This is a genomic window from Ruegeria sp. AI2, from assembly GCF_056541275.1.
This window is the reverse complement of record NZ_JBQFYB010000001.1, coordinates 1-57,671: the sequence shown is the minus strand read 5'-3', so window position 1 is coordinate 57,671 and position 57,671 is coordinate 1. Positions and strand designations below refer to the sequence as shown.

Below are 57,671 nucleotides of genomic sequence, written 5' to 3'. Positions count from 1 at the left end.
CTGTCCCCGGCTGAGGCTGAACTGGGCGTGCGGGATATTACATATCTGAAAAAGGCGCTGGGGATGGCGGCGTTTTTGGCTTTGGCCAATTGCGATGAAACACTGACATCCTCGATTGCGCCGCAAGCGCGCCCGGCGCCTGTTTCTGTTGCGGCGAATGCCTATGTACCGCCCTCTGCCGCAAGTCAGGATCTGGCGCGGTTTTACCAGCGTGTCGAACGCGACCTTCTGGTGCGGGGGTTATTGCGGACAGACGGGGGCGGGCCCGATACGCCTTATGACGCCCAGGATCTGGCGCGAAATTTCGAAGCGATTGCGTTCTACAGCGAATATCCGACCCAAAACGTTTCCATCGGTTCGCGCCAGACAGACGGGCAGCTCAGCCGTTGGTCGGGACCGGTGCGCATCCAGACTGAGTTTGGGCCTTCCGTGCTGCCTGCTGTACGGGAACAGGATGCGGAACGGGTTCAGTCCTTTGCCTCGCGCCTGGCGAGGCTGACGGATCATCCGATTTCCGTGGTCTCCCGAAACGCAAATTTCCACGTCTTCTTCGCGGGCAAGGACGACAGCACCTATGTGGTGTCACGACTGAAACAGCTGATCCCGAATATCAGTCAGGCTTCGCTTGATCTGGTCGCAAATCCGAGATCGAATTTCGATTGTTTTGTTTTTGCCTCGGCGACAACGGCGTCTCCGTATAAATATGTACGCGCCGTTGCGTTGATCCGGGCCGAATTGACTGATCTGGTCCGTCGCAGTTGTATCCACGAAGAAATCGCACAGGGGCTGGGATTGTCGAACGATAGCCCGGCAGCGCGCCCATCGATCTTCAATGATGATGACGAGTTTGCCCTGCTGACGAGCCATGATGAAAAACTGCTGACAATGCTTTATGACAAGCGGCTTGAGCCCGGCGTGACAGTCGATCAGGCCCGCCCCATCGTGCATGTCATTGCCCGGGAATTGATGGGGCAGCCGCTCTGACCCCAAGGACAGGAGAACCCAAATGGGAATATTCGATTTTCTGACCGGAGAATTCATTGACGTCATCCATTGGGTTGACGACACTCGCGACATCATGGTCTGGCGGTTCGAGCGTGAAGGCCATGAAATCAAATACGGTGCCAAGCTGACGGTGCGCGAAGGTCAGGCGGCTGTATTTGTGCACGAAGGGCAATTGGCAGATGTGTTCACGCCAGGTCTCTATATGCTTGAGACCAACAACATGCCGATCCTGACCACATTACAGCACTGGGATCATGGCTTTCAGTCGCCGTTCAAGTCCGAGATCTACTTCGTCAACACGACCCGGTTCAACGACCTGAAATGGGGGACCAAGAACCCGATCATGCTGCGCGACCCCGAGTTTGGTCCGACCCGCATTCGCGCCTATGGCACCTATACCGTTCGGGTCAAAGACCCGGCCAGATTCCTTGTTGAAATCGTCGGAACTGACGGCGAATTCACCATGAGCGAGATCAGCTTTCAGGTGCGCAACATCATCGTGCAGGAGTTCAGCCGCGTTATTTCGGGGTCTGGCATTCCTGTGTTGGACATGGCAGCGAACACGGCTGATCTGGGCAAATTGATCGCGGCCGAAGTTTCCCCAGTGCTGGAAGGCTATGGGCTGGAGATGCCGGAATTCTACATCGAGAACATCTCGCTTCCGCCTGCGGTCGAGGCCGCATTGGACAAGCGGACCTCGATGGGATTGGCCGGAGATCTGGGCAAATTCACACAGTATTCCGCAGCCGAGGCGATGACGGCTGCGGCCAGCAACCCCAGCCAGAGCGGTGGCATGGGCGCAGGTCTTGGCATGGGAATGGGCATGGCGATGGCACAGCAGATGTCGAACATGGCAGCGGGCCAGCCAAGCGGCCCGTGGGGATCGCCTGCCCCCGCTGCCCCACGACCGGCAGCCCATGTGGCCCCGCCGCCCCCGCCACCAGTTGAGCATGTTTGGCATATTGCCGTGGATGGGCAGACCAGCGGCCCGTTTTCCAAGGCCAGGATGGGCCGTATGGCCAGCGAAGGCGATCTGACGCGCGAGACCTATGTATGGACCGCAGGCCAGGACGGCTGGAAGAAAGCCGGAGACGTGCAGGAACTTGCACAACTGTTCACCATTCTGCCTCCGCCGCCGCCGGCCGCCTGACCAAAACGCGATACTCCTCCATCTGTCCTGACACTTCTGGGTAATGTATGACACACGCCCCTGACCTTGCAGAGCACCGCTTCCCCTGCCAGCAATGCGGCGCGGATTACCGGTTCAGTCCTAGCAATGGTACGCTAACATGTGATCATTGTGGTCATTCCGAACCTATCGGATCGGGTCCGTGGCAAGGTGCCAGCCTGCGCGAACTGGATTTTGACGCGGCCATTGCGGACCGTCTGCCTGACAGCGAGCTTGAACAGACCCGCGTTCTGTCCTGTCCGAACTGCGCAGCGCAGGTTGAATTCGACCCCAACACGCACGCTGCGGAATGCCCGTTCTGCGCCACGCCGGTGGTAACCGACACCGGCGTGAACCGGCATATCAAGCCGAAGGGCGTTCTGCCTTTTGCTTTCGACGAGCGCGAGGCGCATAAGGCGATGAGCGATTGGCTGGGGCGGTTATGGTTCGCGCCAAACGGGTTGAAGGACTATGCCCGCAAGGGCCGCAAGATGCAGGGCATTTATGTGCCGTACTGGACCTTTGATGCCGACACCAAATCCGCCTACCGTGGTGAGCGCGGCGTGATCTATTATGAAACCCACACTGTGATGCGGGATGGTAAACGGGTTCAGCAACAAGTACCAAAGGTGCGCTGGTCGCCCAAATCGGGTCGTGTTGCGCGGTTTTTTGACGATGTCCTGGTGCTGGCTTCGCAGTCGTTGCCCAAGGCTTACACTGACGCGTTGCAGCCTTGGGATCTGCCGGCACTTGAATCTTACCAGCCAGAATACCTCGCCGGATTTCGCGCCGAGGCATATACAGTTGAACTAAATGAGGGCTATACCGAGGCCCGCGCGCATATGGCGCGCGTGATCGAACGGGATGTTCGCTTCGATATTGGGGGCGACAAGCAACGTATCCACGCGGTGGACACTGAGGTGCGCGATGTCACCTTCAAACATATTCTGCTGCCAATCTGGATGGCGGCCTACAAATATCGCGGGCAGACCTATCGATTTGTGGTGAACGGCCGAACCGGACGGGTTCAGGGGGAACGCCCCTGGTCCGCCATCAAGATCACGATTGCCGTTGTTCTGGGCCTGCTGGTTGCCGGGGTTGTCGGATATCTGGTGGCTAACGGGCAGCAATAACAACCACTTGTACAAAACGCACGGCATGATCATCCTAAGGGTCGAGACGTAGAAACGAGGCGCCCGTGTCATTTGCAGAACTGAATAACCTTCTGGAGAAACGTCATTCCTGCCGGGCCTTCCTGCCCGATCCTGTGCCAAAAGAGCAGATCGAACAAATCGTGGGCAGCGCGGCCCGGGTCCCAAGTTGGTGTAACGCGCAGCCGTGGCAATTGGTAATCACAAGCGCCGCTGAGACCGACAGGTTCCGTGCTGCGATGCAAAACGAAGCTGAAACAGGCGCACCGGCCCCCGATCTTCCGTTTCCCGCGTCATACTCCGGCGTCTATCAAGACCGCCGCCGCGCGTGCGGTTGGGCGCTGTATGAAGCAGTCGGCGTGGAACGCGGGGACCGGGCAGGATCGGCCCAACAAATGATGCGCAACTTCGCTCTGTTCGACGCACCGCATTGCGCCATCGTCTCAAGCCCGGCGGAACTTGGACCATATGGCGCAATGGATTGCGGAGGGTTTGTTACGGCTTTCTCGTTGGCAGCACAGGCGTTGGGCGTGGCAACCATTCCTCAGGCCGCATTAGCTGCGTATGGCCCGTTCCTGCACAGATATTTTCAGATCCCGGAAGACCGTCTGATCCTGTGCGCAATCTCCTTTGGATATTCAGACAGAAAGCATCCCGCAAATAACTTTCGCACAGATCGTGCCGCGCTGGGTGACTTTGTCGACTGGCGCGGCTAAACCATCGCTCAGGCAAGATAATCGCCAAGGGGGGGAACCGCGTGCGCGCATTGCTGCAAAGAGTTTCGCAAGCCAAAGTATCGGTCGATGGCAATGTCATTGGCGCAACCGGTCCGGGGCTTTTGATTCTTGTCTGCGCCATGCAGGGTGACGATGAAGCCCAGGCTGAAAAACTGGCCCGGAAAACCGCCAGACTCAGGATTTTCAAGGACGATGCGGGCAAAATGAACCGCTCGCTTCTGGATGTAAAAGGGTCAGCCTTGGTGATCAGCCAGTTTACACTGGCGGCAGATACAACAAGCGGTAACAGGCCGGGGTTTTCAACTGCAGCACCGCCCGAACTGGGCGAGCATCTGTATAACACCTTCGCAAACTACCTTGCTGCGCAAGGTGTAGCGGTGGAAACTGGACAATTCGGGGCCGACATGGCCGTTGAACTTGTCAACGACGGACCGGTCACAATCTGGGTGGAGATTTGATGGATACTGAAAAGCAAGCCGTTCAACTTTGGCGCGCCGGGGTTGAGGCCGTTGATGGATACACCGCCACCGAGGCCGCCCTGCACGACATCCCGAAACCGGACCGTATTCTGGCCGTAGGCAAGCCCGCCGCCGCCATGGCACGGGCGGCCTTGGCGCGGTTCGGCACGGTTCCCACGCTTGTTGTGACCAAGGACGATCACGGCCGTGACTTGCCGGACACTGTCGAGGTGATCGAAGCCTCGCACCCGGTTCCGGACAACCGCAGCCTTGAAGGCGGGCGTGCTCTGCGTAAGGCGCTGGAACAGATGGACCCCGGATCACATGTGCTGCTTCTGGTGTCGGGTGGCGCATCTTCGCTGGCCGAAGACCTTTTGCCCGGAAAATCACTGAGCGATCTCGAAGCATTGAACCGCAAGTTGCTTTCAGAGGGGATGGATATCGGTGCGATGAACGCTGAGCGGCGCAAACTGTCCCGCATCAAAGGCGGGGGGTTACTGTCGCACTTTGCGGGCGCGCGCGCGACTGTTCTGGCCATCTCGGACGTACCGGGCGACGACCTCAATGTCATTGGATCGGGTATCGGCGCTTTGCCTTCCAGCCACACATTTGGGGCCACCACTCGGATCGTGGCCTCAAACGCCCATGCCCGCAATGCGGTTGTGCAAGCCGCCGAAGCAGCTGGGCTAAAGGTTTGGGCCAATGAAGAGGCGCTGCATGATGACTATCTGAAGGTCGCCGCACATCTTGGCCAACTGCTGCGCGGAATGGAAAAAGGCGTGATGGTCTTCGGTGGGGAACCGACTGTGGTCTTGCCGGATCACCCTGGGCGCGGTGGACGAAACCAAGCACTGGCACTTGCGCTGGCGCAGGAGATTGCCGGGCAGCCAAACCTGACAGTTGTTGTCGGCGGAACGGACGGCACAGACGGACCGACCAATGCGGCAGGGGGAATCATTACCGGTGCAACATGGAACGACAGCGGGATGACCGCGCTTATTAATGCTGACAGCGGGTCGTTTCTGGACAAAGCCCAAGCCTTGCTGACAACCGGGCCAACTGGCACCAATGTCATGGACTTGGTTGTCGCAATACGTGGATGAACTGACGCATATCACACCACCCCAGACCGTAAAGGCCCGGAAACTGGCCTGAAACAGAATTGTATCATAATATTCTTGTGGAAAGGGCATCGCGCCAAACAAAGTTACTTGCGCTTCGGCCTTCGGCATCAAGGAGAAATACCCTTGCCCGGTCCGCCGAAATAAGTCAACGTTGACTCATGCGTCAACAAAAACCCGAAAAGGGTTAAAACCACTCGATAGGGAGAATACTCGATGAACGAACAAATCACGCATATGGCCGGTCAGGTCACAGCCGGAAAAATGACCCGCCGCGAATTCATGGGGAAAGCCGCGGCGCTGGGTGTTTCGGCTGCGATGGCCAGCACAATGTTCGCAGACGCCGCTCGGGCTGCTGGCCCGAAAAAGGGCGGTGATTTGAAATTTGGTCTTCAGGGTGGTGAATCCACTAACTCTCTGGACCCGGCGACCTACGCAAGCTCTGTTCCCTTCCAGAACGGTAAACAGTTTGGTGACCAGCTTGTCGAAGTTGCACCGGACGGTTCGATCGAACCTCGTCTGGCGGAAAGTGTTGAAGGCAGCGCTGATGCCAAGGTTTGGACTTTCAAGCTGCGTCAGGGTGTCGAATTCCACAACGGCAAGACCATGACCAGCGAAGACGTGCTGAAAACCATGCAGCGCCACTCGAACGAAGACTCCAAGTCCGGTGCCCTGGGCATCATGAAGGGCATTGAGTCAATGAAAGCTGATGGCGACAACTTCCAGGTCACCCTGACCGAGCCAAACGCCGACCTGCCCTATCTAATGGCCGATTACCACCTAATCATTCAGCCTGATGGCGGTATGGATAATCCAGGGGCAGGTATCGGGACTGGACCGTACAAATTGGAAGTTGACGAACCCGGTGTGCGTCACTTGTTTACAAAGAACGAAAACCACTGGAACAGCGATTACGGCAATTTCGACAGTGTCGAAGTCATCGTCATCAACGACGCAACTGCGCGTACCGCTGCCCTGCAATCCGGACAGGTCCACGCGGTCAACCGCGTGGAACCCAAAGTTGCCGACCTGTTGGGCCGCGCACCCAACCTGACCGTACATTCAACCGCTGGTCGCGGTCACTATGTCTTCATCATGCATTGTGACACGGCACCGTTTGATAACAATGAACTGCGCACCGCGCTGAAGTACGCCATCAACCGGGCAGACCTGGTAGACAAGGTTCTGCGAGGCTACGGTTCGATTGGTAATGATATGCCAATCAACGCGGCCTACCCACTGTTTGACGAAACAATCGAGCAGCGCGAATTCAGTGTCGAAAAGGCGGCCGAGCACTACAAGAAGTCCGGCCACGATGGTTCGCCGATTATCCTGCGTGTTGCGGATGGTGCCTTCCCAGGTGCTGTCGACGCCGCTGCTCTGTTCCAGCAAACCGCTGCGCAAGCTGGTATTCCACTGGAAATCAAACGTGAGCCCAACGATGGCTACTGGTCCGAAGTCTGGAACGTCCAGCCCTTCTGTGCATCGTACTGGGGTGGTCGCCCTGTACAGGACCAGATGTATACTACCGCTTACCTGTCAACTGCGGATTGGAACGACACTCGTTTCAAAGTTCAGGCCTTTGACGATCTGTTGTTTGCGGCGCGTGCAGAGCTGGATGCAAAAAAGCGCAAAGGCATCTATAGCCAGATGGGCCGTATGGTCCGCGACGAAGGCGGCTTGATCTGCCCAATGTTCAACAACTTTGTTGAAGGCGTCAGTAATCAGCTGGATGGTTGGGAATCAGACCCGAACCAAGAGATGATGAACGGCAACATGTCCCGCAAAATGTGGTTCGTCTAAAACGGGCCACGGATCATGCATCCTATCATCAAACTGGTTTCCCAGCGCCTCGCGCTGGGACTCTTATTGCTGTTTGGCGCTTCGGCTCTGATTTTTGGCCTGACCGAAGCCCTTCCCGGAGACGCAGCGCAAGCCGTCCTGGGGCAGTCCGCAACCCCCGAGGCCCTTGCAAACCTGCGCGAAGAAATGGGCCTGAACCGGCCTGCCCTGACCCGCTATTTCGAATGGCTGGGCGGTATCGTTCAAGGTGATTTGGGTCAGTCCCTGACCAACAAGCTGGACATTGCGGAAAGCATTGGCAAACGGTTGGGCAACACGTTGTTTCTGGCATGCGCCGCAGCCGTGGTTTCGGTTCCGCTTGCCATCTTCCTGGGCTTGCTGGCAGTCCGCTACCGCAACCGCTGGCCGGACAAGCTAATCTCTGCCATCACGCTTACGACAGTGTCGATACCAGAGTTTCTGATCGGCTACGTGGTGATCTACTATGTCTCGGTAAAGCTGGGCTGGTTTTCCTCGCTTGCGATGATCAATGACTCGATGTCATTCGGGCAAAAACTCAATGCGATCGCGTTGCCCGCTTTCGTGCTGACGCTGGTGGTCTTGGCGCAGATGATGCGCATGACCCGCGCGGCGATCCTCAACCTGATGCAGTCGGCCTATATCGAAACGGCGGAACTGAAGGGGTTGTCAAACTTTCAGGTCATCGCGAGACACGCCTTTCCGAACGCGATCTCGCCCATTGTAAACGTGGTGATGCTGAACCTGGCCTATCTGGTCGTGGGTGTTGTCGTGGTCGAAGTGGTGTTCGTTTATCCCGGCATGGGGCAATACCTGGTGGACTCGGTAACCAAACGTGACGTGCCGGTCGTACTGGCGTGTGGTGTGGTCTTTGCCGCCGTCTATATCGGGCTGAACATGGTGGCCGATATCGTATCGATCCTGGCCAACCCAAGACTGAGGCATCCGAAATGATGAAAAATATTCCAATTTCGGCAATGATCGGTCTGTTGTTCACAGGTCTCTATTTCTTTGTCGCCTTGGCTGCACCGCTTATTGCGCCCTACGGTATGGCCGAAGTGGTTGGCGATGTGTGGGAGCCATCAAGCGCAGAACATCTGTTGGGCACAGACAATATTGGACGGGATCTGCTCACGCGCATGATCTACGGCGGGCGCACGACGATCTTCATTGCGGCTGCGGCTACGATCCTCAGCTTTGTAACCGGCACGTCGCTGGGTTTGCTGGCTGCGGTTCTGGGCGGTTGGGCTGATCAGGTTCTCAGCCGGGCGGTTGACCTGGTCATGTCGATCCCGACGCTGATCCTGGCACTTGTCATTCTTGCCATCGTCCCGGTGACGGTCCCGATCCTGATCCTGGTGATGGGCCTTCTGGACGCGACACGCCCGTATCGTCTGTCGCGATCGGTTGCTGTCGACATCAACGTGATGGATTATGTCGAGGCCGCCAAATTGCGCGGCGAAGGCCGTGCCTGGATCATCTTCCGTGAAATCCTGCCGAACGCCCTGTCACCGCTGGTGGCCGAGTTCGGGCTGCGGTTCATCTTTATGGTCCTCTTCATCTCGACCCTTTCGTTTCTGGGGCTGGGCGTCCAGCCCCCGCTGGCCGACTGGGGCGGCATCGTGAAAGAGAACAAGGATGGCATCGTGTATGGCATTGGCGCAGCTTTGTACCCGGCTGTTGCCATCGCGACGCTCGCGATCTCGGTCAACCTTGTGGCTGACTGGATCCTGAACCGAACCACATCGCTGAAAGGAGGTCGGGGATGAGTGATACCCTTCTCAAGGTCCGTGACCTCAAGATCGGTGCAACGGTCTATCCACCGGGTGAAAAACCCCATGACATCGAAATCGTGCACGGGGTCAGTTTTGACCTCGAACGCGGCAAGGTTCTGGGGCTGATCGGAGAATCCGGGGCCGGTAAGTCCACCATCGGCCTCGCTTCCATGGCCTATGGCCGGGGTGGTGTTGAAATCACTGGCGGCGAGGTTTGGGTAAATGGGCGCGATATCCTGAAATCGTCACATGGCGATATCCGCAATCTGCGCGGGGGTGAGGTTGCGTATGTGTCGCAATCCGCTGCCGCGTCGTTCAACCCGGCCAAGAAGATCATGGATCAGGTTGTCGAAGCTGCGGTCGAGCACAAGAAGTTTTCGCGAAAAGAGGCCGAAGGCCGCGCGCGGGAACTGTTCGCCAAACTAGGCCTACCCGACCCGGATAATATCGGTGACCGCTACCCGCACCAGGTTTCAGGCGGACAGTTGCAGCGATGCATGACTGCGCTGGCGCTGTGCCCCGAACCTGACCTGGTGGTGTTCGATGAACCTACCACGGCGCTGGATGTGACCACGCAGATCGACGTGCTGATGGCAATCAAAGAAGCCATTCGCGATACCGGTGTTGCTGCTCTTTACATCACGCACGACCTTGCGGTCGTGGCGCAGGTCAGCGACGAAATCATGGTTCTGCGGATGGGAAATACGATTGAATACGGGTCAACCGATCAGATCATCAACAACCCGCAGGAAGAGTACACGCAAGCTCTGGTCTCGGTCCGTTCGATCGAGCACGAGGAAAAACAGCCCACAGCGGAACCGCTGTTGAGCGTTGACGGTATCACCGCGCGCTACAAGGGATTGAATTTCGACGTGCTGCACAACGTCAATGTCGAGCTTCATCCGGGGCAGACGCTGGCAGTTGTGGGCGAATCCGGTTCTGGTAAGTCGACTCTCGCTCGGGTGATCACCGGCCTGTTGCCACCGCGCGATGGCGAGATTACGTTTGCTGGACGCAAGCTTTCGCCTGATCTTGCCGGACGATCCCGCGAGGACCTGCGCGAGTTGCAGATGATCTATCAGATGGCTGACGTGGCAATGAACCCGCGCCAGACCGTCGGCACGATCATCGGGCGCCCGCTGGAGTTCTACTTCAACATGCGTGGTGCCGAAAAACGCAAACGGGTCGTCGAGTTGCTGGACGAGATCGAGTTGGGCGAGAAGTTCATCGACCGTTACCCAGCCGAGTTGTCCGGTGGCCAGAAGCAACGCGTGTGTATCGCGCGGTCTTTGGCGGCCAAGCCCAAGATGATCATCTGCGACGAGGTGACATCGGCGCTCGACCCGCTTGTGGCGGACGGTATCCTCAAGCTGCTGCTGGATTTGCAGAAGATCGAGGATGTGGCCTACCTGTTTATCACCCACGATTTGGCGACGGTTCGGGCGATCAGCGACAGCATCGCGGTGATGTATCAGGGACGCGTGGCGCGCTATGGCCCAAAGAGCCAGGTGCTCAGCCCGCCATTCGACGACTATACAGACCTGCTGCTGAGCTCGGTGCCCGAGATGCATCTGGGCTGGCTGGAAGAGGTCGTTGCCCATCGCAAAATGGAAAGCGCGGGGAACTGATCTCTGCGCCTGTAACATCACTTTGAAGAAATGGATTCCCGGCGTTTTGCATCTTGGCTGACGTCGGGAATTTATTATTTGGGACGCGATTTGGCAGGCGCATGGTTTCAACTCGCGTATCGTCCGCATGAAATACTCAGATCAAAAGGCCGAACCATGGACCGTAAACTACTATTGATCATCCTAGACGGAGTACCATACCGGAACTTCCGCCGCCTGTTCGGCAACCTGGAAGGTTGGGTCGACAGCGGCGAAGCTCGGGTGTGGAAGCACCGCGCGGTGCTGCCTTCAACTTCGGCCAGTTGCTATGCATCGATCCATACGGGCGTAACCCCGCAAGAACACGGCTGCACCGGAAACGGCAACGTTTTTCGCCTGAGCCACAAGGATATCTTTAGCCAGGTACGTGAGGCCGGCGGCGTGACTGGGGCAGTAACGCACAGTTTTTGGTCGCAGTTCTTCAACCGCCACCCGTTCGACTATGTCCGCGACGTCGAATATGACGAGCCAGAGAGCCAGACCATCAATCACGGTCGCTTTCACAGCATGACCGGTTACGGCAAAGACAATCAGATGACCCCGTCCGACGTCGATCTGTTTGCGACCCTGACCAATCTGTGTCTGCGCTTTGGGTTGGACTATGGAATCCTGCACACCTGCACACTGGACAGCATGGGTCACCGTTTCTATCACGACTGCGAGGAAATGGATCATGCCTGTTTTGTTGCAGACGAGATGCTGGCCCCGTTCATCCCACGCTGGCGCCAACTAGGGTATGAGGTGATCGTCACCGCCGATCACGGTCAGGACGAGCGCGGACACCACGGTGGGCGCAGCCCACTGCAACAGGAAACCGCGCTTTATTACTTCGGCGATGCCGACGGGCCTGACACGGAAACCGTAATCGACCAGATCCAATTGGCCCCGACCATTCTGAACCGTTTGGGTGCGCCCCTCGCAGAGACGATGAAGGCTAAGCCTTTCCTGAAGTAACTGGCTGGCGTCAGTCGTAGGGCCAGATTTCTTGCCCAAGTGCTTCGATTGCGATCGAGATCCGTTCGAAACTGTCTGCTGCGCGCTTTACCGAGGTTCGCGCGCGCAGGTACCCATGGACAAGGCCAGGTTCGTTGATCCAATGGGCCAGACCACCAGCTGCGCTGATCCGCTCGCAATAGACCTTCCCGTCATCACGGAGCGGATCACAATCAGCGGTAATCACAACAGTAGGCGGCAGTTTCGAGAAATCATTGTCCTGTAAGGGCGCGTAAGTCGGATCGCCCTGAGGCGGGGTACCTGCGTATCGGACGGTTTCGTAGAATTTAATATCGTCCAGTGTCAGTAAAGGGGCATGGGCGTGCTCAAGATATGAGCCGCGCGATTGGTCTCCGCCAAAACCGGGGTAGATCAGCACCTGCCCCAGTATATTGTCCAGCCGCCCGCGCGCATGGTGGGCGATAGCTGCAGCCAGATTTCCACCTGCACTATCCCCGGCCAGGACAAGCGGGTCGCCATACTCTGCCGCCGCCCACTTCACAGCCGTCCAGCAATCCTGGAATTGCGCCGGATGCACATGTTCAGGGCACAGCCTGTAGTCAACTGAAACGACGCGGTATCCCGTTTGGGCACAGAACTCGGCACAGACATCATCATGGCTGTCCAGCCCGCCAACAACAAACCCGCCGCCGTGGAAATAGACGATCGTTCGGGTCGGTTGCCCGGATGTATAATGGCGGACCGGCACCCCATCGGCGTACAGGTCCTGAGTTTCGACACCGGCAGGGCGCTGTTGGCGAAATTTCTTGCACATCGCGTCATAGACGCGACGCTGGTCCTCGATGGACAAATCGACCGCATCATCGGGATAGCTTTCAGCCGTGCGGCGTATGAACGCCCAGGTTTCTTCGTCGATCAGGCGTTCATAGTCCATTGTTCCTCCAACTTATTTGGACCACTCCCAGGGCCGGGTGTATGCGCCTAGGACTTTCGCGACATCGTCTTCCGAAGATCCGTTCGCGTCAAGCTGCGCGACAAGGCCGCGCTTCTTATCGTCGATCACCAGAACAACCCGCGCAGCAAGACCCGCAGCGTCAAGAGCACCGTTGTAGATGCGGGTGATGGCCTTTTTACGCAGGTCCGGCTTGAATACCTTGCCGACCGCAGTTTTCGGCAACTCGTCAAGAATGGTAATGTGCTTGGGTTGCGCGGCACGCTCATGCACGTGAACCTTGCAATATTCCAGCAGCTCATTTTCAGTGACCGACGCCCCATCGACCAATTCGACATAGGCGCAGGGCACTTCGCCCGAATGCGCGTCCGGCTGGCCGATCGCCCCCGCGAAGGCAACCGCATTGTGACCCAGCAGTGCCTCTTCGATTTCGGCAGGATCGATATTGTGGCCACCGCGAATGATCAGGTCCTTGGCGCGACCGGTGATCCAAAGGTAGCCGTCTTCGTCAAACCGCCCCAGATCGCCCGTACGCAAGTATTTGTCAAAGTGATAAAGACCAATGTTCTTGTCGGCCTCAGAATACGTGTTGCCTGCGTACACACCGGGGTTCGAGATGCAGATCTCACCAATCTGATCAGTGCCGCACTCTGTCGGCCCATCCGGCCCATCCAGCAGGATTTTGACATCCGTATAGGGGAACGGAATACCGATCGAACCGATCTTTTTCTCGCCATCCACGGGGTTGCACGAGACCAGACAGGTGGCCTCGGTCAGGCCGTAGCCTTCGACGATGGTGACGCCCGTCGCCTCTTCGAAGCGGCGGAACAACTCCACCGGCAGTGGCGCTGAACCCGAAAAGGCGGTTCTCACACTTGAGATATCTGCGTCCACCGGGCGTTGCATCTTGGCTGATATCGCGGTTGGAACAGTGATGATAAAGCTCACCTTCCAGCGCTCTATCAGCTTCCAGAAATTGTCGAATACACCGTCACCGCGATAACCTGCAGGTGTCGGGAATATCACATGCGCACCCGACGACACGGCGGCCATAACGATCACATGCACTGCAAAGACGTGGAACATCGGCAGCGGGCACATGATGACGTCATTCTCGTCAAACAACAGCGTGTTGCCCAGCCAGCCGTTGTAGATCAGGCCCGAGTATTTATGCTGCGCCACCTTGGGCATCCCGGTGGTCCCACCGGTGTGGAAGAAACAAGCAACGCGATCGTCCTTGCTGTCCTCGAATGTCAGCGTCGTTGGTTGCTTGGCAAGTTCCTTGTTGAAACTCTTGTAGTCCGCATGTGCCAGTTTTTCCTTTTCGCCCATCTTGGGGCGCAGGAAGGGAACCAGCCACGATTTGGGCGGCGTCAGGTACCGATTCAGGTCAATTTCCAGAATGGTGTTGACCTTGGGCGCGTGGCGCACCGCCTCTTCCACCTTCTGGGCAACATCCGTTTTCGGGAAAGACTTCAATGTAACAACCACTTTGGCGCCTGTCTCGCGCAGGATCGCCGCAATCTGTTCGGGCTCCAGCAACGGATTGATCGGGTTCACAATCCCCGCAACTGCACCGCCCATCATGGTAATCAGTGTTTCGTTACAGTTTGGCAGCACATAGGCCACCACATCTTTTTCACCCACACCCAGCGCACGAAACAGGTTTGCCGCCTGATTGACCTTGCCCAGAAGTTCAGACCAGGTCAGGGTTTCGGCTTTGTCATTGGGGCCAGAAAAAAGCTGAAAACTGATGGCATTGTGGTTCGGGAACTTCCCCGCCGTGCGCGACAGGAGCTGATGGAAGGTGACAGGCAGATCCCGATCCTCCCACGACATTTCCTGTTCCATGCGCGTCTTGTCTTCCAATCCCACAAAGGCCATGTGGTTCCTCCCGTTTTTCTCCCGTGTTTTTGCACGAGCTTGTTGTTCGCAACCAAGATGGAAGCAAAACAACCCTCGCGCAAGCGAGGCCTTAGCCTTCAAAGGGGGTAAAATGTAGAATGACGCTACGGCGAATTGACAAATGCCCGCGCGTCACTCCTATTCTGCCGCAACGCCATCTGTGAACTGCAGTCGTGCAAGGCGCGCATATAGCCCATCTTGGGACACCAGATCATCATGGCTGCCCTGCGCCACGATACGGCCTTCTTCCAGCACGACAATACGGTCGGCTTTCTTTACAGTCGCCAATCTGTGCGCGACGATCAGGGTCGTGCGACCGGCACGCATCTGATCCACGGCGCCCTGCACCGCTCGCTCACTCTCCGCATCAAGAGCCGAGGTCGCCTCGTCCAGCAGCAGCACAGGTGCGTCGCGTAAAATGGCGCGGGCGATTGCGATACGCTGTTTTTGCCCACCCGACAGCATGACACCGCGTTCGCCGACAAAACTGTCATACCCATCGGGCAAGGCGGCAATGAAATCGTGTGCGATGGCGGCACGGGCTGCGGCTTCTACTTCGGCATCCGTTGCGTCCAGACGACCGAAGCGAATGTTTTCGCGGGCTGAGGCGGCAAAGATCACCGGATCCTGCGGCACCAAAGACATAAACTTCCGGAAATCTGTGCGATCCAATTCCCGCAGATCATGGCCATCCAACATCACCCGGCCTGAGTTCGGGTCATAAAATCGTTGAATCAATTGAATGATCGTCGTCTTGCCCGCCCCTGACGGCCCGACAAAGGCAACGGTCTCGCCCGGGTTTACCTGAAGCGACAAGTGATCCAGCGCGATTGTATTAGGGCGCGCGGGATAGCGAAAACTGACATCTTCGAACCGGATTTCGCCTCGGACGTCCTTTGGCAAAGGAGCGGGGTTAACGGGGTCGGAAACCGTATCTTCGGCATGCAGCAACTCGACAAGACGCTCGGTGGCTCCGGCTGCGCGCTGAAGCTCGCTCCAAATCTCGGACAGGGCCGCAACAGAACCCGCCATGATGATCGAGTAGATCACGAATTGAATCAGAACGCCTTCGGTCATCACACCGTTGCGCACGTCATTTGCACCCATCCACAGAACGCCGACGATACCTGAAAATACCAGAAAGATCACAATCACCGTCAGCACTGCACGGGTCTGAATCCGACGCAGTGAAACAGTATAGGACATCTCGGTCATCTCATCGAATTGCTGGCGGCTGGCTTGTTCGTGGGTAAAGGCCTGCACCGTCTGTACCGCCCCCAATGCCTCGCCCGCATTTCCGGATGACGCAGCGATCCAATCCTGGTTTTCACGGCTGATCACGCGCAGACGCCGACCCAGAATCAATATCGGCACCACCACCACGGGGATAAGCAGCAAGACAAGCCCGGTCAGCTTGGCCGAGGTCAACAGCATCAGAACCAGCCCGCCAATAAACATCAGCATATTGCGCAGCGCGATGGACACGGATGAGCCTAGAACCGATTGGATGAGGGTCGTGTCGGTGGTAATCCTGCTCAGCACTTCACCGGTCATAATACGTTCGTAGAATTCGGGGCTCATGCCGATCACGCGATCGAACACAGCCTTGCGGATATCGGCAACCACACGTTCCCCCAACCGTGTGACCAACGCATATCTGATACCGGTTCCCGCAGCCAGAACAGCGGCAATGCCCAACGCTGCCAAAAAGTACCAGTCCAGCAATTCACCGTCCTGAATGCGGAAATTGTCAACCACGCGTCGCACGGCCAATGGCAGGGTCAACGTCATGCTGGCCGTCAGGATCAGCGCCAGTGTCGCCCCGATCATCAATAACCTGTAAGGCTTCATAAAGGGCCAGAGCGACCCCAGCACCCCGATTTTCCTTGAGCGGGCCCGCTCTTCGCTAGCGCCAGGAGCCGCTGATTGTGCTGGTTTATTGGCGGTCTGTCTTGCCATGTCCGGCCCTTGTGAATTGAACGCTACAAAGTGAACGCTTTCTTGGCCTCAGCCGTCGTTCCGGTCAAGCATTCCTGCCAAAAACAGCCAGCCATAAGGGCCATTTGACGCAGAAATCAGTGGGGATTGGAGCGGGTAGACGGAATCGAACCGACATAGCCTGCTTGGAAGGCAGGGGCTTTACCATTAAGCTATACCCGCAAATGGTTTGCGCTGGTTAAGTCATGCGCCGGGGCGCGTCAAGCGGGAAGTGTGAAAATTCACGCGACCAAAACCGTGATATTTCCCGGTGGATGTACGGCCTTCAATCGTGACTGCGGAATATCCGCGTCGAGGAGAAAAACCGCTCAAGTTCCTCAATGCGTTCCTTGCTTTTTTCCCACCGCGCCTCTTGCACTTCAGCGATCAGGGTTTCCGATATCAACTGCAATGCAATTGTTGAATCCCAACTGGATGGTGCCTCGACCAGTGCGTGAAAGGTGTAATTGGCGGTCTTGCCTATCGGTGATCCCCACTGGTCGGTGAACAGGATAACCGTCACACCGCGGTTGGACGCGACCTGCGCCAGCTTCTCGAGATAGGCCTCGTATCTGCGGATATCAAAAATCACCAGAACCGAGGTTTCATCCATATCAAGCAGGTACTGCGGCCAAACGTTTGCCGAATTGCCCAGCATCGTCACATTGGGTCGAATAATCTGCATGTGATTGAACAGATAGTCCGCATTTGAACGTGTGATACGCCCGCCCACGACGTAAAGATGGCGATCCGTGTTAGCCAGAAGCTGGGCAACGGTGTCGAACATCTCTTTGTCCAGACGTTCCAGCGTGTGGCGCATATTTGTCCAAACGGCCTGCGCAAACCGCGTTGTGGGATGTTCCGCCTCGTCATCCACAACCCAGGCATCCCGTTTAGAGATCGGCTTTTTGATCTGTGCCGCCACCTCCTCTCGCAGGGCTTCCTGCAGGGCGGGAAAACCGTCGAAACCCAGCTTGCGAGCCATACGTATGACCGTCGGGGTCGAGACCTGCGCCGCAGCGGCCAGCTTGGTGATCGATTGCAAGCCAGTCATCGGGTAATCCTGCAAAAGTACTGAGGCCAGCTGCCGTTCTGACCGTGTCAGATCGTCAAGCTCTTCCTGTATCCGTTGTTTGACAAGTTTCGCAACGGTGGCCATAGGCACCTTCGTTTCTCAAATTTTTTACAGGATATGTTTGTTTGTAATTTTGTCTACAGTAATTTTCTTGACAGGTCTGAGGTTGCTGTAACAAATGCTACTTATGCACCACGAATCCGAAACACCAATACTACTACCAACTGAAGCTCCGGCAGCCCGCGTGCAGAACGCCAACGGCCGGGCACAGTGCGTTTTGGTATGCGAACATGCTAGCCGATTCATCCCAGCGTCACTGAACGGATTGGGCTTGACTGAAGACGCTGCATTGTCTCATGCAGCATGGGATATTGGCGCATTAGCGCTTTCGGTCGAACTGATGAAGTCTTTGGACGCGCCTCTAGTTCATTCCTGCATCAGCCGTCTAGTTTACGACTGCAACCGCTCGCCTGAGCGTTCAGATGCAATGCCGCAGGTAAGCGAAGTGTTTTCCATCACCGGCAACAAAAACCTGACGGACGCTCAACGTGCCCAAAGGATCCGCGAGGTTTATGAGCCGTTCAAACAACTGTTGTCGTCTACTCTGGACGCACGGGACCGGCCGCCTGTCGTTGTCACGATGCACAGTTTCACGCCCGTCTACAACGGAAAAACACGATCAGTCGAACTGGGCATTCTTCATGACGAAGACGACCGGGCGGCCCAACTTATGCTGCGCTGCGCCAAGGGCTCGGGTCTGAAAGCCGCGTTGAACGAACCTTATTCTGCCACGGATGGCGTCACGCATACATTGCAGGAACATGCGATCAGTCGGGGGCTTCCGAATGTCATGGTCGAGGTTCGAAACGATCTTATCGACACTCCAACGGGAGTAGACCGTATTGCCGGGATACTGGCGCCGATCCTGCAAACGGTCATTAATGCATATTCGCACACAGAGGCGAAACAATGAGAGTTGAGGTAACGAGATGAAGTTCTTGCGGGGCTACGTGGCGGTCATTGACCGAACGAACCGCTGGATCGGGCGCGTCGTCATGTACGGCATATTCGTCATGATGGGTATTCTGTTCTGGTCTTCGGTCTCTAAAACCTTTTTCGTGCCGTCTCTCTGGACGCTCGAGATGGCTCAGTTCGCCATGGTGGCCTACTACATGCTTGGTGGCCCTTATTCGATCCAGATGGGGTCGAACGTGCGAATGGACCTGCTTTATGGCGAATGGTCTCATCGCCGCAAGGCCTGGACGGATGCCTTCACGGTCGTATTCCTGATCATTTATCTGGTCATCTTGATGTGGGGGGGATGGGACAGCCTGATGTATTCCTTCCAATATGGTGGTGAGCGCAGCGCGACGATCTGGCGGCCCTACCTGTGGCCGGTCAAGCTGATCATGGTTATCGGCATCTTCCTGATGCTGCTGCAGGCCGTTTCCGAGTTGTTCAAGGATATCTTGCGCCTGTGCGGCGACGATATCCCGCGTGAGGTAATCTGATGTCATACGAGATGATTGCCTTGCTGATGTTTGCATCAATGATGCTTATGATGCTGACCGGCCAGCGCGTCTTTGGTGCAATCGGCTGTGTCGCTGTGGTTTCGGCCTTGTTCCTATGGGGAGATAGGGGCGGTTACGACTTAGGTTTTGCCGCTGCGATCAAAGTCATGAAGTGGTACCCGCTGCTGACACTGCCCATGTTCATCTTCATGGGATACATCCTATCCGAAAGTCGGATCGCAGATGACCTTTACAAGATGTTCCATGTCTGGATGGGCGGCTTGTCCGGTGGTCTGGCTGTCGGAACCATCGGGCTGATGGTTCTGATCTCGGCAATGAACGGGCTGTCCGTTGCAGGAATGGCAATCGGCGCTACGATCGCCTTGCCGGAATTGCTGCGCCGGAACTATGACAAGCGCATGGTGACCGGCGTCATTCAGGCCGGATCATCCCTTGGGATTCTGGTGCCACCATCCGTTGTTCTGGTTCTTTATGCCATGATCGCGCGGCAACCCGTTGGCCAGCTATGGCTTGCCGGAGTGATACCCGGGCTGATGATGGCGGCCATGTTCATCATCTACATTGTCATCCGTTGCCGCATCAACCCGTCGCTCGGCCCGGTCCTGCCCGCGGAAGACCGCGACATTCCGCTGCGAGAAAAGCTGCTGCTGTTGCAAGCCGGATTGTTACCCTTGGGCATTTTCATGGTGATGATGGTCCCTTTTGTTAACGGCTGGACTTCGTTGGTGGAATCCTCCGCCATCGGCGCCACCACGGCCATGCTGGCTGCCTTTCTGAAAGGACGGCTGACACGCACGGTTTTCGAGAATTCAATTCGGCACACCCTGGGCATCTCGTGTATGTTCATGTGGATCATTCTGGCGGCTCTGGCTTTTGGCGCTGTCTTCGACGGGTTGGGTGCGGTCAAGGCAATCGAAAGCCTGTTTACCGAAAAACTGGGTCTTTCCCCGTGGATGATCCTGGTTCTCATGCAGCTCAGCTTTATCCTGATGGGTACGTTTCTGGACGATACTGCCATGCTGGTTATCGTCGCGCCGCTTTACGTTCCGTTGGTGGGTGCGCTTGGTTTTGATCTTATCTGGTACGGCGTGCTTTATACGATCACCACGCAGATCGCATATATGACGCCGCCATTCGGCTATAACCTGTTCCTGATGCGAGCGATGGCCCCCCCGGAGATTTCGCTGCGCGATATCTACAGTTCGATCGTTCCTTTTGTTCTGGTGATGGTCTGCGCCTTGGCCATAATCATCATCTTTCCTGAAATCGCGCTTTGGCTGCCGAATTATGTCTATGGAAATTAAGTCACAAGACCCCGGCAAGGGGCGAAGTTCAGCAAGACTAAACAGAGGAGAAAGACAATGACTACAAGACGCAGATTTCTAAGTTCCGCCGGTCTGGCGGGGGCCGCCACACTGGCATCTCCTGCGATCGTCAAAGCGCAATCCGCCATCAAGTGGCGGTTCCAGACCTATGCCGGTGGCGCATTGGGCGAACATGTGACCAAGCCAGCCATCGATTACATCAACGCCAATGCCAATGGCGAACTTGAGATCGAACTGTTCTATGCGGACCAGATCGTTCCGACAGGTGAACTGTTCCAGGCCCTGCAACGCGGTACGATTGACGGTGTGCATTCAGACGACGATTCCATGGCTTCGCCTACTCCGCTGCGTCAGTTCGGTGGTTATTTCCCCTTCGCCACCAAGCATATTCTGGACGTTCCGGTGCTGTTCAACCAGTACGGTCTGGCTGATATCTGGCGCTCGGAATATGAGAAGGTTGGCGTGACGTGGCTGTCGGCAGCGGGTCAGGACCCCTGCAACTTCAACACCAAAAAGGAAATCAAGAGCCTTGGCGACCTGGATGGGCTGAAGCTCTATACCTTCCCGACGGCCGGGCGTTTCCTGGCCAAGTTTGGTGTTGTGCCGGTCAATATCCCTTACGAAGACGCGGAAGTGGCGGTACAAACCGGTGAGTTGGACGGAATGGCCTGGTCGGGCATCACTGAAGATTACACTGTTGGCTGGGCCAATGTGACCGACTATTTCCTGACCAACAACATCTCAGGCGCGTGGATCGGGTCCTGGTTTGCAAACCAGGAACGCTGGGCCGAGTTGCCTGACCACCTGAAATCGGTTGTGATGGCAGGTGTCGAAGCAGGCCACACCTATCGTAACCAGTGGTATTGGGGCGGCGAAGCGGCCTTGCGCGCGAATGGCGACAAACTGCAGTTGCGACAGGTTCCGGCGGCAGAATGGAAAGAAGTGGAAAATGCCGCTATCGAATTCTGGGACGAGGTCGCACAGGAAGGCGAAATTCACCAGAAGATCGTTGGCATCTTCCGTGAGTACAACTCGGTCATCAACCAGGCCGGCGCTCCTTACACTTTCGATTGATATCAAAACAGGGGCGCTGTCATTCAGCGCCCCTACTCAACGCATGAGGTTTGTTTCATGACCGCAACTCTGACTTTCGAAACCCTGAAATCGCTTGTCGCAGACGGCGCGATCGACACTGTATTGGTTTGCATGGTTGACATGCAGGGTCGGTTGATGGGCAAGCGTTTTCATGCAGGTCATTTTGTGGCTGGCGCGTGGGAAGAGACCCATTGCTGTAATTACCTGCTGGCCACGGATCTCGAGATGGCGACGCCGGATGGGTATGCCTCGACCAGCTGGGAGCGGGGTTATGGCGACTATGTGATGAAGCCAGACCTTAGCACATTGCGCCCGGTGCCCTGGCTGGAGGGCACCGCGATGGTGATGTGCGATATGCTGGATCACCACACCCATGAGGAAGTGCCACATGCGCCGCGCTCGATCCTGAAAAAGCAGGTGAACCGCCTGAAGGCGATGGGGTATGAGGCGATGTGCGCCACCGAGCTGGAATTCTTCCTGTTCGCGAAAAGCTTTGATGCGATCCGCAAGGAAGGGTTCCGCGATCTGGAGCCGATCTCGGGGTATAACGAAGATTATCACATTCTGCAGACCACCAAGGAAGAGCATGTGATGCGCCCGATCCGGAACCACCTGTGGGATGCGGGTATTCCGGTCGAGAACACCAAAGGTGAAGCCGAGGCCGGACAGGAAGAACTGAATATCAAATACGCGCCTGCGATGGACACGGCAGAGTATCACTCGATCGCCAAGAACGCGGTGAAAGAGATCGCCTGGCAGCAGGGTCATGCGGCGACCTTCCTGCCGAAATGGCATCATGAAAGGGTTGGCAGCTCGTCGCATGTGCATCAGTCGCTTTGGGCGGATGGCAAACCTGCCTTCTATGATGCCGGGGATGAACTGGGCATGTCGGCGCTGATGAAAAGCTATATGGCCGGTCTGCTGAAATATGCCGCTGATTACACGTATTTCATGGCGCCGTACATCAACAGCTACAAGCGGTTCATGAAGGGCACCTTTGCGCCGACGCGGATCATCTGGTCGGTAGACAACCGTACGGCAGGGTACCGCCTGTGCGGAGATGGAACCAAGGCGATACGGGTCGAGTGCCGCATTCCGGGGTCGGATATGAACCCCTATTTGGCGATTGCTGGGATGCTGGCAGCCGGGATCGCGGGGATCGAAGAAGGGCTGGAGTTGCAGCCGCCGACCAAAGGCGATGTCTATCAGGGCGAGACGGGAAAGATCCCGGGTACTTTGAAGGATGCACGCAACGCTTTGCACGGATCACAGATGCTGCGCGCGGCCATGGGCGATGACGTTGTCGATCACTATACCCGCGCGGCTGAGGTCGAAATCGAGGAATTCGAACGCGTGGTAACCGATTGGGAAATTGCCCGCGGGTTTGAGCGGGCTTGAGATGGAGGAAGCGAGGGGCCGGCCCCTCGCGCACCCCGGGATATTTATGGCCAGATGAAGCAGGGATCCTGCTCTCTTTAGAGATGGAGTGACTATGGGGCAGATGTTGCAATGTGTCTCGCCGATCGATGGATCGGTATTTGCCGAACGAGAAGTACTGTCTCGGGATGCTGCGTTTGAAATTGCTGACCGTGCGCGGGCGGCGCAGGCCGGATGGGCAGCGCGTCCGTTGCAGGAGCGGATTGATCTGGTGATGGCGGGCGTCGCGGCGGTCGGCGCGATGAATGATGAGATTGTTCCGGAACTGGCCCATATGATGGGCCGCCCGGTGCGCTATGGCGGCGAGTTTGGGGGATTCAACGAACGCGCCAGCCATATGGCAAAGATCGCCGAGACGTCACTGGCAGATATTGCCGTGGGCGAGGATGAAACCTTCAAACGCTATATCAAGCGCATTCCGCATGGGGTGGTCTTTGTAGTTGCGCCCTGGAACTACCCCTACATGACGGCGATCAACACGGTAGCCCCCGCTTTGATCGCGGGCAACACCGTTGTTCTGAAACACGCGACCCAGACCTTGTTGGTTGGTGAGCGGATGGCGCAGGCGTTCCATTCGGCGGGTGTGCCTGAAGACGTGTTCCAGAACGTGTTCCTCAGCCACGACGTGACCAATGATCTGATCGCGGGCAACGCGTTCGACTTTGTGAACTTCACCGGTTCGGTTGGTGGCGGTCAGGCCATGGAGCGTGCGGCGGCGGGGACTTTTACGGGCGTCGGCACCGAATTGGGCGGCAAGGATCCGGGTTATGTCATGGACGACGCCGATCTGGACGCGGCGGTTGACACGCTGATCGACGGCGCAATGTTCAATTCGGGCCAATGCTGCTGTGGGATCGAGCGTATTTACGTTCACGAAAGCCTTTATGACGACTTTGTCGCCAAGGCCGTAGACATCGTGAAGGGATACAAGCTGGGCAATCCGCTGGACACCGAAACCACGATAGGCCCAATGGCAAATGTGCGTTTCGCTGACGAGGTGCGCGCACAAATTGCCGAAGCGGTTGAGGCCGGCGCGGTCGCGCATATCGACCCCTTCCCCGAGGATGATGGCGGCGCGTATCTGACGCCGCAGATCCTGACCAATGTCACCCATGATATGCGGGTGATGCGGGACGAAAGCTTTGGCCCAGTTGTGGGCATCATGAAAGTGTCCTCGGATGCCGAGGCCATCGCGCTGATGAATGACAGCGAATTTGGCCTGACTGCCAGCCTTTGGACCCGCGATGTGGATCGCGCGGCGCGTGTGGGCGACCAGATCGAGACCGGCACCGTCTTCATGAACCGGGCCGATTATCTGGATCCTGGGCTGTGCTGGACCGGTTGCAAGAATACCGGACGCGGCGGTGGTCTTTCGGTCATCGGCTATCACAATCTCACCCGTCCAAAATCCTACCACCTGAAGAAGGTCACGGGCTAAGGACGACGGCCTGCTCGGGTCTGACCCCCTCGCCTGAACAGGTCTCAAATCACAAAGGAAACCTGACATGTCACTTGTTGGAAACTGGTCCTATCCGACCGCAATCAAATTTGGTGCCGGGCGCATCAAGGAACTGCCCGCAGCCTGTGCCGCAGCCGGGATGAAGAAACCCCTGCTGGTCACGGACAAAGGGTTGGCCGATCTGCCGATCACAGCGGCGACGCTGGATATCATGGAGGCGGCCGGTCTGGGCCGCGGTGTATTCAGTGATGTGGACCCAAACCCAAATGAGAAAAACCTCGACGCAGGCGTTGCGGCATACAAGGCCGGTGGGCACGATGGTGTGATTGCCTTTGGCGGCGGCTCGGGGCTGGATCTGGGCAAGATGGTCGCCTTCATGTGCGGCCAAACGCTCCCGGTATGGGACTTTGAGGATATCGGCGACTGGTGGACCCGCGCCGACGCGGATGCAATCGCGCCGATCATTGCGGTTCCAACGACTGCGGGGACCGGGTCCGAGGTTGGTCGTGCCAGTGTCATCACCAATTCCGAGACCCACGCCAAAAAGATCATCTTCCACCCCAAGGTCCTGCCGACGGTGGTGATCTGCGATCCTGAACTGACGGTTGGGATGCCCAAATTCATCACCGCAGGCACCGGTCTGGACGCCTTCGCGCATTGCGTCGAAGCCTATTCGAGCCCGCATTATCACCCGATGAGCCAGGGCATCGCACTGGAAGGCATGCGTTTGGTGAAAGACTATCTGCCGCGCGCCTACGCAGATGGCAGCGACATTGAGGCCCGCGCCCAGATGATGAGCGCGGCGGCCATGGGCGCGACCGCGTTCCAGAAGGGACTGGGCGCGATCCACGCCATGAGCCACCCGGTTGGCGCGCACTTTAACACCCATCACGGCACCACAAACGCGGTCTGTATGCCTGCCGTGCTGAACTTTAACGCCCTCGCCATCGCCGACCGGTTCCAGAACGCTGCCGCCTATCTGGGCATCAAAGGCGGGTTCGATGGCTTCCGCGCCTTTGTGCAGGAATTCAACGACAGCCTTGGTATCCCGCGAAAGCTGGCAGACCTCGGCGTGACCGAAACCTCAATCCCAACCCTCGTCGAAGGCGCAATCATCGACCCTTCATGCGGCGGGAACCCGATTGAGTTGACCAAAGGAAACCTGACACAGCTGTTCAAAGCAGCACTGTAAAAAAACAAGCGCCCGGCAAGGAACCTGCCGGGCGCTTTAAGAACTGTTCTACTGGTGCCGGATCAATGCCCGGTCAGTACCAGAGTGTTGACCGGCATCAGGATCAGGCGCAAACGCAAACCTGCCGCATGGACCACGCCAATTGTGTCAACCACATGCAGGAAAGCAGCTTGCCAAAAGCCCAAATCCTCGTGTTCCAGACGGTCATGGTTGTCGGTGTAGACATTGGCCAGACAGTTGCTGCCTGGAGGAATGTCATCGGCCATACCTTTATACAGCGGCTCCATAAAGACCAGAATTGATCCGGGATTAGTATTGTTCTGTACATCCCGCAATTCATCTGATGGACGGATCTGGCCGGACGGTATGACATCCTGCACCTCGACCACCACAGTGGGGATAACGGTGAAAGGCTTGGTCATGCAGCCCAACTCACCGATCATACCTGGTTTGATCACCTGAGCAGACAGCTGGTTGAAAGCCGCCTGAAAACGGTCATGTCCGGTATGCGATGGAACGAGGATGCCAGCAGGGCGCAACAAGGGGCTCACGTAATCACCGACTTGCAGGCTAAACTGCTCGACCCGTCCGGTAACACCGGCGACAATCAGTGTTTTGTCCAACTCGGTCTGCGCGGCGTCCAGCTGTGCTATGGCACTGGCCAGTTGCGCGGGGATCAGCTCCTCGATCTGCTGTTCAACTGCCGCACGTCTAGATTCGGCCGCAACAACCTGCGCCTCACGCTCGGCAACAAGGTTTTCCAACCGCTCAATCTCGGTCAGTCGGACAGCGCTTGAACCTTGGTCGCGCAGGGTCGTATTTCTTTCAAGATCGTCCAAGGACTGCGCCAAAGCTGCCTTGGCACCGGCAATACCGGCATCAGCCTCGGCCAGATCAGTTTCAGCGACACGCAGCGAGGCCTGAACCTGTGCGATCTGTGCATTTGCCGCCTGAACCTGCGCTGCCTGGCTGAAATCTTCGATCCTGAAAATCGGCTGACCAGCGGTTACCAACTCGTTATTCTTGACGAATATTTCCGAAACGCGACCGCCAAGTTGCGGCAGGATCGTCACGGTTCGAAAATAGGACGCTGCGGTTTTACTGGCTGGGTGAAAATAGAACAGCGTGGTGATTACCGTCAGCGCCAGAATGGCACAGGTCGTAAGACCCCAGCGCAATTCGTACCACATAGTGAAAAGGGTGATCTCGTGACCGATACGTTTGCCCTGAACAAACCGGCGGAACAGATAATCGGGCAGTACCGTGATCAAGGCGCACAGCAGGGTCTCAATCATGTGTTTTGCTCCTGCACGTCGGTGACTTCTGAAACGCCAGGGGTTGGAGCAGGTGCCTCGGGCACCGGTTCCGGAGCAATTGCACCTCCAAGAGAACGAATGGCATCGGCGATGTTTCTAAGTGGGGAGGCGAAATCCGGAAACTGGAATCCTGCGACCAGTACAGCGGCAATCCAGAATATCCCGTTATGTGTAAACAGGGCCAGCAGTGCCAGAATGCCCACCAACTGAAATTGCGGATGGTTGTTCTCGTGCGCCATTTTTTCCGGAACCGAATGAAGCGTCAGGTACCCAACACCGATCAGCACCACGAGAATGACAAAGAAGACGACCATAGCCGAAAAAAGGTAATCGCTTCCGTCAGCTGCGACGATATATCGGGGAATGTGCCCAGTGGCCATTGGATGAAGATCTGCTGCGGTCACCTTGCCCTCCTGTTCGTTTTGGTACTTCTTTGAACGGGTTGAAGCCCAAATTCAAGGCTGCTTATAGTTTGGAGATTCTTCGAAATGCCAAGTGCTTGACCCAGAGAGTTAAATGAAACCCAGAAAACTTGTGGCGAACCTGCTGCGGAAGGAACACAAATAATGATCGATTTCTTCGTCATCGGGGGCGGAATTGCCGGGTTGAGTGCGGGCGCGCGCTTATCGGAACATGGAACCGTGATGGTTTTGGAAGCCGAAGACGCCTTGGGGTATCACGCGTCGGGTCGCTCGGCAGCCCTGTTTGAGCAAAGCTATGGCCCGCCATCCGTGGTGGCGCTGAACAGGGCTGGGGCCGCGTTCCTGCACACACAGAACAGTGGGTACCTGACACGGCGCGGACTGATGTTGATCGGTTCGTTTGACCAAATCGAAGTTTTCGAAGCCGACCGCAAAGATCTGAACATGGAAAGAATTCCCATCGATCAGGCGGTTTCGAGCGTTCCGATCCTGAACCCGGCCAAGGTGGGTTTCGCGGCTATCAGTGAAGCTGCGTTTGACATCGATACCGATCGCCTGTTGCAGGATTTCGCGCGGGCCATTCGCCAGAACGGAGGAACCGTTGCAACGAAAAGCAAAGTAACCGGTATTCGAAAAGAGCGGCATTGGCTGGTCGAGGCCGGGCAAATCTTCGAAGCCCGCAATTTGGTGAATGCGACCGGTGCATGGGTGGACGAGATCGCCAAGCTTGCCGGGATACCGCCTATCGGCATCTCTCCTCGCCGCCGATCAATGGCGCGGCTGCCCGCCCCCGGGGGCCATGATGTATCCGGATGGCCCATGATGCTGGGCACGGGTGAAACATGGTACGCCAAACCGGACGCGGGCAAGCTGCTTGTTTCGCCTGCCGAAGCCGACCCGGTACCACCTCAGGACGCCTATGCCGACGATATGGTGCTGGCCGAAGGTCTGGCGCGCTATGAAGAATTGATGACCGAACCAGTAACACGCGTCGAAACAAACTGGGCAGGATTGCGCAGTTTCGCACCAGATGGAACCTTGGTGCTTGGGCCTGACCCGATTGATCCATCGTTCATCTGGTCTGCGGGTCAAGGCGGGTATGGTTTTCAAACAGCACCAGCAGCTTCGCAGTTGTTGTGTGATCTGGTCGTTGGAAACACGCCGGTGCTGGATCCAGACAGCGTCAAATCGCTGACCCCAAACAGGTTGGACAGATGATAAAACGCAATCTACCGCCCTCTGCGAGTGTCGCCAACGCGGGTGAGGATGGAAAACTGGTGGCCCCGGCAGCGACGCGAAACTTGGATGCGCTTTGTGCGTTGCTACAAGACTGGGCACCGCGCCGCGGGCACGCGCTGGAGATTGCAAGCGGAACCGGTCAGCATGTCTGTGGATTTGCTGATTTGCTGCCCGATCTGACGTGGCATCCCACCGAACCTGACCCTGAGCGCCGCAATAGCATCGACGCCTATGCCAGCGCCTTACCCAACGTGGCAGGCGCCGAACATCTGGACGCAACGAATTCGGGCTGGCATACCCGCTTTCCTTCGCAGGACCTGATCGTCTTGATCAACCTGATACATTTGATCAGTTGGCAGGACACCAGAACCATTTTCGCCGAAATCGCTCAGTCCCTGACTGAAAATGGGAGGTTCGTTTTGTACGGCCCATTCAAACGCTCGGGCCAATTGACAAGCGACGGGGACAAAAGGTTTCACGAGGCTCTGATCGGGCAAGATCCCGACATTGGCTACAAGAACGACGAAGATATGCTTGGCCTGTTTCAGGACGTAGGGTTGCGCGTGCTGAAAACCATCGACATGCCCGCAAATAACCTTGCATTTGTTTCCGAGCGCCCGGTCAACTGATCGAGATCAAAGTCAACTTACCACTGCCCGCACATATTCCCGTTATCTTATATGAAAAAGGCACTCAAAATGGCTTGGCAAGAAAAGCTCTCGGCGACGCGCACCAGTTTGCGAAACCTCAACGGGGCCATTCCCGACACTTCGCGCGCATTCGGCGCGCTTGGGAAGGCTGTGAAGGAAGGCGGAACGCTCGACTATAAAACCAAGGAATTTATTGCGCTGGGTATGTCGGTGTCGCTCCGCTGCGAGCCCTGCATTACTCTGCACACCGATGCGTTGGTCAAAGCGGGCGCAACACGCGAGGAGGTGTCCGACGTTTTGGGTATGGCCATTCAGATGGGTGGTGGACCAGCCATGATGTATGCTGCCAAGGCGTTGGAATGTTTCGACGAACTATCCGCGTAACCAACAGAAAAGGCCCCGGAAATTCCGGGGCCTTAGATTGATCAGCCGTCCTTGCGGATGGTTTCGTTTTTCGGATCATAGGGGCTGTCGCATGTCACGACAGCATCCCACAACTTGTCCAGCATCTTGACCTTCAGCTTGGTGCCTTCGACCGCCAGATCAGGCCTCACATAGCCCATGCCGATCGACTTCTCGAACGCGACAGAATAGCCGCCCGAGGTCAGTCGACCTACACGCTCGCCTTCCGGCGTATACAGCGCCTCGCGGCCCCACGGGTCAGCATCGGCTGGACCGTCGATCAGCAAGGTGCAGCACTTGACGCGCACACCGGTCTCTTCCAGCTTGGCCTTGCCGTGGAAGTCCTTGGACAGGTCGACAAAGCGCGGCAGGTCGGCTTCCAGCGGGGTCGCATCGCGGCCCAGTTCGGTGCCAAAGGCGCGATAGGATTTCTCCTGACGCAGCCAGTTCTGGGCACGGGCACCGACCAGTTTCATGCCGTGCTTTTCACCGGCTTTTTCCAGCAGGTCGAACAGGTAGTTCTGCATCTCGATCGGATGGTGCAGTTCCCAGCCCAGCTCACCGGTATAGGCCACGCGGATCGCGTTCACGGGGCACATGCCCAGTTCGATCTGACGGGCCGACAACCACGGGAAGCGCTTGTTGGACAGTGCGGTTTCCGGATCGGCGTCCTTGATGACTTCTTTCAAAACGTCACGCGACTTGGGTCCGGCGATGGCGAAGACGCCCCATTGCGTGGTCACGTCCTGGATTTCGATGTAACCGAACTCCGCCATCTTGTCCTCGGCCGCTTTACGCAGGTAGTCGGCGTCGTACTCAGTCCATGCACCGGCAGAGACGATGTAGTAGTTGTTCTCGCCATTGCGGACGATGGTGTATTCGGTGCGGGTGGTGCCATTCGAGGTCAGCGCGTACGTCAGGTTGATACGACCGACCTTGGGCAGCTTGTTGCAGGTGAACCAATCCAGGAACTGCGTGGCACCGGGGCCTTTGACAACATGCTTGGTGAAGGCCGATGCGTCGATCAGGCCAACGCCTTCGCGGATCGCTTTGGCCTCTTCGACGGCATATTGCCACCAGCCGCCACGGCGGAACGAGCGCGCTTCCTTGTCGAAATTCTCGGGCGCGTCCAGCGGGCCGAAATAGTTCGGGCGTTCCCAGCCATTGACCCAGCCGAATTGAGCACCGCGGGTTTTCTGGCGATCATAGGCCGGAACGGTGCGCAGCGGACGGCAGGCTTCACGCTCTTCATCCGGGTGGTGCAGGATGTAGACATGCTCGTAGCATTCTTCATTCTTACGCGCCGCGAACTCGGTGGTCATCCAGTTGCTGCTGTAACGCTTAGGGTCCAGCGATGCCATGTCGATCTCGGCTTCGCCATCGACCATCATCTGTGCCAGATAATAGCCGGTGCCGCCCGCAGCGGTGATGCCAAAGCTGAAACCCTCAGCCAGCCACATGTTGCGCAAACCCGGAGCCGGACCAACCAGCGGGTTGCCATCCGGTGTATAGCAGATCGGGCCGTTGAAATCATCCTTCAGGCCGGATTCGGCACAGGACGGCACGCGCTCGGCCATTGCCATATACTGCTCGGCGATCCGGTCCAGATCCAGCGGGAACAGGTCGGCGCGGAAGCTGTCCGGAACGCCAAATTCGAACTGCGCAGGGGCGCCGTGTTCGTAGATACCAAGAATCCAGCCACCGCGTTCTTCACGTGCATAGGATTCGTTGTCGGCATCGCGGACAACGGGGTGCTCTGGGTTGCCTGCTTCGCGCCATTTGACCAACTCGGGGTCTTTGTCCATGACGATAAAGGTGTGTTCGACCGGGATTGCAGGCATTTTGATGCCCAGCATCTTGGCAGTGCGCTGCGCGTGGTTGCCCGACGCGGTCACAACATGTTCGGCGGTGATTACGACCTGCTCGTCGGAAGGCACCAGGTTGCCGCCCTTTTCGACCATCTTGGTGCAGGTCACTTCCCAGCGAGTGCCGTTCCAGTGGAAGGCGTCAGCCTGCATCTTGCGCACGATTTCGACGCCACGCTGACGGGCCCCCTTGGCCATCGCCTGAGTCACGTCGGCAGGGTTAATATAACCGTCCTCGGTGTGATAGATCGCGCCCTTCAGATCCGATGTCTCGATCAGCGGCCAGCGTTCCTTGATCTGGTCCGGGGTCAGCCATTCGTATTTCACATCACAGGTTTCGGCGGTCGAGGCATAGAGCATGTATTCGTCCATACGCTCTTGCGTCTGTGCCATGCGCAGGTTGCCCACAACCGCGAAGCCTGCATTCAGGCCGGTTTCTTCCTCAAGCGTCTTGTAGAAATCCACCGAATACTTGTGGATATGGGTCGTCGCATAGGACATGTTGAACAGCGGCAACAGGCCCGCGGCGTGCCAGGTGGACCCGGACGTCAGTTCGTCCCGTTCGATCAACATCACATCGTCCCAGCCCGCTTTGGCCAGATGATAGGCAATCGAGGTCCCGACGGCGCCGCCGCCTACGACCAATGCTTTGACTTGGGTTTTCATAACCGGGCGTCTCCCCTTGAAATCAGTTGACACCATATGGCGCACTTAAGGGGGAAAGCGCGACATTCATCCGACCAGTGATATGAAAAAAACGACCCGAATATCGAAAGCGGGTCGCAATTCATTCGTTGGACCGCTGCCCTCAACCACCGGAACGGCAACGTTTGCTTGTTCCGACCGAGACGCAAACTAATTTGCCACTTTCTTCCGAGGGATTCTTCACCGCCGGTTCCTGTGATGGCGAAGGCTGCGCCTCTGCCGTGAACCAGCCGTCAGAAAGACCGACACGCAAGGATACCGAGGCAAGATATTCTTTCACGCCCAAACCACTTTCCGATGCTTTGGCTTGCTGAACATTGTCCAGCCCTGCAACGGCCAACCCGCAGATGGCTACAAACCCCGCCAGATATTTTACGCTCATGTCGACCATCCTCTGTCATCAACCCTGTGAAACCAGAACATGTGGACGTTTTGAGGGCGCAAATACGGACTAGAGGGCGAATACGGCTACGTGTCGTCCGACAAGATCTTGCCGGGATTCATGATGTTGTCTGGGTCCAGCGCGGCCTTGATCGCAGCCATGTACCGCGTGGCAGCACCCAGTTCCCTGTTCAGATACGGTCGCTTTCCCTGCCCGATGCCATGTTCACCGGTACATGTGCCTTCCATGGATATCGCCATGTCGTTCAGCCAGCCGACAAACGCCTCGGCCTTGGCAACTTCTTCAACGTTTTCCATGTCGATCAGCAGCAGCGTATGGAAATTGCCGTCCCCCACATGGCCCACGATGGGGGCCAGCAAGCCGAGGCCAGCAGCTTTCTTCTGCGTTTCGGTCACACATTCGGCCAGGCGCGAGATCGGTACACAGACATCGGTCGAGATGCCCCGCGCACCGGGGCGCAGTTGCAGACACGCCCAATACATATCGTGCCGTGCCTGCCAAAGTTTGTTCCGTTCTTCGGTGGTCGAAGTCGCTGCAAAATCCGTGCCGCCAAACTCTTCGGCGATCTGACCAAAGGTTTCAGCCTGCTCTGTGGCACCGCTTTCCGAGCCGTGAAACTCCAGCAACAACAACGGTGTATCCGGCAGACTCAGCCCGGAATAGGCGTTGGCGGCCTGAACCGACAACTCGTCCAGCAACTCGATCCGGGCAACCGGGATGCCATACTGAATCGTCATCATCACCGCACGGCACGCGGCATCGACAGTCGGAAAGGAACACCGGGCCGAACTGATCGCTTCGGGGATACCCTGCAACCGCAATGTCAGCTCGGTGATGATTCCCAGCGTGCCTTCCGCCCCGATCAGAAGACGGGCCAGATCATAGCCGGCCGAAGATTTCTTGGCCCGGTGCCCGGTACGGATGATCTGACCGTCTGGCATCACGGCTTCAAGGCTGAGAACGTTGTCCTTCATCGTCCCATAGCGCACCGCATTGGTGCCCGACGCGCGAGTGGCAGCCATTCCACCCAGCGACGCATTCGCCCCGGGATCAATCGGAAAGAACAGGCCCAGATCGCGCAGATGGGTATTCAACGCTTCGCGCGTGACACCGGGCTGCACGACACAATCCAGATCCTCAGCATGAACTGCAAGCACACTATCCATTTGCGTCAGATCGACCGAGATGCCCCCCGCTGGCGCATTTACATGCCCTTCCAGAGATGTTCCTGTTCCGAACGGGATCACTGGCACCCGATGCGCCGCGCAGGTTTTGACGATGTCCGAAACATCCTGCGTCGAATGCGGGAAAACCACGGCATCGGGGCTTTGGTTTTCGATCCAGGTCGTGGTGTGCCCATGTTGTTCACGGACAGCGGCACCCGTTTGCAACCTGTCGCCAAAGCGCTGCTTGAGAATGCTTATGACGGTTTCAATACCAGCTTCATTCCTTGGCAATGCGGTTGCCTGCACCATTGTCATCCTCCCCTGCCCCAAAGCATTTCGGGCCTTTCAACCTATGACTAAAAGGCCCGTTGAAAGCAGGCAATCCCCACTAATACCGAGGGTCTATTCGCCCAGCGCAATCCCTTCGCGGCGCGGGTCGGCACCACCGCTCAGCCCGTCACCGATTTCGATGGCGTGCAGCCCCGAAGTCAGGTCGCGTGCGTTGACTTCAAAACCCAGCTGAGCAAGCGCGTCTGTAAATCCTTCCGCAGAAGTCGCTGCCTCGACATCATATGTTCCGAACCGGTTGACCAGATGAGGCAGGGAAACCGCCTGCTGCACGTCCAATCCCCAATCGGCCCAGGCGATGATGGAATTGGCGACATAGCCGATAATCCGGCTGCCGCCCGGAGACCCGATAGCCAGAACCGGCTCACCATCCTGCAACACGATAGTCGGGCTCATGGATGAGCGCGGACGCTTGCCAGGCTCCAGCCGGTTGGCAATCGGCACGCCGTCGCTGTGTGTCTTGAACGAGAAATCTGTAAGCTCGTTGTTCAGCAGAAACCCGTTTGTCATCAGGCGTGACCCAAAACCATTCTCGATCGTCGTCGTCATCGACAGCACATTGCCATAGCTGTCCACGATCGAGATATGCGAGGTTGACGGCAGTTCCAGCGACACGTCGTCTGCCCAAATCAAAGCATGGTCAAATTCCGGTTTACCCGGTGCGACCTCGGACAAGGCCACCTCGCTTTCCAGCAAGGCTGCCCGCTGGGTCAAATAACCCGGATCAACCAGCCCCTTGGTGGGCATGGGTATGAAATCGCTATCGGCCATGTACCGCCCACGATCCGCAAAGGCGAGGCGCGAAGCATCGCCGATCAGGCGCCATGCCTCGGCGCTCTCAGCGCCCATTGCTGCAAGATCATAGCTGTTCAACATCCCCAGAATCTGCCCGACGGTCAGCGCACCCGACGACGGCGGGCCCATGCCGCAAACCTCGTAGGCGCGGTATTTGGCACAGACCGGTTCACGTTCGATCACCTGGTAGAGCGCCAAATCCACCCCTGCAAGAACGCCGGGATTTCCTGGGGCATTGCGAACAGTTCGCACGATATCCGAAGCGATTTCACCTCCGTAAAAACCGGCAGCGCCATCGCTGGCCAGCACGCGCAATGTTTCGGCATAATCCGGGTTCATCAACCGCTGTCCCTGCTGCAACGGCTGACCATCAGGCAGGAAATATGCGGCTGTTTCGGGAAAGCGCGACAGGCGGTCAGCATCGTTTTCGACAAGGCTGGCCAGACGCGGGGAAACAAGAAACCCTTCATCCGCCAATCGGATACCGTCGGCAAACAGTCCGGGCCAAGACGCGCGCCCCCATCTTCGGTGCGCCTCTTCCAGCAGGGCAGGCGTACCCGGTGTACCCACCGACAATCCGCCCACCACCGCATCGAAGAATTTCAGCGGCTCGCCGTTTTCATTCTGAAACAGCGTCGGGGTAGTGGCAAGGGGTGCCGTTTCGCGCCCGTCCAGCGTTGTCATCTGCCCGCTGGCCGCGTCGTACCAAACCAGAAACGCACCCCCGCCCAGACCAGAAGATTGCGGCTCGACCAGCCCCAGCACGACCTGCACGGCAACCATCGCATCCGCGGCAGACCCGCCCGCGCGCAGCACTTTGGCCCCGGCCTCGACCGCCAGCGGATTGGCCGCAGCTATCATCCAGTTTTCGGATGTGACAGGAACTCCCTCAAGCTTGGCTTCGAGGGCCGCAATAACCTCGTCGGTCATCGCCTGAACCTGCCCTTCTGTCGCGGCTTCGGGTGCAACGGCATCGGCTGTTTCCTGCGCGAACCCCGGTGTCGAAATAGCAAGTGCGGTAGTAAGCAGCAGTGCTGAAACATGTCTCATCTGTTCTAACCCTCCAATACAATATTTATTTTCAATCCTGTAAGGATTTTGCCCCCTCTGCAACGATCAGGCATGGCAGCGTGTTATCACAGCGAAGTTTCGCCATTTCCCCTATGGTTCGGTTTCTTCGGCGCGACGATCCTGATCATAGCGGGTTGTCTCGGCAAATTCGGGTAGCCACGCCTCGCGCCGTTTGGTCCAGCATTCATATGTCGGTATGAATTGGTCAGGCGCGTCAAGACAGCCCAGATGCACTTCGACTTCGGCACCGCTTCGGGCAAATACCGGAGATCCGCAATCAGGGCAAAAGTACCGGTCAGAATAACCTTTCACATTTCCGGTGATCTTAACCGCATCCGCCGGAAAAATAGCCGCCGCATAAAACAACGCGCCATGGTGTTTGCGGCAGTCCAGACAATGGCAAATCCCGACGCGAAGAGGACAACCCGAAGCCGTGACGCGCAGTTTTCCACAACGGCATCCCCCTTCAAACACGTCCATCCATGATCCTTTCCGACGCGTCAGAGCATCGCAGGCACAACCTGATCCGGTGGGCGGTGGCCATCTTCGAAGGTTTTGATGTTGATGATGACTTTTTCACCCATCTCAACCCGGCCCTCCAGCGTGGCCGACCCCATATGCGGCAGTAGAACCACGTTCGGCAACTGCCGTAAGCGCGGGTTCACACCGGTTCCCTGTTCGTAGACATCCAGCCCCGCGCCCGCAATTTCACCCGCGCGGATCATCCGGGTCAAAGCGTTCTCGTCAATAACCTCACCCCGCGAAGTATTCACGATCACTGCCGAGGGTTTCATCAGCTTTAGGCGGCGCGCGTTCATCAGGTGGAAGGTCGACGGCGTCGATGGGCAGTTGATTGATATCACGTCCATACGCGCCACCATCTGATCCAGGCTTTCCCAATAGGTCGCCTCTAGTTCTTGCTCAATCTCTGGGCGCAATCTGCGGCGGTTGTGATAATGGATCTGCATACCAAACGCCTTGGCGCGGCGGGCCACAGCCTGTCCGATCCGGCCCATGCCCAGAATACCCAAACGCCGCCCGCCAATGCGACCACCCAGAAACGCGGTGGGGGCCCACCCGGTCCAGTCGCCTTGCTGCATGACGCTCAACCCTTCGGGAATGCGCCGTGTGACAGCGAGAATCAGGGCCATGGTCATATCTGCCGTGTCGTCGGTCAGCACACCGGGCGTGTTGGACACCAATATGCCGCGCTGCCGCGCCGTCGCCACATCGATATTGTCGACACCGGCCCCGTAATTGGCGATCAGCCGCAGTTTTTCACCTGCCTGACCCAATAGCCCGCCATCAATGGTATCGGTCACCGTAGGCACCAGAACATCGGCATCCTGCACCGCTGCTACTAATTCTTCACGCGTCATTGGGGTGTCGTCGTCGCGCAGGCGCACGTCAAACAATTCGCTTAACCGGGTTTCTACTGCCTCAGGCAACCGTCGCGTAACGACAACACTTAAACGTTCTCTTGGCACCTCGGCTCTCCCACTGCTTTGCAAACGGACGCGCGCCATGGCATCGTGGCGCAGGATAAGGCGGGGCACAAGAACCCCAATGGCATTGAGTCGACCTTTTTTCAAAACCGGATCAACAGGCATAAGAGCGGGCAGTCAGTGAGTGGTATTCGACCGGTAAAACGCCGATCTTTGGCGGTAGTTTCCGCATTTCTGGTCATGTTCGGTGCGTGCGCCGCACATGCCGAAGCCAAACGCGGATCGGTCACCAACCTGCCCCTGCCCCGATATGTGTCGATGAAGGCAGCCGAAGGGAACGTGCGGCGCGGACCATCCCTAACCCACCGAATCGATTGGGTATTCAAAAGGCGTGGCATGCCGCTGCAGGTCACTGCCGAATATGGCAACTGGCGCAAGGTCCAAGACCGCGACGGCGCGGGTGGCTGGGTTCACTATGCCTTGTTGTCTGGCGTCCGAACGGTGCTGATCGAATCCGAGATGCTGCCTGTTTATGCCCGCCCCGACCCGACCTCGCCCGTGAATGCCCATTTCGAGACCGGAGTAGTGGCGCGACTTGGAGCCTGTTCGCTGGACTGGTGCAGGATCACCGCCGGCGGATACCGTGGCTGGACACTGAAATCGAACCTTTGGGGCGTCGATCCTTCCGAAATTCGGGAATAGGCGAAAGACAAATTCCGGTATCCGCGGTTGCGCATCGCCCCGAAAAAGCGCGACAAGCTGTTTGAGTTACCGGCCCAATCGCCGCTTAACTCGACCTAAACGGAGGACCCTATGCGCGCAGTCACCTATTCAGCCTTCGGAGACGCTGTCGATGTCTTGCGTGTTCAGGATATTCCCCCGGTTCCGCCTGGACCGGGTGAAGTCACGGTCGAGTTGTCTTTTTCCGGCGTAAATCCCTCGGACGTCAAGGCCCGCGCGGGAACCCGACCGGGTGTCACAGAACCTCCGTTTCCGCTGATCGTTCCGCACAGCGACGGGGCTGGAGTCATCACAGCGGTTGGCGATGGCGTACCCGCAACGCGGATTGGTCAGCGCGTGTGGATTTGGAACGGGCAATGGCAACGCGCGTTCGGTACAGCTGCCAGCCACATCACCCTGCCTGAATCTCAGGCTGTGGAACTGCCCGAGACGGTGTCACTTGAAACCGGAGCGATTCTTGGAATTCCGGGCCTCACCGCAAGCCACGCAGTGTTCTCGGGCGGCACGCCGCGCGGGCAAACCATTTTGATCCATGGTGGGGCGGGTACTGTCGGGTATCTGGCTGTCCAGCTTGCCAAATGGGCCGGAGCCAAAGTGATCGCAACGGCCAGCACTCGCAGCTTTGACCGGGTCAAAGCAGCCGGTGCAGATGTCGTTCTCGACTACTCCGGTGAACACCTTTCGGATCAGATTCTCGACGCAAATGATGGACGTGCAATTGGTCGAATCGTCGATGTCGAATTTGGACAGAACCTTAACACCAACATTGCCGTCATCGCCGAGAACGGCCGTATCAACGCATATGGATCTGCCCGGAATATGACACCTGTCTTTCCCTTTGGACCCATGATGTTCAAGGCCGTGACACTCGAGGCGGTCCTGATCTACCTGCTGCCCGCAGATTTGCGCACCGCCGCAATAAAGACACTCCACAAGGCACTGACTGATGGCGCATTGACCTGCCCCGTACATAAGGTCTTTACACTGGAAGAATGCGCTGCCGCCCATGCGATGGTACAGGAAGGCAACCGTATCGGAGCGGTGTTGATCGACACCAAATGAGGGGCCTTCAAAAAAATTTTACGGCGCTCGCTTTTTTTGCAAAACGCTCTTGAACCCTGCCATCAACAATCGTAGATAGCCGCTCACCGTTGGGGTGTAGCCAAGTGGTAAGGCAGCGGTTTTTGGTACCGTGTATCGTAGGTTCGAATCCTACCACCCCAGCCAGATCATCAGAACATAGAACGACGACAGGACCTTGGGTCACCGATACCCGAGGAATGCCCCCGTTTATGCCCCAGCAGTTTGGGGTGTTGTGGGTGTTGAGGGTGGACCCCCAGAAGCCGCTGGAGGCCCATGCCACAGGTTATAGCAAGTCGTAATCGACCCCGTTCGCCCAGTAGTCCCAGTCGTCGCGCTTGTTATCCGCCACCGACCCCTCAATCAGGTGCTCAGGGCGGACGCAGCGCGCGTTATGGCAGCGGTGACGAACTTGTCCCATAATGCTTCCTTCCATTCCTGAGAAAGGATCGCACCATCAAACCATGGGATCAAACACCTAACATCGGTTGGCCGAAAAGACACATGGTTCGGGCAGGCAATAAGTATGAACCTGATCGAACAACTAGTACTCGAATTTCTAACCCGATGTGGATTTCTTGGAAGGCTGTACTTCGGGGGGAAGAGGAGAAAATTAGGAGTGGCGTTGTTGGATTCATAGAACAACGGGACACTCAACAACCGCTAGGGTAACCTTTGCGCACAAAAAGGTTTCCGATACACATGTGAAAGTGGGATTAAATGGTACGGAAATGGTACAATTGGCGCCACTGAGGTGCGTGCGAACCTACGGCATCTTCCAAGACTGTGTTCTTAAGGGGGAATTGGTAGCGGAGGAGGGACTTGAACCCCCGACACGCGGATTATGATTCCGCTGCTCTAACCAACTGAGCTACTCCGCCGTGAGTGAGAGGCGATGTAAGCGAGGGGCCGGGGAGGGTCAAGAGGGAAATCGCCCTAACCGGGGAATTCTTTCACGGGCTCTGTCGCCGTGTCCTGGAAGGGCGTCTGACGGAATATCGTGGTATCCACCGTTCTGCGGATAAACGCGGCGCATATCTCCGGTTCTGTGATCAGGATCATATGACCCAGACCGTCAAGCTCTTCATAGCTCAGACCATATTTGGCCATCGGCGGTCCGTGAAGGGCAGAGGACAGAAGTGCGTCCTGACGACCATACAATATCCCACCGGGGACCGATAGCTCGGGATATCTGGCCACCAGCGCATCGCAGCTGGCATCCAACCCGATAACGTCCTGCGAGGCCGTGACAAAGGCCGAAGGGCGCAGCCCGAGCGCACCACCCGCCCGGTCCAGAAAGTCATTTGGAGGGGTTTCAGGATCAAATGCCACGCCCAGACTGTGCGGCGCTGTTTTTGAGGCCATGGGCACTGCAATCGTGTTGGCAATCAGACTGCGCAGCCATTTGGTCCGAATCTCGAGCGGTTTGAAGATCACCGGTGTTTCAGGCAGCCTGTGCGTCAGCGGTGCCAACAGAGCGAGGCTGGATACCCGCTCGGGGTAATCCAAAGCCAGTGCCAGCGACACCGCACCGCCCAGTGAATGCCCGACCAGCACGGCCTGATCCACGCCTTTGGTTTCAAGAAACTCAGCTATCATCGCGGCCTGCTGCGGCAATTGTGCGAGTTCTGGCGTATCCCGGGTTGAATATCCGCAACCGGGGCGATCCAGCGCGATGACGTGGAAATCCTCGGCCAGTTGATCTGCCAACGCGTAGGTAAAATGCTGTAACTGCCCAGCCAGACCATGAATCAGGATAACCGTCTGCGCGTCCGGATTGCCCTTTTCCACATAGTGGATGCTGCCGCCCTGCACGGACACGATCTGGCCCATCTGCGGCACGGTTTTTAGCCCCTGACGGGTTATACGCCGGGTCCACAGGGCCATGGCCAGAAGAAAGACGGCAAAGGCCGCAACCAGGCTAAGAAAAATTGTCATCTAGCTGTCTCCGGTCCTAATAGGGATGTATTGCTCCAATCCCGATTGTGACATGCGTTTCTGAAACTCGGCAACTGTTCCGGGCCAAAGCGTCGTGTTTTGCCCGTCCGCATCAATGTACCAGGATGTGCAGCCTCCGGTTTGCCAGACACTGTCCGCGTGGCGGTCCTGCATTTCCTGTGTAAAGGCCGCCTGTTTCGCTGCATCGGGGGTGATCACCGACAGTTCCTTGCGTTGCATCTCGCTCAGAACCCGGCCGATATGCCCGACCTGAGCTTCGATCATCAACACGACCGAATTATGCCCAAGCCCGGTATGAGGCCCCAGAAGGATAAAAAAGTTGGGAAAACCGGCTATCGCCGTGCCCAGATGAGCAGACATCCCGTTTGTCCAGGCCGACCGCAGCGTTAGCCCATCTGTGCCGGTAATATCCAACCTCTCTACGACATTGGTGACCTGAAACCCGGTGCCCCAGATCAGCACGTCTGCCTCTGCCCTGGTGCCATCTGACGCGAGGATGCTGTTGCCATCGATACTGGCCACGCCGTGCGGAATGACGCTGACATTGTCGCGGGCCAGCGCCGGGTACCAGTCATTTGAACTGAGAATGCGTTTGCACCCAATTCGATAGTCTGGGGTCAGAATGCGCCGTTCTTCTGGGTCGGCAATCGCGCCTTCCAGCGATTTTCGCCACATCTTCAGAGCAAAGTTCATCGCGCGTTCCTCGCCCCTGAACACGCGGTGACGAAACTCGAAGAACATGAAAATCAGTTTGCGCCGGATGCGCGGAAGCAGGGGAAGGTAGGCATACAGTTTGCGCACCCAAGGCGCGATCGGGCCGTCAGGGCGCGGCATGACGTACGGCGCGCTGCGCTGAAAAACGGTGACGTGGCGCGCAACCGTGGCAATCTCGGGCACGAACTGAACGGCTGACGCCCCGGTGCCCACAACAGCCACATGCTTTCCGGTCAGATCGACGGTGTGATCCCATTCGGCCGAATGAAAACAGGGGCCGGGAAAACTGCCCGCGCCGGGAATATCCGGAATGCTGGGATGATGCAGTGCGCCGATGGCCGAGACCAGAAACCGGGCCGACCAGAACTGGCCATCCATGGTTTCGACCTGCCAAAGCGTGCCATCCCATTTCGCCGATTTCAGCGCCTGCCCAAAGTGGCAAAGATCATACAACCCTTCCTGATGCGCGACATCTTGCAGATATTTCTGTATCTCTGCGCCACCGGCATAGGCGCGGCTCCAGTGCGGATTAGGGTGGGTCGCCATGGAATACAGATGCGAAGGTACATCGCAGGCGACGCCAGGATAGGTGTTCTCGCGCCACGTGCCACCGATATCTTCGGCCTTTTCCAGAATGGCGATATCTTTGATGCCACGTTTGCGCGCCTCAAGCGCCATCGTCAGACCCGAGAACCCGGCACCGATGATCAGCATCTCTGTCGTGTGGTGCATTGAAGCGCCCCTCCTGAAACAACTTTATGGATATCTGTTGCAGATGTCTGCACGTGATTGGCAGTGAAGTAGGTCACACAAGGTAAAATGACTGAACGACCTTACGTGAACAGACATGGCGAAAAACCGTCATCAGGGCGGTGTCGCTTCCTGCAAACACATATCGCAATCAGAGAGGTGAACGGCGCGTAATTCCGTCAGTCTGATTCAAAACAGGAGGATTGCCCCTTGTCGACCCGTACTCTTGCACGCGCTGGTGGGCGTTCCGCGCGCCGCGCTCTTCGCACCGCGCCGAATTTTGACATGCTGCCGGGGCTGACACGCGGCATCCCGCATTGCGAAGTTATGGACGGACGTCAGGTTGAGCTTATCGACAAGGCCGCCATGGATATTCTGGAGAATGTCGGTGTCCAGTTCCGCGACCCGACCGCAGTGGAAGACTGGAAGAAAGCGGGCGCGAAGGTTGACGGAGAGCTGGTCTTTCTGGACCGCAACATGGTGCGCGAGCTGATCGCGACCATTCCGACGCAATTCACCTATCACGCGCGCGATCCGCAAAAGAACCTCGCTCTCGGCGGCAAGCACTCGATCTTCGTGCCGATGACCGGCGCGCCGTTTCTTCGTGATCTTGACGACGTGCGCCGGAACCCGACGCTGGACGATCTGGCGATGTTTCACAAACTGTCGCACATGATGCCCGCACTGCACAGTTCGGCCCATCATATCGTCGAACCTTACGATCACCCGATCAGCCAGCGGCACTTGCGCATCACTTATTCGTCGATGAAATACTCGGACAAGACCTTCATGGGCATGACCACCTCGCCCAGGAATGCCGAGGATGTGATGGACATGTGCGATATCCTGTTCGGCGAAGGTTTCATTGACGACCATCCTGTTACCACCGGCAACTGCAACGGCAACAGCCCTCTGGTCTGGGACGAAACCATGCTGGGAGCGCTGCGGGCCTTCTGCCGTCGCAATCAGCCGGTTTTGTGCTCGCCCTTCGTTCTGGGCGGTGCCAATACGCCCGCATCGGTACCCGCAACCGTGGCACAGCTGACCGCCGAGGCGCTTTCTGCGCTGGCCTATACGCAGGTGATCCGCAAGGGCTGTCCAGCGATCTGGGGGCACTACCTGTCAACCGTTTCGATGAAATCCGGTGCACCGATGGCAGGGACGCCTGAAATCAGTCTGATGAATTTCATGATTGGTCAGATGGCACGCTTTTACGATGTGCCATGGCGCACCTCGAACACGCTGGGCGGGGCCAAGACGTTTGACGCACAGGCCGGGTACGAATCCGCGACAACTCTGGGCGCTGTTCTTCATGCAGGGGCACATTACATCTGGCATTCGGCAGGCTGGAACGAGGCGGGGATGCATTGTTCGGTCGCCAAGTTTGTTGTGGACGCGGAACAATGCGCGATGGCCTATCGGATGGCGGAAGGTCCTAAATGGCACGATTTCGATCAGGCGCTGGCGGCGGTTTCTGATGTGGGTCCCGGCGGACACTATCTGGGTCATCCGCACACGCAAGACAATTTCCAGACTGCGTTCTTCATGCCGGAACTGTTCGACAACAACTCGATCGAACAGTGGGTGGCGGAAGGTGAAGTTGAAATCACCGAACGCGCTCTGAAATACGCGAGGAAGCTTTTGGCTGAGTATCAGAAACCAAAGCTGGACGAGGCCAAGAACGACGCCCTTCTGGACTATATCGCCCGCCGTGAGAGGGAAATTCCGGCAGCAGATGAGCTAAACCAGACATACTGATGCAAACTCCCCGTGCTGGCCTGCCCGAAACACGGGGCGGGTTCTTTTACGTTCAAGACCAAGAGACCAAAATGAAGATCGCTGAACTGCTCATCTACAGCCACGACCTGTCGGTCAAAAACGGACCCTACACCATGGCCAATGCACAGGTCTGGTCCTTGGATACCACGCTGGTGAAAGTTGTGGCGGACAACGGTCTGGTTGGCTGGGGGGAAACCTGCCCAGTTGGGCCAACATATGCCGAGGCGCACGCAGCAGGTGCCCGCGCAGCGCTTGCCGAAATTGCCCCTGGCTTGATCGGGGCCGAGGTACTGCCCCTGTCCCTGCATCGCCGGATGGATAGGCTGCTGAACGGGCATGCCTATGCTAAGGCGGCCATCGATATCGCGGTGCATGACCTGCTGGGCAAGCATCTGGGCGTTCCGGTCTGTGACCTGCTGGGCGGTGCGACCACGAACAAGGTACCATCCTACTACGCCACTGGCGTCGGCGCGCCCGATGACATTGCCCGGCTGGCAGGCGAAAAGCTGGCAGAAGGCTACCCCCGTCTGCAGATCAAAGTTGGGGGTCGTCCGGTCGAGATCGACATCGAAACCATCCGAAAAGTCTGGGATGTGGTCAAAGGATCAGGCATGCGACTTGCCATCGACGGCAACCGGGGCTGGACCACGCGCGACGCCCTGCGCGTCAGCCGCGAATGCCCCGAAATCCCGTTCATCATGGAACAGCCCTGCAACACCATCGAAGACTTGCAGAAGATCCGGCCTCAGGTCGCACACGGTATATACATGGATGAAAACAGCACCAGCTTGAACATCGTGATTTCGGCAGCGGGCACCGGTTTGGTCGATGGGTTCGGCATGAAGGTCACCCGCATCGGCGGTCTGCATCCGATGCGCGCTTTCCGCGACATCTGCGAGGCGCGCAACCTGCCACACACCTGCGATGACAGCTGGGGAGGAGACATCATCGCTGCCGCCAGTACTCATATCGGTGCCACCGTTCGGCCCGACCTGCTGGAAGGTGTCTGGCTGGCTGCGCCTTATATCGAGGGAAACTACGACCCTGAAAACGGCATCCGGATCAAAGGTGGGCATATTGAACTGCCAACCGGGCCGGGGTTGGGCGTGGTTCCTGATGAAGGCCAATTCGGTGCTCCGGTTGCATCGTTCTAACAATGGATGACTTTATGAACCTGAATGGAAAATCGGCTCTGGTCACTGGCGCAGCCGGTGGCATCGGGGCGTCAATCGTTCAACGCTTGCGCACCGCGGGGGCGCGGGTCGCCGTCGCAGACCGGTCGGTCGGTGGCATCGAGGCTGAGGCACATCTGCCCGGCGATTTACTTGATCCCGCCTATTCTGATTGCTTACCTCAGGCTGCGGCTTCGGCGCTGGGTGGGCTCGATATCGTGATCAACAATGCAGGCGTCATCACGCGCGGGTCGGTCACGGAAACGTCTGATGCGGATTGGTCTCTGTCACTGGGGGTCAACGTTGAAGCGCCCTTTCGTATCTGCCGTGCCGCGATTCCAATCATGGCCGAAGCAGGGAGTGGGGCCATCGTCAACACCGCGTCCTGCTGGGGGTTGCGTCCGGGCCCTAACCACGCCGTGTATTGCATGACCAAAGCGGCCATTGCGTCCTTGACCCAGTGCATGGGCATGGACCACGCCCATCAGGGCATCCGCATCAACGCGGTATGCCCGAACGAAGTGAATACTCCGATGCTGCGCTCGGGCTTTGAAAAGCGGGGTTTTGATCCCGATTCCGCGGTGGCTTCGCTGGGCCAAACCGTGCCGCTGGGCCGGATCGCCGAGCCCGAGGACATCGCCGACGTCATCATGTTCCTGGTCTCGGACGCGTCGCGTTATGTTTGCGGCACGCTCGTCGAGGTCAATGGAGGGAAACCGGTATCATGAAGCGGCTCGACGGAAAGGTGGCACTGGTCACCGGCGCGAGCAGCGGCATCGGCAAGGCCATTGCCCGGCGTTTGCACGACGAAGGCGCACTTGTCTTCACCGCCCAACGTGGTCAGGACACCGAATTCCAAGGCATTGCTGCAGATTTCACCCTTCCCGACAGCCCGGCACAGGTGGTCAACGAAGTGATCGCGAAAGCCGGGCGTCTGGACGTGTTGGTCAACAACGCCGGCATGATGCAGGAAGCCTCGGTCGAAGGAATGAGCCTTGAGGACTGGCACCGCAACCTGACGGTGAACCTGACCGCCCCGTTCCTGATGATCAAGGCCGCGCTGCCGCATCTGCGCCAGACCAAGGGCGCCATCGTCAACACCGGATCCATCGAAGGCTTAGGCAGCAATCCTGGTCACGCTGCCTATTGCGCATCAAAGGCAGGGTTGCACGGCCTGACCCGCGCCGTTGCCGTGGATCACGGGGGTGAAGGTATCCGCTGCAACGCCGTCGCGCCCGGTTGGATCGACACCGAGTTGAACGAGGATTTCATCAAATCCATGCCCGACCCGTCCGCATTCCGTCGCGACATCGCCAAGATCCACCCGGTGGCCCGAACAGGGCGGTCTGAAGAAGTTGCCGCGCTCGTCGCGTTTCTGGCGTCCGGGGATGCGGGTTTCATCACCGGGCAGGTCTATACGGTGGATGGAGGGCGCATGGCGAAGCTCAGCTTGCCTTGACCTCATTCCTTGCCTGACCGCCATTCTTTCCAGATCAGATAGCTGTTTACTCCAAACGAGGCAAACGGCTCGGGTGGCAATCGCGGCAGGTCCGGTTGCGCCAGAAAATGATCTGCAATCTCTGATCCGCCTTGCAGTACCAGTTCTGCCACCCCTATTCCCTGCAAGGTGCCTCGAGCGATACCCAGACCGTTCTGACAACAGGCCGAGAACACATCATCCTCCAATTCGCCAAACGCCGCAGATCCGTTGCGGCTGAGGCACAGCATTCCGGCCCAGCGATGCTCCATCTGCACATCTGACAGATGCGGAAAGCGTTCCCTGAACTTTCTGTCATGCACCCAGCCTGAATTGCGCAGTCGCATTGGACTGGTTTCGATCGTTGGATGAAAGCTTGAGCAGGTGCGAATCAGGATGCGATCCCCATAGCTTCCCGAGATACGCCGTACCGACGTCCCCATTGGGTTCGCAGGCGTCACCGACCAACGCGACTGCCCGCCCATTGTCTTGATCTGCGCGTCGGTCAGCGGCGCTGTGAGCGAGGCATAGAGGCAAATATGCATCAATTGCCGCTGATAGAACCCAAAGCTCTCCAGATGGCCATTGTTGGCCAGAATGATCCGCCCGGTGCTGACCTTGGCCTTGTTGGTGCTGACCACCCAGCCTGCGCCTTGTTGTTCAATTCGGATGACGGGTGAATGCTCGAATACATTGATCTGCCCGGCCAGACGGGCAGACAGCGCCCGCACATATGCCGCAGGCTGGATCATCACTGTTCCCGGCGCATAGAGCCCCGAGGTATAGTGTGGGCTGCCTGTGATCTCTTGCATCTGCTGCTGATCATAAAGCGTATGCGGCTCGCCCAGTTTGGTCAGGTGCGCGGCAAAGGCGCGGTTATGCGCGTCGCCCGCTTTGGTGGCGGCGGCATTGTATTTGCCGCAAGGGTCGAACATTTCCTGTGGCAGCCCGCAATCGGAGGCCACTTCGGTCGCAAAGGCAATGGCCTTGCGGTTCAGCGCAATGGTGGCACGATCTGTCTCTGATCCCTTGCCCGCGTAGTTATCCGAGGCCAAATCATGGGGCAGGTCGATCATGAACCCCGAATTCCGGCCTGCCGAGCTCTCCGCGAAGCGATCGGCTTCCAGCAGAACGATTTTCAGCGAAGAATCCAATTGATGCAGCCGCCGTGCCGCGCTGAGCCCGGCAAACCCGCCGCCAACTATTGTGATATCCGCGGTAAGGTTCCGTTCCAGCACCGCCAGAGGTGTTTGGGGCGGCAGAATCGCGTTCCATCCCGACGGACCTGTCTGCCGGGGTAGCCTTTTGGCGTCATGTCGGCTCAACCGACGGCCTCATCCGCGTCATCGGCCAGATCGATCCAGATGGTTTTCAACTGGGTGTACTGATCATGCGCGTGTATCGAGTTATCACGACCCCCAAAGCCCGATTGCTTGTAACCACCGAAGGGTGTCGTGATGTCACCTTCGCCGAAGCTGTTCACTGTCACGGTGCCTGCGCGGATCATCCGCGCACCTCGAATGGCGCGTTTGACATTGGCCGTGAAGATCGAGGCACATAAGCCATAGTCGGTGTCGTTCGCGATCTGGATCGCTTCATCGAAGCCCGAGACTTCAATTACCGACAAGACAGGGCCAAAGATTTCCTCGCGCGCTAATGCAGCGTCGTTGCCGGGCACTTCGACCACGGTGGCCTCGACAAACCCGTTGTCTGCCTTGCCACCGATCACCACGTTCTCGGCCTGATCCAGATAGCCACAAACCTTGGTGTAGTGATCTTCGCTCACCAGTGCGCCCATGCGGGTTTCGGGGTCGAGCGGGTCGCCGATGTTCCATTGTTTGGCGTGATGCGCGATGCGCTCCAGCAGCTCGGCCTTCACTTTCTTATGCACGATCAGGCGTGACGAGGCCGAGCAGTTTTCACCCATGTTCCAGAATGCGCCATTGACGATATGCGCCGCCACCCTGTCCAGGTTTTCGGCATCGTCCATCACGATGGCTGGGTTCTTGCCACCCATCTCCAAGACCACCTCTTTGGCGTTGCTTTCCGCCGAATAGGTCAGAAAGCGTTTGCCGGTCACGGTTGAGCCTGTGAAGGATACCATGTCGATATCCATGTGCCGCCCAATGGGTTCGCCCACTTCGGCTCCGCCGCCGGGAACGATGTTCAATACACCGCGTGGCAAACCTGCCTCCATCGCCAATTCGGCAAGGCGCAGGGCCGTCAAAGTGGTTTCAATCGCCGGTTTCACAACAACCGAACAGCCTGCCGCCAGTGCTGGCCCTATCTTCCATGCCAGCATCAGCAGCGGAAAGTTCCAGGGCAGCACCAGACCGACGACGCCGATTGGCTCGCGCACCACCATAGCGATGTGATCGTCGCTGGCGGGTGAAACCTGATCGTAAATTTTGTCAATCGCCTCGGCGTGCCACTTCAGGCAGTGGATCGTCTCGGGCACATCAACAGTTTCGCAGTCAAAGATCGTCTTGCCGCTGTCGATGCTCTCCATCACGGCCAGTTCACGGGCGTTGCGGGTTATCAGCTTGCACAACCTGATCAATATATCTTTGCGATCAGACGGATGCAGCTTGCTCCAGCGGCCATCGTCAAACGCCTCACGAGCTTTCGCGACCGCAAAATCCACATCCGCCCCATCGCAGGATGCGATATCGGTCAGTTTTTCACCGGTTGCAGGGTTTTCTGTCGCAAAGGTCTGGCCCGAGAACGACGGACGGAATGCACCGTCGATAAAGGCGCCTGTCGGCAGGTTCAGACCTGCGGCGATGGATTTGTATTCGTCCTGTGTCAGCAGATCCATGTTTGTCACCCCTCAGCCACGATGTCAGCGATTGTCTTCCTCAGCACGCGCGTCACCTGTTCCAGCGCGCGCTTGTCATCTTTGTTCAGGCCCTTCAGTGGAGGCCGCATGATACCCGCGTCGATCCCGTTCATGGTGACGCCATGCTTGATGGTCTGGATGAACTTGCCACCCTGTTCCAGCACCCGCATCAGCGGCATCATCGCAGACATGATCCGGCGCCCTTTGGCAAAGTTGCCTTCGATCACGCAGGCCTGATACAATGCCACATGTTCTGCTGGCAGGAAGTTCGAACCGCCGCAGACCCAGAATGGTGCGCCCCAGGCGAAAAACTCCAGTGCCTGATCGTCCATGCCACAGCCCAGCTGGATATGCGGATAATCCCGCGCCAACAGATGCACCCGGTTGATATCGCCCGAGCTTTCCTTGATGCCGCAGAAATTTCGGCTCCGACCTACGCGGTCAAGGAACTCTTCCCCCATCATTGTGCCGGTACGGTGCGGATAGTTGTAAAGCATCACCGGCAGGTCGGCGGCCTTGTCGATGGCCAGCGCGTTCAGCGCGTTTTCGCGATCCGTCGGTACCGAATAGGGCGGGCTGGCCAACAGGATGGCGTCCGCGCCGATGTCGCGCGCGCCCGCGGCCAACGCAATCGAGTCCGAAGTCAGCATCGCGCCCGTGCCAACCACCAAGGGCAACCGCCCTTTCAGGCGCTGATGCGTGAATTTGGCCAGTTCCAGCCGCTCCGCCACGGTCTGGGCATAATTCTCACCTGTGGATCCGCCGGAAATCAGGCCGTGCACACTATTTTCGATCAGGTATTCGATCACGTCGGACAGGGCGTCCCAGTTCACGCTGCCATCGTCGTGATAGGGGGTGATCACAGGGGTATATATCCCTTCAAACTTGAAAATCGGGTTCATTCCGTCCTCATGCGGGTTTCGAAAATGGTGGGATACCCATCGGCACATCCAGCGCGTCAGGCATCACGAACATCCCGATCTGATCCCGGGACAGGTTCCAGTGATCCTCGGCCAGTTTCGCCGCCGCGGCTTCATCGCGTGCCTCGATGGCTGCGATGATCGCGTCATGCTGTTGGCTGGCCAGCGACAGGTTTTCGGACATTTCAACTGTCTGTGGCCGGTAGAATGTCATGCCAATCCGTGCATGATCGATCAGCAGCCGGTTGAATGACGGCAGCAGGTAGATATTGCCGGACATCTCTCCGGTCACGTCATGAAAACTGTTGTTGGCAAGTGCGCGATCTTCGGCCGACCCTGAACGAAGGGCAGCTTTGAATGCTTGCTGAGCCGCTTTCAGTTCTTCGATTTGCGCGTTAGTCGCGTTCACTGCCGCCAGACGCAGGATGGCCCCGTAAACCATCGGCGCGGCAAGGAAGAAATCGCGCAGTGTGGTGTAGGACATTTCCGAAACACGGGCACTGCGGTTTTTTCGCAGATCCAGATAGCCTTCGCCAGCCAGTTGACGAAACACTTCGCGCAGAGGCGTGCGCGACAGGCCGAATTCATCGGACAGATGCGCCTCATCCAGATCGTCACCTGGACGAAGGCGCAGCGTCAGGATGGACATCTTCAGGTGTTCTCTGAGCGCATTTTTGCGCGACTTGGCTTCGTCTTTCATCCTTTGGCCTCACTATGTCCTGTGGCAGCTGCGTTCGAATCGCGGAGGTCACAGTTTTGTATTTCTAAAAAATACAACTTGTATACAAAAAAATCTCGTGCAGCATGGATGTCCGCAAAATAGACTCACGTTCGGGCGTCGGCCCAGTTTGGAAATGGTCCTGCTCATGCCTCAGACGCAGCACTTCGCCTTCATCCTGGTCGAGGAGTTTTCGCACCTCGCTTTTTCCTGCGCGGTCGAGCCGCTGAGAATCGCCAACCTTGTAAGTGGCGAAGAGCTGTATCGCTGGTCATTTGTATCCGAACAGGGCGAGCAGGCCGTGTCTTCCAATGGGTCTGTCACCCTTGTGCATTCCGGACTTGAGGAACTGTCCAAGTGCGATCAGCTCTTTGTTTTGTCGGGCATTCACATGCGTGACCACGTGACCCGTTCCCTTCTGGCCACACTGCGGCGCGAACGAGCGCGTGGAACGCGGATCGGGGCATTGTGTTCCGGCGCGTGGCTGCTGGCCGAGGCCGGGTTCCTCAACGGTATGCAGGCGGCGATCCATTGGGAATACCACGACGCGTTCATGGAAGCCTTTCCGGATATCAATCTGGTGCGCAGCGTCTTTGTCGCCGACGAAAAACACATTACCGCATCAGGTGGGACCGCGACCGCAGACCTGATGCTGCATCTGATTGAACGCGACCATGGCGAAGAGCTGGCCACCGATGTTGCGGATCAAATGGTCTATAACACTGTGCGTAATGCGACCGCCAAGCAGCGCGTTTCGCTGCAATCGCGCAATGGAATGCGCAATGCCCATCTGGCAAAGGCGATAGACATTATGCAGGACAGCCTGGAAACCCCAGTTTCCCCATCCTTCATTGCAGACAAATTGGGTATTTCCACCCGTCAACTTGAACGGTTGTTTGGCAAATACCTAAACACTTCCCCTAAAAGGTACTTTATGGAAATGCGGCTGGAACGGGCCCGGAAGCTGCTTTTGCAAACCGAGGCGTCGGTTACCGAAGTCGCCGTGGCCTGCGGCTTCGAAAATCCGGGTCATTTCTCTAGGGTATACAGATCCAGTTTCGGCATCACGCCGCACGCGCAACGCAACAAGATCAACTGAAAAAGATGGGTTGCTGGTTCGCGCTTACCGGCGGGGGTGCCGCGATCTGTTGGCCTCGAACTGGCCTGATCTGGCACCCCCTGATCCTGCCGGGATACCCCCTCGTTAAAAACTGGACTAGTCAACAGACCGGCAGGATTACCCACCAATAAATCTCGATATAGGCATAAGTATATCAAGAACTTGTCATCCAGAGATTTGTTGTGCCCTGTTTCGTTAATCTACTGTTAATTTAAGGCTCAGATTGAGGCTTTGATTGTGGGTAATCTGCAATATCGACATGCGGTCGCCGCAATCTGTTCAACCTGATGGCGTTTCGTGACTTGGGTCAGGCCTCAGAGGTTTCTAAAAGGAATCTGTTTCACGGTTCAAAACAAGTAGTGAACATATCACTGAGGTTTGGTCGACCCACGCTCGGACAACGCGCCTGCCGATCATCTTTGAAGGCAAAAAAACGAACGAATCCAGTCCAGGTCAGAATCAAGACAGCATTCGAAGGGCAACTTGACGGGTTGTGAGGAAACCCAGGTCAAGATTGCGCGCCGTTGGAATATGGCTTTGAGGCCGTAGATTGTACGTATCTGGCATGCTGCGCTGACGACACTGATATCCTGTAAGACCAGAAGCGATCGGATTCCGTCAGTCCAGATGATAGGACAGAAACCGTTCTGTCCCGCCGGCACTATACCCCCACTGTGCTTTGACACCGAAAACTTCTGAAACGGTTTCCAAAGACAGGGCATGTTCGGGCGGGCCAAGAGAGACCAGCCGCCCTTTTGACAAAACAGCAACCCGGTCACAGGCCATCGCCTGATTCAGATCGTGGAGTGCCATCACTGTCGTCACTTTTAGAATTCGAACACAGTTCAGGATCGACAGTTGGTGATGAATGTCCAGATGGTTGGTCGGTTCGTCCAAAAGCAAGAGTCCCGGTTGCTGAGCCAAAGCGCGTGCGATGTGCAGTCGCTGGCGCTCTCCTCCCGACAATGTCGCCCATTCTCTGTGTGCCATATCGGCCATTTCCACGGTTTGCAGGGCTTTGTCGACTTGCCAGGTGTCCTCGGCGCGCCACGGCCGTAAGGCCGACAGCCAGGGCGTGCGGCCCAGTTCGACCACGGATCGTGCAGTCACGCGTTCGGCCGTATCAGCCTGTTGTTCAACGATGGCAATCCGTTGGGCAATTTGTCTGCGCGACAAATACGAAACGGGATGACCCGCTATGACGACTTTTCCTGAAACCGGACGTGCCAACCCCGCCAGCAGGCGCATCAGCGTTGATTTTCCCGAACCGTTAGGTCCGACCAAAGCAAGTGTTTCGCCGGGTTCCACGACAAAGGATACGTCTGACAGCAAAGTCTTGCCGCGAACGGAATATGTCAGGTTTTGCGCCTCGATCTTCATCGGGCGCTCCTCTGGCCGCGCACCAGAATTACGGCAAAGGCAGGCGCACCGATCAGGGCGGTGACCACCCCAATCGGCAGAACCTGACCCGGGATGATGATGCGCGACACGATATCTGCGCCGATCAGGAAGACCGCTCCGATCAAGGCGGCGGTTGGGATAAGCCTGCGATGCCCCGGTCCCACAAGGAACCGGGCAGCATGAGGGATGACCAGCCCGACAAAGCCAATGGATCCGACGATAGAAACCATGACAGCTGTCGTGAGCGCGGTCGCAAAGATCAGGGTTGCCTGCACCCGACGTACCGATATGCCCAGCGAGGCCGCTGAATCAGAGCCGAAAATAAAGGCGTCCAGTGCTCTGGCGTGAAAGCGGCAAATGAGCCAGCCGACAAGGGCCACCGGAATGGCCAGATACACATCCGGCCAGCGCACGCCGCTGAGGTTTCCCATCAGCCAGAACATGATCCCGCGCGCCTGATCGGCATTGGCGGATTTGGCGATGATGAAGGCCGTCAGCGCATTGAACAACTGAGACCCGGCAATTCCCGCCAAGACGATCTGTGCCGTCGCAGCCCGCCCGCCCCCTGCGCCAGCGGCTCGGGCCAGTAACGCGACAAAACCAAAAGCCAAAAGCGCGCCATTGAACGCGCCAAAAGACAGCGACAAAGCCCCCCCACCCAAACCAGCGATGGTTACAGCCACGGCACCCGTCGAGGCCCCGGCAGAAATGCCCAAAATGTAGGGGTCGGCCAACGGGTTTCGCAGCAAAGCCTGCAACACGACCCCTGCGACAGCCAGACCGGCACCGCAGGACGCAGCGACCAGAGCGCGAGGAAGCCGGTAGCTCCAGATAATACCCTGATCAATTGGGTCGACAGGAAAGTCCGCTCCGGCCAGCTTGTTGGCAAGAACGGAGAGAACCAAATCGGGCGACAGAGAGGTTTCCCCGATCATCGCGCCCGCAAGAACCGCCGCAATCAACAATGGCACGGTAAGGCACGCAGCCTTGAAACCCTGCCGTAAAATTGCGGCGACCTCGTTCACAGGTTGTTTCCGATGGTATCCAGCTTCTCGGCCAGATCCTCCAGTGCCGGGATTGCGCGGATGGTGGCGTCCATGGCCTGCGCATCCATAATGACGATCCGGTCATTTTTGACCGCATCCATCTGGCTGGTCACCGGATCAGCGCGCAGGAACTCCAGCTTTTTCAGGTAGTCGTCCGCAGCAAAGCGACGGCGGTCCATCTTGGCGATAACAATCACCGTCGGATTGGCCTTGGCAATGGTTTCCCAGCCCACTGTTGGCCATTCTTCATCCGTCTCGATGACGTTGCGGATACCCAATTTACTCATCATGTATCCCGGTGCGCCTTTCTGTCCGGCCACAAACGGGTCGCTTTCCATTTCGGGAGAGGAGAACCAGAATACGGCTGACACATCGTCCAGCTTCACGGTTTGCGCCTTGGCAACGGCTGCGGCTTCGCGGGCCTTGTACTCGGCAACCAGGTCCGTGCCGCGCTCGGACACATCAAAGGCTGCCGCCAGTTCTTCGATACCCTGATACAGCGTATCGGTCGAGAACGCCTGCAGACGGGTGCCATCGCCGCCGACCGTATTGTCTTTGCCGATGCAATCTGCAGGCATTACATACGTTGGAATGCCCAGTTCGTGAAATTGCTCACGCGTGGCGACGATGCCCTCGGGTCCGACATGCCATTCATATTGCGCTGCGACCAGTCCCGGCCGCTTGGCAACAACGCTTTCAAAGCTGGGATCATTGTCTGCCAGACGCTCTACCTTGGCATTCACCTCGGCATATTCAGGCAGCACCTCGTTGAACCAGACCGAGGTTCCAAGAACCTGCTCGCCCAGACCCAGCGCAAAAAGCACCTCGGTCGCGGCCTGGCCGACCGTGACTGACGACGTCACTGGCGCGTCAAACGTGACCGAGTGACCGCAGTTTTCGATAGTTAGGGGAAAGTTTCCTTCGGCGGCAGCGCTGGTAGCCAACAAGGAAAGGCCAATCAGGCCAGTGCGTAGAAACATGACAATCGATCTCCATGTGTCAATGACCAGAGAACGGGTGAATGGGCATTTACCGAAGCAACAGGCGCTTTACTGCCTGCCGTGAGCGCAGGGTAGAAAATAGACCGCCCGGCGCGTTTCTTCGGCAACCTCCCCGGACAACCCCGCCCGGTGTGTTTCGGTTTCATACCGGCAGGTCTCCTGACTGACGGGTCTTTGTCTGTCCTGTCTTCCCAGACCAAAATGGCCCAGTGACGGAAATGGACAGCGCTCGCCGCCTACAGTTGCGGGGGCAGTTCCGGTTGGCACCAAAAGGCACCTCGGATTCCCTCTTAGCCACATCGGGACCGGTAAAACGCGGGTACCTTAACACTTACCCTGCGGCAAGAAAAAACTCCGGGGTCTTTCCCATTTTCTCGCAAGAGCATGGACCTGCGCGTCTCAACATGGCGCTGATATCAGAAAAGCCGCTGAGAACGCGCCAAAATCCGGACCCAGATTCATAGTGTGTGATATTAGGGAAAATCATGGCTGGGGTGGTAGGAATCCTTGCCCTCCGATGAAACCTAAGAGCTTTTCCCAACGGTAACCAGAACTGGGGCGGTTTCGGGGGCATTCTGCTGAGCGAAGCGACGGGCATTTTGACCGCTAGATCGACCGTGCACTGCCGCTGGCGGGACAGAGCTTACTACACCGCTTGAGAACCGCTAACTGGCGCAGGACAGGACCGCTGACGAGGCGTTCCGGGGGCTGACGGGTGGTGGTGTGTGGGGGGGGGGTGTAGTGGAGCGCGGAAACTTGTACTGGCGCTCTGTGTCCCAGTTCACAGAACCTCTCATTCATCCAGGTTAACGTAAGGTCATCAATGGGAGGTCGCAATGCTTCGTAAGACTTCAAATACCTGGCACACTCGCACCGAACACGCAGTAACCATGATGCACCCAGTTGTGCGTATCTTGCGTCATTGCACCCAGATGCAACGCCAAGTGAACCGCTACTATTGAATTCGAGCGCGGGTAGGCCGACCGGCTGACGACCGTTTGTTGACATTGATGAAGTGGCTGACCGTTGGCGCAGAAGCGGACGTTCGAGCGGACAACGGCGAAGGACCGTATCGAGCCCAAATTGACGTTTTCTGCGTCACGAGCGAACTGGCGCAAACTGCGGTAAGCGGACATTGCTCGCCGAACAAAAGCAACAGCTATTCGAATGCTACTTGAATAGGGATTGATCCAATAACCTCGCCTAACTGCGTTGCTCGTTGGCTTCTGTTAGGTGTTCAGTCCCGGCATTTGGTGGATCGGATTTAGGATGAATCGATCTGGCTCTAAAGTCCAGATCTTGCAGACGTATTCATAGGGCG

General features: G+C 57.4%; 50 protein-coding genes, 3 tRNA genes, 1 pseudogene and 1 riboswitch (1 of these 55 running past the window's edge). Of the genes and pseudogenes, 30 read left to right on the top strand and 24 right to left on the bottom strand.

The window, feature by feature from the left end; translation table 11 throughout:
• From ACR0LL_RS00270 to ACR0LL_RS00215, 12 genes are all read left to right on the top strand, one after another.
• Positions 1–14 carry the end of a toxic anion resistance protein gene (locus ACR0LL_RS00270; protein WP_480582816.1) on the top strand. 1,177 nt of this gene lie to the left of the window's left edge, so only the last 14 of its 1,191 coding nucleotides appear in the window; the start codon falls outside the window, past its left edge; the stop codon is at positions 12–14.
• A 49-nt stretch (positions 15–63) separates the two neighbouring features.
• The gene (locus ACR0LL_RS00265) at positions 64–984 is read left to right on the top strand and encodes a DUF2927 domain-containing protein (protein WP_480506381.1); all 921 of its coding nucleotides are present in this window, start codon (positions 64–66) and stop codon (positions 982–984) included.
• A 22-nt stretch (positions 985–1,006) separates the two neighbouring features.
• Complete coding sequence (locus tag ACR0LL_RS00260; protein WP_480582813.1) at positions 1,007–2,155, top strand: SPFH domain-containing protein; 1,149 nt, start codon at positions 1,007–1,009, stop codon at positions 2,153–2,155.
• 47 nt (positions 2,156–2,202) lie between these two features.
• Positions 2,203–3,306 carry a TFIIB-type zinc finger domain-containing protein gene (locus ACR0LL_RS00255; RefSeq protein WP_480582811.1) on the top strand — a complete coding sequence of 368 codons (1,104 nt, stop codon included), beginning with the start codon at positions 2,203–2,205 and terminating at the stop codon, positions 3,304–3,306.
• Positions 3,307–3,371: 65 nt separating this feature from the next.
• Positions 3,372–4,040: a nitroreductase gene (locus tag ACR0LL_RS00250; protein ID WP_480582808.1), complete on the top strand. Its 669-nt coding sequence runs from the start codon at positions 3,372–3,374 to the stop codon at positions 4,038–4,040.
• A 41-nt stretch (positions 4,041–4,081) separates the two neighbouring features.
• On the top strand, positions 4,082–4,519 hold the full coding sequence (dtd, locus tag ACR0LL_RS00245; RefSeq protein WP_480582806.1) for a D-aminoacyl-tRNA deacylase: 438 nt from the start codon (positions 4,082–4,084) through the stop codon (positions 4,517–4,519).
• The gene (locus ACR0LL_RS00240; protein WP_480582803.1) at positions 4,519–5,622 is read left to right on the top strand and encodes a glycerate kinase type-2 family protein; all 1,104 of its coding nucleotides are present in this window, start codon (positions 4,519–4,521) and stop codon (positions 5,620–5,622) included. The genes dtd and ACR0LL_RS00240 overlap by 1 nt, the downstream gene beginning before the upstream one ends.
• Before the next feature lie 234 nt (positions 5,623–5,856).
• The gene (locus tag ACR0LL_RS00235; protein ID WP_480582800.1) at positions 5,857–7,443 is read left to right on the top strand and encodes an ABC transporter substrate-binding protein; all 1,587 of its coding nucleotides are present in this window, start codon (positions 5,857–5,859) and stop codon (positions 7,441–7,443) included.
• Positions 7,444–7,458: 15 nt separating this feature from the next.
• Complete coding sequence (locus tag ACR0LL_RS00230; protein ID WP_209504642.1) at positions 7,459–8,415, top strand: ABC transporter permease; 957 nt, start codon at positions 7,459–7,461, stop codon at positions 8,413–8,415.
• Positions 8,415–9,230: an ABC transporter permease gene (locus ACR0LL_RS00225; protein WP_267364877.1), complete on the top strand. Its 816-nt coding sequence runs from the start codon at positions 8,415–8,417 to the stop codon at positions 9,228–9,230. Before ACR0LL_RS00230 ends, ACR0LL_RS00225 begins: the two co-directional genes overlap by 1 nt.
• Positions 9,227–10,864, top strand: coding sequence for an ABC transporter ATP-binding protein (locus ACR0LL_RS00220; RefSeq protein ID WP_480582797.1), 1,638 nt, complete (start codon positions 9,227–9,229; stop codon positions 10,862–10,864). Before ACR0LL_RS00225 ends, ACR0LL_RS00220 begins: the two co-directional genes overlap by 4 nt.
• Positions 10,865–11,020: 156 nt before the next feature.
• Complete coding sequence (locus tag ACR0LL_RS00215; RefSeq protein WP_480545784.1) at positions 11,021–11,857, top strand: alkaline phosphatase family protein; 837 nt, start codon at positions 11,021–11,023, stop codon at positions 11,855–11,857.
• Between the two features lie 10 nt (positions 11,858–11,867).
• Here the strand turns inward: ACR0LL_RS00215 and ACR0LL_RS00210 are convergent, their stop codons facing one another.
• From ACR0LL_RS00210 to ACR0LL_RS00190, 5 genes are all read right to left on the bottom strand, one after another.
• Positions 11,868–12,791: an alpha/beta hydrolase gene (locus ACR0LL_RS00210; protein WP_480582794.1), complete on the bottom strand. Its 924-nt coding sequence runs from the start codon at positions 12,789–12,791 to the stop codon at positions 11,868–11,870.
• A gap of 12 nt (positions 12,792–12,803) precedes the next feature.
• Positions 12,804–14,693, bottom strand: coding sequence for an acyl-CoA synthetase (locus tag ACR0LL_RS00205; RefSeq protein ID WP_480582791.1), 1,890 nt, complete (start codon positions 14,691–14,693; stop codon positions 12,804–12,806).
• A gap of 159 nt (positions 14,694–14,852) precedes the next feature.
• The gene (locus ACR0LL_RS00200; protein ID WP_480582788.1) at positions 14,853–16,673 is read right to left on the bottom strand and encodes an ABC transporter transmembrane domain-containing protein; all 1,821 of its coding nucleotides are present in this window, start codon (positions 16,671–16,673) and stop codon (positions 14,853–14,855) included.
• A gap of 127 nt (positions 16,674–16,800) precedes the next feature.
• Positions 16,801–16,874 (bottom strand) — tRNA-Gly (locus ACR0LL_RS00195).
• Between the two features lie 103 nt (positions 16,875–16,977).
• On the bottom strand, positions 16,978–17,850 hold the full coding sequence (locus ACR0LL_RS00190; protein WP_480582785.1) for a MurR/RpiR family transcriptional regulator: 873 nt from the start codon (positions 17,848–17,850) through the stop codon (positions 16,978–16,980).
• 94 nt (positions 17,851–17,944) lie between these two features.
• Between ACR0LL_RS00190 and ACR0LL_RS00185 the strand changes: the two genes are divergently transcribed.
• The 7 genes from ACR0LL_RS00185 to ACR0LL_RS00155 all read left to right on the top strand — a co-directional run bounded on the left by ACR0LL_RS00185 (position 17,945) and on the right by ACR0LL_RS00155 (position 25,806).
• Entirely contained in the window at positions 17,945–18,739 is a 795-nt protein-coding gene (locus ACR0LL_RS00185) for an N-formylglutamate amidohydrolase (protein ID WP_480582783.1), read from the top strand.
• 16 nt (positions 18,740–18,755) lie between these two features.
• Entirely contained in the window at positions 18,756–19,277 is a 522-nt protein-coding gene (locus tag ACR0LL_RS00180) for a TRAP transporter small permease subunit (RefSeq protein ID WP_480582780.1), read from the top strand.
• A complete protein-coding gene (locus ACR0LL_RS00175) occupies positions 19,277–20,602 on the top strand; it encodes a TRAP transporter large permease (RefSeq protein WP_267367377.1) in 1,326 nt (441 codons plus the stop codon). The genes ACR0LL_RS00180 and ACR0LL_RS00175 overlap by 1 nt, the downstream gene beginning before the upstream one ends.
• 57 nt (positions 20,603–20,659) lie before the next feature.
• Positions 20,660–21,697, top strand: coding sequence for a TRAP transporter substrate-binding protein (locus ACR0LL_RS00170; RefSeq protein WP_209504652.1), 1,038 nt, complete (start codon positions 20,660–20,662; stop codon positions 21,695–21,697).
• Positions 21,698–21,754: 57 nt separating this feature from the next.
• Entirely contained in the window at positions 21,755–23,116 is a 1,362-nt protein-coding gene (locus ACR0LL_RS00165; protein ID WP_267364712.1) for a glutamine synthetase family protein, read from the top strand.
• Between the two features lie 94 nt (positions 23,117–23,210).
• Positions 23,211–24,593, top strand: coding sequence for an aldehyde dehydrogenase family protein (locus tag ACR0LL_RS00160; RefSeq protein WP_480582777.1), 1,383 nt, complete (start codon positions 23,211–23,213; stop codon positions 24,591–24,593).
• Between the two features lie 67 nt (positions 24,594–24,660).
• On the top strand, positions 24,661–25,806 hold the full coding sequence (locus tag ACR0LL_RS00155) for an iron-containing alcohol dehydrogenase (protein WP_480582774.1): 1,146 nt from the start codon (positions 24,661–24,663) through the stop codon (positions 25,804–25,806).
• 62 nt (positions 25,807–25,868) lie between these two features.
• Here the strand turns inward: ACR0LL_RS00155 and ACR0LL_RS00150 are convergent, their stop codons facing one another.
• Positions 25,869–27,101, bottom strand: a complete 1,233-nt coding sequence (locus tag ACR0LL_RS00150; RefSeq protein ID WP_480506169.1) for an HlyD family secretion protein — start codon at positions 27,099–27,101, stop codon at positions 25,869–25,871.
• Positions 27,098–27,502 (bottom strand): hypothetical protein, encoded by a 405-nt coding sequence (locus tag ACR0LL_RS00145; protein WP_480585213.1) that lies wholly within the window; start codon positions 27,500–27,502, stop codon positions 27,098–27,100. The genes ACR0LL_RS00150 and ACR0LL_RS00145 overlap by 4 nt, the downstream gene beginning before the upstream one ends.
• Positions 27,503–27,688: 186 nt before the next feature.
• Here ACR0LL_RS00145 and ACR0LL_RS00140 point away from each other — a divergent pair, with 186 nt between their 5' ends.
• The 3 genes from ACR0LL_RS00140 to ACR0LL_RS00130 all read left to right on the top strand — a co-directional run bounded on the left by ACR0LL_RS00140 (position 27,689) and on the right by ACR0LL_RS00130 (position 29,817).
• Positions 27,689–28,762 (top strand): NAD(P)/FAD-dependent oxidoreductase, encoded by a 1,074-nt coding sequence (locus tag ACR0LL_RS00140; protein ID WP_480582771.1) that lies wholly within the window; start codon positions 27,689–27,691, stop codon positions 28,760–28,762.
• Positions 28,759–29,412, top strand: coding sequence for a DUF938 domain-containing protein (locus tag ACR0LL_RS00135; RefSeq protein WP_480582768.1), 654 nt, complete (start codon positions 28,759–28,761; stop codon positions 29,410–29,412). Before ACR0LL_RS00140 ends, ACR0LL_RS00135 begins: the two co-directional genes overlap by 4 nt.
• A gap of 69 nt (positions 29,413–29,481) precedes the next feature.
• Positions 29,482–29,817, top strand: a complete 336-nt coding sequence (locus ACR0LL_RS00130) for a carboxymuconolactone decarboxylase family protein (RefSeq protein ID WP_209504659.1) — start codon at positions 29,482–29,484, stop codon at positions 29,815–29,817.
• A gap of 41 nt (positions 29,818–29,858) precedes the next feature.
• Here the strand turns inward: ACR0LL_RS00130 and ACR0LL_RS00125 are convergent, their stop codons facing one another.
• The 6 genes from ACR0LL_RS00125 to ACR0LL_RS00100 all read right to left on the bottom strand — a co-directional run bounded on the left by ACR0LL_RS00125 (position 29,859) and on the right by ACR0LL_RS00100 (position 37,675).
• The gene (locus ACR0LL_RS00125) at positions 29,859–32,366 is read right to left on the bottom strand and encodes a GcvT family protein (RefSeq protein ID WP_480582765.1); all 2,508 of its coding nucleotides are present in this window, start codon (positions 32,364–32,366) and stop codon (positions 29,859–29,861) included.
• Positions 32,367–32,508: 142 nt separating this feature from the next.
• A complete protein-coding gene (locus ACR0LL_RS00120; protein WP_480582762.1) occupies positions 32,509–32,787 on the bottom strand; it encodes a hypothetical protein in 279 nt (92 codons plus the stop codon).
• An 86-nt stretch (positions 32,788–32,873) separates the two neighbouring features.
• Positions 32,874–34,283 (bottom strand): FAD-binding oxidoreductase, encoded by a 1,410-nt coding sequence (locus tag ACR0LL_RS00115; RefSeq protein ID WP_480582758.1) that lies wholly within the window; start codon positions 34,281–34,283, stop codon positions 32,874–32,876.
• 93 nt (positions 34,284–34,376) lie between these two features.
• Positions 34,377–36,167, bottom strand: coding sequence for a gamma-glutamyltransferase (gene ggt, locus ACR0LL_RS00110; protein ID WP_480582756.1), 1,791 nt, complete (start codon positions 36,165–36,167; stop codon positions 34,377–34,379).
• A 111-nt stretch (positions 36,168–36,278) separates the two neighbouring features.
• Positions 36,279–36,668 carry a GFA family protein gene (locus tag ACR0LL_RS00105; protein ID WP_480482077.1) on the bottom strand — a complete coding sequence of 130 codons (390 nt, stop codon included), beginning with the start codon at positions 36,666–36,668 and terminating at the stop codon, positions 36,279–36,281.
• 20 nt (positions 36,669–36,688) lie between these two features.
• The gene (locus ACR0LL_RS00100; RefSeq protein ID WP_480482079.1) at positions 36,689–37,675 is read right to left on the bottom strand and encodes a 2-hydroxyacid dehydrogenase; all 987 of its coding nucleotides are present in this window, start codon (positions 37,673–37,675) and stop codon (positions 36,689–36,691) included.
• 198 nt (positions 37,676–37,873) lie between these two features.
• Between ACR0LL_RS00100 and ACR0LL_RS00095 the strand changes: the two genes are divergently transcribed.
• The 3 genes from ACR0LL_RS00095 (at position 37,874) to ACR0LL_RS00085 (ending at position 39,601) form a co-directional block, all read left to right on the top strand.
• Complete coding sequence (locus ACR0LL_RS00095; protein WP_480585210.1) at positions 37,874–38,335, top strand: SH3 domain-containing protein; 462 nt, start codon at positions 37,874–37,876, stop codon at positions 38,333–38,335.
• Between the two features lie 111 nt (positions 38,336–38,446).
• On the top strand, positions 38,447–39,436 hold the full coding sequence (locus ACR0LL_RS00090; protein ID WP_480582753.1) for an NADPH:quinone reductase: 990 nt from the start codon (positions 38,447–38,449) through the stop codon (positions 39,434–39,436).
• Between the two features lie 90 nt (positions 39,437–39,526).
• Positions 39,527–39,601, top strand: a tRNA-Gln gene (locus ACR0LL_RS00085).
• Positions 39,602–39,740: 139 nt separating this feature from the next.
• Here ACR0LL_RS00085 and ACR0LL_RS00080 read toward each other — a convergent pair.
• From ACR0LL_RS00080 to ACR0LL_RS00065, 4 genes are all read right to left on the bottom strand, one after another.
• Positions 39,741–39,875 (bottom strand): HNH endonuclease, encoded by a 135-nt coding sequence (locus ACR0LL_RS00080; RefSeq protein ID WP_480582750.1) that lies wholly within the window; start codon positions 39,873–39,875, stop codon positions 39,741–39,743.
• Between the two features lie 383 nt (positions 39,876–40,258).
• Positions 40,259–40,335 (bottom strand) — tRNA-Met (locus tag ACR0LL_RS00075).
• A 55-nt stretch (positions 40,336–40,390) separates the two neighbouring features.
• Positions 40,391–41,392 (bottom strand): alpha/beta fold hydrolase, encoded by a 1,002-nt coding sequence (locus tag ACR0LL_RS00070; protein WP_480582747.1) that lies wholly within the window; start codon positions 41,390–41,392, stop codon positions 40,391–40,393.
• Complete coding sequence (locus tag ACR0LL_RS00065; RefSeq protein WP_480582745.1) at positions 41,393–42,859, bottom strand: flavin-containing monooxygenase; 1,467 nt, start codon at positions 42,857–42,859, stop codon at positions 41,393–41,395.
• Between the two features lie 228 nt (positions 42,860–43,087).
• Between ACR0LL_RS00065 and ACR0LL_RS00060 the strand changes: the two genes are divergently transcribed.
• The 4 genes from ACR0LL_RS00060 to ACR0LL_RS00045 all read left to right on the top strand — a co-directional run bounded on the left by ACR0LL_RS00060 (position 43,088) and on the right by ACR0LL_RS00045 (position 47,287).
• Positions 43,088–44,635 (top strand): trimethylamine methyltransferase family protein, encoded by a 1,548-nt coding sequence (locus ACR0LL_RS00060; RefSeq protein WP_480582742.1) that lies wholly within the window; start codon positions 43,088–43,090, stop codon positions 44,633–44,635.
• A gap of 71 nt (positions 44,636–44,706) precedes the next feature.
• Complete coding sequence (locus tag ACR0LL_RS00055) at positions 44,707–45,810, top strand: mandelate racemase/muconate lactonizing enzyme family protein (protein ID WP_480585207.1); 1,104 nt, start codon at positions 44,707–44,709, stop codon at positions 45,808–45,810.
• A gap of 14 nt (positions 45,811–45,824) precedes the next feature.
• Positions 45,825–46,556 carry an SDR family NAD(P)-dependent oxidoreductase gene (locus tag ACR0LL_RS00050; protein ID WP_480585204.1) on the top strand — a complete coding sequence of 244 codons (732 nt, stop codon included), beginning with the start codon at positions 45,825–45,827 and terminating at the stop codon, positions 46,554–46,556.
• A complete protein-coding gene (locus tag ACR0LL_RS00045; RefSeq protein WP_480582739.1) occupies positions 46,553–47,287 on the top strand; it encodes an SDR family NAD(P)-dependent oxidoreductase in 735 nt (244 codons plus the stop codon). The genes ACR0LL_RS00050 and ACR0LL_RS00045 overlap by 4 nt, the downstream gene beginning before the upstream one ends.
• 2 nt (positions 47,288–47,289) lie before the next feature.
• Here the strand turns inward: ACR0LL_RS00045 and ACR0LL_RS00040 are convergent, their stop codons facing one another.
• Genes ACR0LL_RS00040 through ACR0LL_RS00025 form a run of 4 tightly spaced genes read right to left on the bottom strand, consistent with a single transcriptional unit; the run spans position 47,290 to position 51,764 of the window.
• Positions 47,290–48,630 (bottom strand): NAD(P)/FAD-dependent oxidoreductase, encoded by a 1,341-nt coding sequence (locus ACR0LL_RS00040; protein ID WP_480582736.1) that lies wholly within the window; start codon positions 48,628–48,630, stop codon positions 47,290–47,292.
• Entirely contained in the window at positions 48,627–50,123 is a 1,497-nt protein-coding gene (locus tag ACR0LL_RS00035; protein WP_480582733.1) for an aldehyde dehydrogenase, read from the bottom strand. The genes ACR0LL_RS00040 and ACR0LL_RS00035 overlap by 4 nt, the downstream gene beginning before the upstream one ends.
• A 5-nt stretch (positions 50,124–50,128) precedes the next feature.
• The gene (locus tag ACR0LL_RS00030; RefSeq protein WP_480582730.1) at positions 50,129–51,046 is read right to left on the bottom strand and encodes a dihydrodipicolinate synthase family protein; all 918 of its coding nucleotides are present in this window, start codon (positions 51,044–51,046) and stop codon (positions 50,129–50,131) included.
• Between the two features lie 7 nt (positions 51,047–51,053).
• Positions 51,054–51,764: a GntR family transcriptional regulator gene (locus tag ACR0LL_RS00025; RefSeq protein ID WP_480582727.1), complete on the bottom strand. Its 711-nt coding sequence runs from the start codon at positions 51,762–51,764 to the stop codon at positions 51,054–51,056.
• 166 nt (positions 51,765–51,930) lie between these two features.
• Here ACR0LL_RS00025 and ACR0LL_RS00020 point away from each other — a divergent pair, with 166 nt between their 5' ends.
• Positions 51,931–52,881: a GlxA family transcriptional regulator gene (locus tag ACR0LL_RS00020; protein ID WP_267365279.1), complete on the top strand. Its 951-nt coding sequence runs from the start codon at positions 51,931–51,933 to the stop codon at positions 52,879–52,881.
• Positions 52,882–53,772: 891 nt separating this feature from the next.
• Here ACR0LL_RS00020 and ACR0LL_RS00015 read toward each other — a convergent pair.
• The 3 genes and pseudogenes from ACR0LL_RS00015 to ACR0LL_RS00005 form a co-directional block, all read right to left on the bottom strand.
• Positions 53,773–54,282 (bottom strand): annotated as a pseudogene (locus tag ACR0LL_RS00015) (ABC transporter ATP-binding protein); the annotation flags it as partial.
• Complete coding sequence (locus tag ACR0LL_RS00010) at positions 54,279–55,310, bottom strand: FecCD family ABC transporter permease (protein WP_480585201.1); 1,032 nt, start codon at positions 55,308–55,310, stop codon at positions 54,279–54,281. The gene ACR0LL_RS00010 and the pseudogene ACR0LL_RS00015, both read right to left, overlap by 4 nt.
• Before the next feature lie 14 nt (positions 55,311–55,324).
• Positions 55,325–56,329 carry an ABC transporter substrate-binding protein gene (locus tag ACR0LL_RS00005; protein WP_480582724.1) on the bottom strand — a complete coding sequence of 335 codons (1,005 nt, stop codon included), beginning with the start codon at positions 56,327–56,329 and terminating at the stop codon, positions 55,325–55,327.
• A gap of 153 nt (positions 56,330–56,482) precedes the next feature.
• Positions 56,483–56,675, bottom strand: a riboswitch (cobalamin riboswitch).
• Between the last annotated feature and the right edge of the window lie 996 nt (positions 56,676–57,671).

What these genes read in the sequence shown, in the direction of transcription:
- ACR0LL_RS00265 (WP_480506381.1), top strand. Translation starts at nt 64, where the DNA reads ATGGCGGCGTTTTTGGCTTTGGCCAATTGCGATGAAACACTGACATCC.
- ACR0LL_RS00260 (WP_480582813.1), top strand. Translation starts at nt 1,007, where the DNA reads ATGGGAATATTCGATTTTCTGACCGGAGAATTCATTGACGTCATCCAT.
- ACR0LL_RS00255 (WP_480582811.1), top strand. Translation starts at nt 2,203, where the DNA reads ATGACACACGCCCCTGACCTTGCAGAGCACCGCTTCCCCTGCCAGCAA.
- ACR0LL_RS00240 (WP_480582803.1), top strand. Translation starts at nt 4,519, where the DNA reads ATGGATACTGAAAAGCAAGCCGTTCAACTTTGGCGCGCCGGGGTTGAG.
- ACR0LL_RS00235 (WP_480582800.1), top strand. Translation starts at nt 5,857, where the DNA reads ATGAACGAACAAATCACGCATATGGCCGGTCAGGTCACAGCCGGAAAA.
- ACR0LL_RS00230 (WP_209504642.1), top strand. Translation starts at nt 7,459, where the DNA reads ATGCATCCTATCATCAAACTGGTTTCCCAGCGCCTCGCGCTGGGACTC.
- ACR0LL_RS00225 (WP_267364877.1), top strand. Translation starts at nt 8,415, where the DNA reads ATGAAAAATATTCCAATTTCGGCAATGATCGGTCTGTTGTTCACAGGT.
- ACR0LL_RS00220 (WP_480582797.1), top strand. Translation starts at nt 9,227, where the DNA reads ATGAGTGATACCCTTCTCAAGGTCCGTGACCTCAAGATCGGTGCAACG.
- ACR0LL_RS00215 (WP_480545784.1), top strand. Translation starts at nt 11,021, where the DNA reads ATGGACCGTAAACTACTATTGATCATCCTAGACGGAGTACCATACCGG.
- ACR0LL_RS00210 (WP_480582794.1), bottom strand. Translation starts at nt 12,791, where the DNA reads ATGGACTATGAACGCCTGATCGACGAAGAAACCTGGGCGTTCATACGC.
- ACR0LL_RS00205 (WP_480582791.1), bottom strand. Translation starts at nt 14,693, where the DNA reads ATGGCCTTTGTGGGATTGGAAGACAAGACGCGCATGGAACAGGAAATG.
- ACR0LL_RS00200 (WP_480582788.1), bottom strand. Translation starts at nt 16,673, where the DNA reads ATGGCAAGACAGACCGCCAATAAACCAGCACAATCAGCGGCTCCTGGC.
- ACR0LL_RS00190 (WP_480582785.1), bottom strand. Translation starts at nt 17,850, where the DNA reads ATGGCCACCGTTGCGAAACTTGTCAAACAACGGATACAGGAAGAGCTT.
- ACR0LL_RS00185 (WP_480582783.1), top strand. Translation starts at nt 17,945, where the DNA reads ATGCTACTTATGCACCACGAATCCGAAACACCAATACTACTACCAACT.
- ACR0LL_RS00180 (WP_480582780.1), top strand. Translation starts at nt 18,756, where the DNA reads ATGAAGTTCTTGCGGGGCTACGTGGCGGTCATTGACCGAACGAACCGC.
- ACR0LL_RS00175 (WP_267367377.1), top strand. Translation starts at nt 19,277, where the DNA reads ATGTCATACGAGATGATTGCCTTGCTGATGTTTGCATCAATGATGCTT.
- ACR0LL_RS00170 (WP_209504652.1), top strand. Translation starts at nt 20,660, where the DNA reads ATGACTACAAGACGCAGATTTCTAAGTTCCGCCGGTCTGGCGGGGGCC.
- ACR0LL_RS00165 (WP_267364712.1), top strand. Translation starts at nt 21,755, where the DNA reads ATGACCGCAACTCTGACTTTCGAAACCCTGAAATCGCTTGTCGCAGAC.
- ACR0LL_RS00160 (WP_480582777.1), top strand. Translation starts at nt 23,211, where the DNA reads ATGGGGCAGATGTTGCAATGTGTCTCGCCGATCGATGGATCGGTATTT.
- ACR0LL_RS00155 (WP_480582774.1), top strand. Translation starts at nt 24,661, where the DNA reads ATGTCACTTGTTGGAAACTGGTCCTATCCGACCGCAATCAAATTTGGT.
- ACR0LL_RS00150 (WP_480506169.1), bottom strand. Translation starts at nt 27,101, where the DNA reads ATGATTGAGACCCTGCTGTGCGCCTTGATCACGGTACTGCCCGATTAT.
- ACR0LL_RS00145 (WP_480585213.1), bottom strand. Translation starts at nt 27,502, where the DNA reads ATGGCCACTGGGCACATTCCCCGATATATCGTCGCAGCTGACGGAAGC.
- ACR0LL_RS00140 (WP_480582771.1), top strand. Translation starts at nt 27,689, where the DNA reads ATGATCGATTTCTTCGTCATCGGGGGCGGAATTGCCGGGTTGAGTGCG.
- ACR0LL_RS00135 (WP_480582768.1), top strand. Translation starts at nt 28,759, where the DNA reads ATGATAAAACGCAATCTACCGCCCTCTGCGAGTGTCGCCAACGCGGGT.
- ACR0LL_RS00130 (WP_209504659.1), top strand. Translation starts at nt 29,482, where the DNA reads ATGGCTTGGCAAGAAAAGCTCTCGGCGACGCGCACCAGTTTGCGAAAC.
- ACR0LL_RS00125 (WP_480582765.1), bottom strand. Translation starts at nt 32,366, where the DNA reads ATGAAAACCCAAGTCAAAGCATTGGTCGTAGGCGGCGGCGCCGTCGGG.
- ACR0LL_RS00120 (WP_480582762.1), bottom strand. Translation starts at nt 32,787, where the DNA reads ATGAGCGTAAAATATCTGGCGGGGTTTGTAGCCATCTGCGGGTTGGCC.
- ACR0LL_RS00115 (WP_480582758.1), bottom strand. Translation starts at nt 34,283, where the DNA reads ATGGTGCAGGCAACCGCATTGCCAAGGAATGAAGCTGGTATTGAAACC.
- ggt (WP_480582756.1), bottom strand. Translation starts at nt 36,167, where the DNA reads ATGAGACATGTTTCAGCACTGCTGCTTACTACCGCACTTGCTATTTCG.
- ACR0LL_RS00105 (WP_480482077.1), bottom strand. Translation starts at nt 36,668, where the DNA reads ATGGACGTGTTTGAAGGGGGATGCCGTTGTGGAAAACTGCGCGTCACG.
- ACR0LL_RS00095 (WP_480585210.1), top strand. Translation starts at nt 37,874, where the DNA reads ATGTTCGGTGCGTGCGCCGCACATGCCGAAGCCAAACGCGGATCGGTC.
- ACR0LL_RS00090 (WP_480582753.1), top strand. Translation starts at nt 38,447, where the DNA reads ATGCGCGCAGTCACCTATTCAGCCTTCGGAGACGCTGTCGATGTCTTG.
- ACR0LL_RS00080 (WP_480582750.1), bottom strand. Translation starts at nt 39,875, where the DNA reads ATGGGACAAGTTCGTCACCGCTGCCATAACGCGCGCTGCGTCCGCCCT.
- ACR0LL_RS00070 (WP_480582747.1), bottom strand. Translation starts at nt 41,392, where the DNA reads ATGACAATTTTTCTTAGCCTGGTTGCGGCCTTTGCCGTCTTTCTTCTG.
- ACR0LL_RS00065 (WP_480582745.1), bottom strand. Translation starts at nt 42,859, where the DNA reads ATGCACCACACGACAGAGATGCTGATCATCGGTGCCGGGTTCTCGGGT.
- ACR0LL_RS00055 (WP_480585207.1), top strand. Translation starts at nt 44,707, where the DNA reads ATGAAGATCGCTGAACTGCTCATCTACAGCCACGACCTGTCGGTCAAA.
- ACR0LL_RS00050 (WP_480585204.1), top strand. Translation starts at nt 45,825, where the DNA reads ATGAACCTGAATGGAAAATCGGCTCTGGTCACTGGCGCAGCCGGTGGC.
- ACR0LL_RS00045 (WP_480582739.1), top strand. Translation starts at nt 46,553, where the DNA reads ATGAAGCGGCTCGACGGAAAGGTGGCACTGGTCACCGGCGCGAGCAGC.
- ACR0LL_RS00035 (WP_480582733.1), bottom strand. Translation starts at nt 50,123, where the DNA reads ATGGATCTGCTGACACAGGACGAATACAAATCCATCGCCGCAGGTCTG.
- ACR0LL_RS00030 (WP_480582730.1), bottom strand. Translation starts at nt 51,046, where the DNA reads ATGAACCCGATTTTCAAGTTTGAAGGGATATATACCCCTGTGATCACC.
- ACR0LL_RS00025 (WP_480582727.1), bottom strand. Translation starts at nt 51,764, where the DNA reads ATGAAAGACGAAGCCAAGTCGCGCAAAAATGCGCTCAGAGAACACCTG.
- ACR0LL_RS00020 (WP_267365279.1), top strand. Translation starts at nt 51,931, where the DNA reads ATGCCTCAGACGCAGCACTTCGCCTTCATCCTGGTCGAGGAGTTTTCG.
- ACR0LL_RS00005 (WP_480582724.1), bottom strand. Translation starts at nt 56,329, where the DNA reads ATGTTTCTACGCACTGGCCTGATTGGCCTTTCCTTGTTGGCTACCAGC.